Genomic DNA, 56,859 nt, shown 5'->3' on the forward strand with positions numbered 1-56,859 from the left:
TGCTGGTGGAAAATCGGGGCATAACGATGACCCGTGCGGTTCTTCTGGATCGCATCTGGACAGACGGCGCGGACTATGTGGATGAAAATGCGCTTTCTGTCACGGTCAAACGGCTGCGGGACAAGCTGGACGCCGCGCGGTATATCAAAACTGTCTACGGTTTAGGGTATGTATGGGTGGTGAAGCAGGATGAATGACCGGAATTTACTCCTGCTTCTCCTTGCGCTGGCAGGCATTCTCCTGTGTGCGGCGCTCGTGCTGCTGGAGCGCCGAAACACAAGAAACGTGATGAAAAGGCTCAGTCAAATGCTGGATAGCACTATGGACGGAAGCTTTGCGGAACACACCTTTGACGAAAGCCTACTCTCGGCTGTGGAAAGCAGATTCAACCAATATTTAGCCGCATCCTCGGTATCCGCACGCAATTTAGCCGCAGAAAAGGAAAAAGTCAAGGAATTATTGGCGGATATCTCTCACCAGACCAAAACGCCGATTGCAAATATTTTGCTCTATGCGCAGTTGTTGGAGGAGCAGAACCTGCCGGAAGAAAGCGTGGTTTGTGTGGCGGCGCTGCGGGGACAGGCGGAAAAGCTGAGCTTTTTGATTGCCGCTTTGCTGAAGCTGTCGCGGCTGGAAACAGGTGTGATTACCCTCCACCCTGTCCTGAACGCCATTGCCCCGATGGTTGAGGAAGCGGCAAACCAGCTCGCGCCCAAAGCTGCGGAAAAAAAGATTCAGATAACCGCGAACTCTACGGACGTCCGTGCGGTGTTTGACCGGAAATGGACCACGGAAGCACTCTGCAATCTGCTGGATAACGCCGTCAAATACACGCCCTCCGGCGGCAGCATCCGGATTTCGGCTGAGGAATACGAGCTGTTCTGCCGGGTTGATGTCGCAGATACGGGAATTGGCATCTCAGAAGCGGAGCAGGCAAAGGTATTTTCCCGTTTTTATCGCTCACAGACCGTCAGCGAGCAGGACGGTGCGGGAATCGGCTTATATCTGACCCGCCAGATTTTGGTCGGTCAGGAGGGATATATCAAAGTGACTTCGGCCCCCGGCCGCGGCTCGGTTTTTTCCATGTTCTTGCCCCGTCAGGCCTGAATTCTTGCAAAACTGTTAGAATTGCCTGTCCGCCGGAAAGATTCTGGAAAGAAACGTGCGATAGAATCTGCATGGTATCAAACCTTGCAGACTTTATCTTTGGAGGCAGATATTATGACAATTTTGCAGACCCATGATTTAAAAAAACTTTACGGTACCGGTGAAAACGCGGTTCACGCGCTGGACGGTGTCAGCTTGCAGGTGGAAACAGGTGAATTTGTGGCCATCGTCGGCACGTCCGGCAGCGGTAAGAGTACGCTGCTGCATATGCTGGGCGGACTGGACCGCCCCACAAGCGGCACGGTTACAGTGGATGGCAAGGACATTTTCTCCCTGAAAGACGAGGCGCTGACAATATTCCGCCGGCGCAAGATTGGATTTGTGTTCCAAAACTACAATCTGGTCCCGGTGCTCAATGTTTATGAAAACATTGTGCTGCCCATTCAATTGGACGGCAACACGCCGGATCGCCCCTATGTGGATAGCATCATCGAAACGCTGGGACTTCCCTCCAAGCTGCAAAACCTGCCGAATAATCTTTCCGGGGGCCAGCAGCAGCGGGTTGCCATCGCCCGGGCCTTGGCCGCCAAGCCTGCCATCATCCTTGCGGACGAGCCAACCGGGAATCTGGATTCTAAAACCAGTCAGGATGTTTTGGGTCTCTTGAAGGTCACAGGTCAGAAGTTTTCCCAAACCATTGTAATGATTACCCATAACGAAGAGATCGCCCAACTGGCAGACCGCATCGTCCGTATCGAAGACGGCCTGATCGTTTCTCGATAAGGGGGCCGGATCATGAATGTAGCCAACGGGAAATGCATCCGCGCGCTGAGCATGAAAAGCATGAAAGCGGCAAAATCACGAAACCTGATTGCGATTCTTGCCATCGCCTTGACCGCCGTGCTGTTTACAACCCTGTTCACAGTGGCGCTTTCCATCAACGACTCTTTTCAGCAGGCAAATTTCCGACAGGCCGGAGGCTGGAGCCACGCCGGATTCAAGTATCTAACACAGGAGCAGTTTGAAGCGATCAAAGGCGATCCGCTCATTAAACAGTATGGGCTGCGCCGCTTTGTTGGTATGCCGGAGGGCTCGCCCTTTCTCAAGTCCCATGTAGAGGTGGGGTACAGCGACGAAAACCAGGCCCACTGGATGTACTGCGACCCCATAGAGGGCCGCCTGCCCGCCGAAGGCACCAAGGAAGCCGCCACCGACACAAGGGTGTTGGAGCTGCTGAGTGTCGAGCCGGTATTGGGAAACGAGTTCACCATGACCTTTGACGTGGACGGCACGGAGGTAACGGAATCTTTTGTCCTGAGCGGCTGGTGGGAATATGACGAAGCGGTTGTCGCAAACCACGTTCTCCTCCCCCTGAGCCGTGCTCAGGCGATTTATGACCAAGTGGGCGTCGGCAGCGGCATTGGCAATGACGGAATGACCGGCTCGTGGAACATGGATGTCATGCTGGGAAGCTCCCTGCACATCGAACAGGACTTAAAAACAATCCTTGCAAATCATGGCTACCAGACGGAAAGCCGCTCCTCAGGAGACAATTATATTGCAGTTGGCGTAAACTGGGGGTATAGCGGCGCCCAGCTTGCCGACAGCATGGATTTCTTTACCGCCGCCGCAATCGTGGGGCTATTGCTGATTATTATTTTTACGGGCTACCTGATTATCTACAACGTATTTCAAATTTCGGTTTCAAACGATATTCGCTTCTATGGCCTGCTGAAAACCATCGGCACAACGGGGCGGCAGCTGCGGCGCATTATCCGCCGCCAAGCACTGCTGCTTTCCTTCATCGGAATCCCCATCGGATTGCTGATTGGCTACGCCGTCGGGATTATGCTGACCCCTGTAATCCTTTCCCGGCTCAACGGCGTTGTGCAGGATACGGTATCGGCAAGTCCGCTGATTTTTATTGGTTCGGCGCTTTTTGCGTTGGTCACCGTGCTGATTTCCTGCCGCAGACCCGGACGGCTGGCGGCAAGAGTATCCCCCGTGGAGGCGGTTCGCTACACCGAGGGGACGGCAGGTAAAAAGGCAATACGCAAGTCTCAGTCAGGCGCATCGCTGCCAAAAATGGCATGGGCAAATCTGGGGCGCAGTCGAGGCAAGACGGCGGTTACCGTGGCATCATTGTCCCTTGCGGTACTTCTGCTTAATATCACGGTCACTTTTACAAACGGCTTTGACATGGACAAATATTTGTCTAACATGGTTTCCGATTTCATCGTATCCGATGCGGGTTATTTTCAGACAGGAGCACTTTGGGGCGCCGACCGGGCGCTGCCCGCGGATACGATTACCGCTCTGGAAGCCCAGCCCGGAATTGAGAGCGGGGGACGTGTCTACGGCAAGACCAGTCCGGTAGAGGAATTCATCACGGAGGATTATTTCCGCACCCTGTATGGGGTGTGGAACGACGCGGAAACGCTGAATTCTCAGATTGCCTTTGCGGAAAAGAATGACGCAGGGCTGCTGGCCGAACGGACACAGCTTTACGGTATGGAGCGCTATGTCCTTGATAAGCTGCCCGTGCTGGAGGGCGATTTGTCCAAGCTCTACGAGCCGGGAGGACGCTATGTCGCGGCGGTCTATTCCGACGACGACTACGGCAATCCTCAGCCGGACTCTCACTGGGCAAAGCTGGGTGATACCGTTACGCTGCGCTACGTGGAGGAATACGAGTACTACGACCCGGATACGGGGGAGATACTTGACCCGGGCAATATCCCGGATGACCAGCCCTTCCGGTACAGGGCCAAAGCTTATCGGGACATTGACTATGAAGTGGCAGCGCTGGTCACCGTGCCCAATACCCTCAGCTACCGCTATTACGGCGCTGACGAGTTCATCATGAACGACCAGACCTTTTTGAATGACAGCGGCACCAGCGACGTGATGTACTACGCCTGCGATGTGAGCGACGAGAGCACAGCCGGTATGGAGGCTTATTTATCCGAGTTGACAACGAAGCAGCAGACGCAGCTTGATTATGAGAGCAAGGCGACTTATGTCGCGGAATTTGACTCCTTTCGGAACATGTTTTTGATGCTGGGGGGCGTGCTGAGCTTTATCGTGGGGCTTGTAGGCGTGCTCAATTTCCTCAACGCAATTTTAACCGGGATTCTCACGCGCCGCCGGGAGCTTGCCATGCTTCAGGCCATCGGCATGACTGGCAGACAAGTGAAAATGATGCTGGTTTGGGAGGGGCTGTATTACGCGCTGGGCGCAGTGTCCGTATCGCTGGTTCTCAGCCTTGCCTCCGGACCTCTGCTGTCCAGAGTGCTGGAGAGCACGTTTTGGTTCTTCACCTATCGGTTTACCGCCTTACCCATATTGTCATTGGCGCCGGTCTTTGCTCTTCTGGGCATCGCAGTGCCGCTGGCAGTATACCGGGTGGCTGCCAGACACCCCGTTGTTGAGCGCTTGAGAGAAACGGAATAGCCGATAGCTGCTCTTTCTTCCGCAGAAGGCGGCAATCTGCATAAAACAGGAGGGATGCCACGGCATCCCTCCTGTTTTCCGTATGCTGGTCGCAAGTTATTTGCGTGCTAAAAACACGGCCTTCATGCCCTTATAGGTTTCGTAGCAGTCCAGCTTCGCCACCACCTCAAAGGGAGCGTGCATACTCAGCACCGGAACGCCCGCATCCAACGTGGCAATGTTGCGGTTGGCCATATAGGCCGCCACTGTGCCACCGCCGCCTGCGTCCACCTTGCCCAGTTCTGCGATCTGCCAAAGCACGCCTGCCTCGTCGAACAGAGAACGGACATAGGCCACTGTCTCCGCGTCCGCGTCGGACGCGCCGGACTTGCCCCGTGCGCCGGTATACTTGCAAAGTCCCACGCCGTGGTTCAGCCAGGCGGCGTTCCGCTTTTCAAACACATCAGAGAAATTGGGGTCAAACGCAGCCGTCACGTCCGCGCTGAGACAGAAGGACTTCTCCAAGCACACCCGCAGAGGAACACCCTGCGCTTCGCACAAATCCTCCATAAAAGTGTCAAACGCGGCGGACTGCAAGCCGGTTACGCCGTCGGAGCCGATCTCCTCCTTGTCCGCCAGAACGCACACCGCCGTCTTCTCCGGCGTTTCCTCCAAGTCCACCAGCGCCCGGAACGCCGCGTAGGCGCACACCCGGTCGTCGTGGCCGTAGGCGCCGATCATACTGCGATCCAGCCCGATGTCGCAGGACATCGAGGCAGGGACGGCCTCCAGCTCAGCGGAGGTCAAATCCTCCTCCACGATGCCGTATTTTTCGTTGAGCAACTGCATCACCGCCAGCTTTACCCGGTCGCTGCCCTCGCTGTCCGGCAAGGGGCGGCTGCCCAGCAGCAGGTTCAGCGTTTCACCGGGAACCGCCTCGCCCAGCGGCTTTTTGTTCTGCTCCGCCCCCAGATGGGGCAGGAGGTCTGTGATGATCAGCTTGGGGTCCCCCGGATCCGCGCCGATGCGCACAGAAACTGTCTCCCCGCTTTTCAGCGCCACCACGCCCCGAAGCTCCAGAGGCACGGTGGTCCACTGATACTTACGGATACCGCCATAATAATGGGTTTTGAAATAGGCCAGCTCACCGTCCTCATACAGGGGATTGGGCTTCAAGTCCAGCCGGGGCGAGTCAATGTGGGCGGCGGCAATCTGCGCGCCGACGCTTAGCGGCTGCTTACCGATACGGGCCAGATACACGCTCTTGCTCCGGTTGCAGAAATACAGCTTGTCCCCAGTTTTCAATTCCATGCCCCGGGTGAAAGCACGGAATCCTGCCGCCTCCGCCAGACGCACCAACTCCCCTGCACACTCCCGCTCGGTCTTCCCCGCATCTAAGAATGTCCGGTAATCCGCGCAGTAGGACTCCATGGTCTTCTCGTCCTTGGGATCGAACTGGTCGTAGCCGTGCTTTTTCCCGGCGAGAAGCTTTTCGCGCAGGTCCTTCGTCTTTTTATTTTCTGCCATTTGCCTTATCCTCCTTAATCTGCTCAATCAGACGTATGAAAAATTCCTTCGCCGCCTCCCGAAACGCCTTGGGCGTCTCGGCGGTGTTGCTCAGCTCCCGGTCGCATTTCTCCCGGAAATAATCGTCCTGCTGCTGGGCGGAGACACGGAGCCTTGCATACTTTTCGTCGATTCCGTCTCGCTCCATAATCCGCCGTACCCGCATTTCGATGGGCGAGGTCACCGCCACGGTGCAGTCGCACAGCCTGTCAATGCCAGACTCAAAGAGGTTGATGGCATCCAGCGCGCAGAGCTTGCCCTGAAAAGCGGCAATCCGCCGCTCCAGCTCCGGACGCAGGAAACGGAACACGATGTCGTTGAGCTGGTCCAGCCGGTCGTTATCTCCGAAGACCAGCTCGCCCAACGCCTTGCGATTCAGTGCCCCATTGGGGTTAAAGACCTGTGAGCCAAAGGCGCCTGCGATCGCGTCCCGCAAGCCCGGGTCGGTGTTCAGCAGCTCGTAATACACCGCGTCACAGTCCAGCGCCAGCCCGCCTAAATCCTCCACGGCCTTCAGTGCGCTGGTTTTCCCCGCGCCGGTTCCGCCGGTGAGACCAAGGATGATGCGCTCCTCCTCCACGTCCACCACGTTGAAGCCCGCCGCCTTTTTCAGTCGGTTGCCGATGGCCAGCCCTAGTCCCCGGTTGTCGGGGCACTGAGCCAGAATTTCCGTCACGTTGCCTGTATCAAAGGCCCGCAACGCGTCGAACACGCGCTGGGCCTGAATCTCCTTGTCGTCCACGGGGCCAAGTAAATGGGTTTCATAGCCCTGAAACAGGGATTCAAACTCGTCAAAACAGATGACGCCCACACCGGGCTTCAAACGCTGAACAACGGCCTGCGCCGTCCTCCGGGGATTCCCGGTGAACACGGTGACGGCGGCCTTGGGTGCGTAATGGCGGTATTTCATGCCGGGGGCTTTGGGCGCTTCGCCCTCCCCCAGCGGCGCGGAGACGGCCTTGTCCACCTCGATCTCCCCCAGCACCCGTTGGAGGTCTTCCAGCGGAAGTCCGCCGGGGCGCAGCATCCGGGGCGGCGAAACGGTCAAATCCACGATGGTGGACTCCACCCCCACAGTGCAGGGACCGCCGTCCACAATTCCCTCAATTCTGCCGTCCATATCCGCCGCCACGTCTGCGGCAGAGGTACAGCTTGGGCGACCTGATAGATTGGCGGAAGGTGCGGCGATGGGCACCCCCGCATAGCGGATGATAGCCTGCGTCACCGTATGGGCCGGACAGCGAACGCCCACTGTATCCAGTCCTGCCGTCACTGCGGCGGGGATGGCGGGGCTTCGCTTTAAAATCATGGTGAGAGGACCGGGCCAAAAATTTCGCGCCAGCGTATACGCCAGCGGCGGTACATCCACGCAGAACCGGGGCAGCCACTGGGCGGAGGGAACATGGATGATCAAAGGATTGTCCTGCGGCCGTCCCTTCGCCTCAAAAATCCTATGCACCGCCTCTTCGTCCAACGCATTGGCCCCCAGGCCATATACCGTCTCTGTGGGCACGGCCAGCAGCCCTCCGGAGCGAATAATATCGGCGGCTGTCTGAATTTTTTCCTCCACAATCCGCTGCTGGCCCTTGATGTTGGTTAAATCAATAAATTTTGTCTCCATGCGGTTACCTTCTGTTTTACGCGGGCTTCGCCCGTTTTTATTTTTCCTGCTTTCGCAGCTTTTCCGCCGTGTCGGCGGCGATCAGCGCGTCAATCAGCTCGTCCAGCTCGCCGTTCATCACACTGTCCAGCTTGTACAGCGTCAGGCCAATCCGGTGGTCTGTCACCCGGCTCTGTGGAAAGTTATAAGTGCGGATGCGCTCGCTCCGGTCTCCGCTGCCCACCTGACTGCGGCGGCGGGCGGCCTGATCCGCGTCCCGCCGGGCAAGCTCTGCCTCGTACAGCCGGGAACGCAGCACCTTCATTGCCTTTTCCCGGTTCTTGTACTGGCTCCGCTCGTCCTGACATTCCACCACCGTCCCGGTGGGCACGTGTGTGATGCGGATGGCAGACTCCGTTTTGTTGATGTGCTGCCCTCCCGCACCGGAAGCGCGGAAGGTGTCTATCTGCAAATCGCCGGAGTCAATGGCAAATTCCACTTCCTGTGTCTCCGGCAGCACGGCAACGGTGGCAGCGCTGGTGTGGATGCGTCCGGCAGACTCCGTCTCCGGTACCCGCTGCACCCGGTGGACCCCGCTTTCAAACTTGAACCGGGACCATGCGCCGTCGCCCTCTACCAGAAAGCTAATTTCCTTTACGCCACCCAGCTCCGTGCGGTTTTCGTTGACAACATCCACAGAAAACCCCCGTTTTTCGGCGTACATGAGGTACATTCGAAAAAGGGACGCTGCAAACAGCGCGCTTTCCTCCCCGCCGACGCCACCCCGGATTTCCACCACCACGTTGCGCCCGTCGTCCGGGTCCCGGGGCAGCAGCAGGGGCTTTAGCGCCGCCTCCAGTCGTTCCGACTCCGCCCGTGCCTCTGGCAGTTCCTCCTGTGCCATGGCCCGCAGCTCCGGATCGTTCAAAAGCGCCTCCGTCTCCCGCAGGCGGCGGTTTGCCCGCGCCCAGACGGAGAAAGCCTCCGCCACCGGAGCAAGCTCCTTCAGCTCTTGATTCACCACCCGCAGCCGGTCCGCATCACCATAAACCGACGGGTCGCCAAGCTGGGTTTGCAGCGCGTCGTACCGGACCGCAATCTCTTTTAGTTTTTCAAACAAGCAGTTTGCCTCCCCTCTTTTATGCCGGGAAGGCCGCTAACTCTGACACTCCCGCCCCTCCAAAAACGCCCGGGTCCGCCGGAGAAATTCCTCCTGCCAAAAGTGATAGCCCACGGACCCGGCTCGCAAAGATACGGCGGTTTGATGGGGTTGGGAAAGATACTTGTCCATCTGGTCGTAAATCTCCTCGTATTTGGCGTTTCCACCCCGAAGCAGCACATAGGATACGTCGGTCAGGAGATGCCCCTGCTCCTGCAAAAAGCTGCGCACGGCGCTGCTGCACCGCCCGGCCCAAACCGGCGTTCCAAGAATCACCAACTTATAATTCGTCAGGGGCTTTTCCGTTTCAAAGGGCTGGAGCGTCTCCACCGTGCGGCGCATGGCGTCCATTCCGCTGCGTAAAAAGCCCTTCACGCCGGAACGGTTCACTCCATCCTTTAATTCCACCAGCTCCGCGTCCAGCGCAGCGGATAGCTCTTGCATCGCCGTCTTGGTGTTCCCCGTGCGGGAGTAATACATACATAAAATATCGCTCATAAGACCTCCCTGCTTCTCTTGCGGGCAAAACCCGCCTGTCCTCAGCGGTCAAATCCTCACTACGCCCCGTTCAGCCTGTTCCACATGGCCTTTGCAAGCGCGAAATACTCTCTGGTGTAATAGTTTGCCGTCAGCCACCAATAGGGCAGCCGCGCGGGGACCCCGGTCACAGTGATGGGCGTTTCAAAATCCGCCAGATAGCGGACCCGCGCCATATGAAAGTCGTTGGTCACAACAGCCACGCTGTTATTGTAAGTGTCAATCCCCAATTCGCTGAGGATAGTTTCGGAATAGGCTAGATTTTCCGCCGTAGTGGTAGAGCGCTCCTCCAGATACAGTCGTTCTCCGCTGATTCCAACCGCAGTCAGATAGTTGTACATGGCCTGGGCCTCGGTGACGTCCTCTCCTGGTCCCTGTCCTCCGGAGAGGATTACGGGGGTGTCCGATGGAATCTGGCTCAGATAGGTTTTGGCGGCGTTCAGCCGGGAGGCCAACACCAGAGAGGGCGTTGTTCCGTTGACCCCCGCCCCCAGCACAACCACCGCCGCGGGCGGGTCCCCATAGGGTGGAATCCGCCCCACCTTCACCAAAAATGTCTCTACGACCGCGAAGGACAGAATCCCCATTATAACGCAAGCAAGAAAAATCACTTTACAGACTTTTCCGCCCCTGCTTTTTTCGCTCCACCGGATCAGTCCGGCCCACAGGAGTAAAGCTGCGGCAATTCCACCGCACAGCCACGCAGAAAACTTCATGCCGGGGATAAACCAGATTCCCATTCCCGCCAGCAGCGCCAAGCCTGCCGCCGCCAGAGAAATTCGAACCGATTTTTTCATTCCGCCGCCTCCGAAAGTGCCTCCCACTTTTCATACAGCTCATCCAGCGCCACCTGCACCGCGTCTTTTTCCGCAAGCAAAACGTTCAGCTTTTCATAGTCGCAGGCTGCAGCCATCATGTCCGCGTCCAGCTTTTCAAGCAGAGTCTCCGTCTCACCGATATGGCGCTCACAAATGACAAGCTGCTTGCGGGCTGCGGTCTGTTCCCGTCCCGTCCGGGGCGGCTTTTGTGTAACGGCCTTATCCTTTACAGCTTTTGTGTTCTCATGCTTTTTCTGCGTTTCCCGGTCTTTTTCCTCCCGGTAACGGGCAAAGCCCATGGGCCAGTCGGTAATGGTTCCGTCGGCTACCTCCCAGATGCGGGTGGCGAAGCGGTTGATAAAATACCGGTCATGGGAGACAAACAGCAGCGTTCCGTCGAAGCTCTCCACCGCGTCCTCTATCCACTCCCGGGAGTCGATATCCAGATGGTTGGTGGGTTCGTCCAGAATCAAAAAGTTAATTTCCCCGTCCATCAGCATACACAGCCGCAGGCGGCTCTTTTCCCCGCCGGAAAGGACGGAAACGGACTTAAATACGTCCTCTCCCCGGAAATCATAGGACGCCAGCCGGTTCCTCGCGCTGGTTTCCGTCATGCCCCGCTTGGTAGCTTGAAGATTCTCCACCAAGTTCCAGTCAGGGTGGTCGAAATGGATAATCTGGGGTAAGCAGGCCGCCTTGACGGCAGGCCCCAGCTTGATGCGCCCTTCATCGGGGTACTCCTCGTCCATTACCATCTTGATAAGTGTGGACTTTCCCGCCCCATTATCGCCGATGAGGGCGATGCGCTCGCCTCCCTCCACCTTCAGGCTGATGTCCTCGAAAAGCTTCCTCGCCCCGAAGGACTTGGACACATTCCGAATCGTCAGGGCCTCGTCCCCCTGAAAGTCAATGGAGGAAAAACGCGCGTCCATTTTCCGGCGCTTTGTGGGCCTGTCGGTGGTGCGCATCCGCTCGATGCGCTTTTCCATGGAAAACGCCCGTTTATACATGGCGTCATTTCCCATAAAAGCCCACAGCCGCAAGCGATCCGCCGCCTCGGTAAGCTGTGCGATTTTGGCCTGCTCCTTTTCGTACTGCTTCAGTTTTTCCTGATAGCGCCGCTCTTTTTCCACGGCGTAGAAGCTGTAATTCCCGCTGTAAAACTCTGCCTTGCCGCCGTTGATCTCTATAATCCGCGTCACGGCCCGATCCAAGAAATACCGGTCATGGGAAATTGCCACCACAGTACCCTTGAAGTGGGAGATATAATCCTCCAGCCACTCCGTTGCGTGAAGGTCCAGATGGTTGGTGGGCTCGTCCAGCAGCAAAACGTCCGTATCCTCCAGAATTAGACGGCCCAGATTCACCCGGGTCTTTTCTCCGCCGGAAAGACGGTCAAAGGGCTCTGAGCGCATGGACTGCGGAATGGAGAGGCCGTTTGCAACCTTGTTGACGGCCACCTCTGTGTCATACCCGCCGAACAATTCAAACTTTTCCGTCAGCGCCCCATACCGCCGCAGCAGCGCCGGGTCGCTCTCCCCTGCCGCCATGCGTCCCGCAAGGTCTTCCATCTCTTTTGCAAGGGCGGAAAGCCGGTCGAAGGCCGTGCGGAGCACATCCTCCACCGTATACCCCTCGGGATAGACGGGAATTTGAGAAATCAGCCCCAGCCGCCGGCCCTTTGCCAGAGATACACTTCCAGCGTCATAGTCCAATTCTCCGGTGAGAATGCGGAACAGCGTGGTTTTCCCGGCGCCGTTGGGACCCAGAAGCCCCACCCGTTCTCCCTCGTCGATCTGAAAGGTCAGCCCGTCCAGTATTTTCTTTTCCAAATCAAAGGACTTGACCAGCCCTTCTACCTGTATTTCTATCATTTGCGTTCCTTAATCCTGATAATCCTGTGCTTTCAAAAACTCCACAATGGTCTCAAAATGCATGGAAAAGTGAGAAGCCTTCACCAGTGCGCTGGTATCCGGCTCGAACTGGCACAGCAGTTCATCCTTCGCCGCGTCCTTGTCCGGGAAGTGGAGCGCGCAGCCGCCGGATGCCAGCGTACCCTCCGCAATTTTCTCCGCCTTTTCCCCGATGGCGATCACCATATCGATGCCCAGCATAGCCGCCAGCGCGCCGATATTATAGTGGGCGGCTTCTCCGTGATCACCCAGTTCGCCCATATCCCCTAAAATTGCCAGCTTGCGGGAGCCGGTGCTCTTTGCCAGCACCTCCAGCCCCGCCGCAACCGACTGAGGGTTGGCGTTGTAGCAGTCGTTCAGGATGATGCGTCCGCCGGGAAGACGCACCACCTCCATCCGGTTTCCCACACCCTGAAAGGCCGCCACGCCGGAGATAATCTGTGAATGATCCAGACCCAGCAACTCCGCGATGGCCACGGCCATAGAGGCGCAGTACACCAGATGCTGCCCCGGCGCGTTAATCGTCAAATCGTATACGTCTTTTTTTGTGGTGATGCGGCAGCAGATTCCGTCCAGCCCCCGGTCGGATACATCGCTGACCCGCACGCCGCACCCCTCCGACTGTCCGCACCGCAATGTGGTAAAGGGCAGCTTCAGCGTGTTCAGCAGCGCGTCGTCTCCATTGAGAATTGCCACGCCGTCTGGCTTCAAAAAGTCAAAAATCTCACTTTTAGCCTTTAAAATTCCCTCCCGGCTGCCCAAAAATTCGATGTGGGCGTCCCCGACGTTGGAAATCACGGCAATATCCGGGCGCACCAACTCGGAGAGATAGTGAATCTCTCCGAAGTGGTTCATGCCCGTTTCAATCACCGCCGCCTGATGCTCCGGTGTCAGGCCGAACAGCGTCAGGGGCGTTCCGATGTCATTGTTGAAATTCTCCGGCGTTTTCAGCACCTTTAGTCCCGCCGAGAGGACTGTGGCGATCATCTCCTTGGTGGTGGTCTTCCCCACGGAGCCGGTAATCTGGACAAAGGGAATGTCAAACCGATCCCGGTAGGCGGAGGCCAGCGCCTTCAGCGCCAAACGGGTGTCGTCCACCTTGATGTAGAATTTATCGGGCCGGAGATCAGCGGGCAGACGGGCGCACAACGTCCCGGCAGCGCCCGCTTCCAGCGCACTGTCAATAAAATCATGGCCGTCAAACCGCTCGCCCTTCCATGGCACAAACAAGCACCCGGGGGGCAGTTCCCGGCTGTCGGTACACACGGCGGAGATGGAAGGCGCGTCCTCCCGGGGATTCCACCACACGCCGCCGACGGCGGATTCAATCTCCCTGACAGTCATTGGCAGCATGATGACACGTCCTCCTTAAAGAAAGCTGAACAATCTCCTCGCAGAGCTCTTCATAAGTAAGCCCCGCGGCGGCAGCCTCCTTGGGCATGAGACTGGCGGAGGTCAGGCCCGGGAGAGAGTTAATCTCCAAACACCACGGCACGCCGGCCTCATCCAGCACAAAATCGGCCCGGGAATACACCGACAATCCCATCAGACGGTGAAGATTCAGCGCCATTTCGCCAATCTCCTCCTGCTGCTCCCCGGTGATATCGGCCGGACACAGCTCCAGCGCCCCGCCAGACTGGTACTTCGCCTCGTAGTCGAATTTCCCCTTGGCGGAAATCACTTCGACCGACGGCAGCCACCGGTCCCCCAGTACGCCGGTGAAAATATCCCGGCCCACAATCCGCTCTTCCACAATAATCTGCCCGTCAAAGTGCAGAAGATCCCGCAGAGCGGCTTTCAGCTCCTCCCGTGTCTCAGGCATGTAAACCCCGATGGAGGAGCCGCCTCCCGGCGTCTTCACCACACAGGGCATCGGCAGCTCTTCGGACAGGGCATCCACCTCTGTCTCGCCATACTCCACCAGCCGCCACTTGGGCGTGCGAATCCCGGCGGCTTCCATCAGCCGCTTCGTCACAACCTTATCCATCGCCATGGCGGAGGAAAGATGTCCCGATCCGGTGTAGGGGATTCCCAGCAAATCCAGCGTAGCCTGAATGCGGCCGTCCTCCCCGCTCTCGCCGTGCAGCCCCACGAACACAAGGTCGGCCAAAGCACAGACGTTTAAAACATCCTTTCCGATCAGGCTGGGGCCTTGGTCCTTCCGGCTGCGGCGCACCGCTTCCAGATCCGGCGCGGTGGTTTTAATGGCAGCGTTTCCGCAGCGTCCGTCCGGTGCGTCGAACACGGCCTCCAGCGGACCGTCATAGTCCTCAAGCCCCAAAAACAGATCCACCAAAACAGCCCTGTGGCCCCCCTTGCGGAGCGCTCGGCACACAGCCGTCCCCGTAACCAGCGAAACTTCTCGCTCCTGCGAAAGCCCGCCGGCCAATACCACGATCTTCATGGTTCCTCCTTCCGCCGCCGTCGGCGGCCCACACAAATGCCCTTTTCCCACAGCCCGCCACAGGCGGGACCGGACTATCCAATAGCTATTGCAATCCGTACCAGTTTAGCACAAATTTTCCGTGAATACAAGCGCAGGAACCTGCCGCAAATACTTTTCGGCAGGTTCCTGTGCTTTTTTCTTCATGAAGCGCCGGGGCTTTTTTTCAGCGCATCCAGTCCAGAAGTCCGGTCTGCTCTCCGTCCAGCAGCGTCCCCGCCGCGCAGAGCATCTGCGCCGCGTCCGCCCGGGTCATGGGCTGGGCAAGTGTGCCGCTTCCAAAGCTGCCCACGGACATCACGCTGACAGCCTCCAGATTCCCCACGGCCTGTGCCGCCCAAGAAGGCGTTGCGTCCCGGTCAGCGTACCATGTGGCAAGGTCCACGTCGCCCACCGCCAGCATCCGGTCCAAAATGGCAGCCGCTTCGTTGAAGCTCACGGGTTCATTGCTGCGGAACGCCGCCCCTGTCTCGGTGGACACGCCCCGGATAATTCCCTCAGAAAGGCCCGCCGCCGCATAGGACTTGGCCCATGTGGGGATTGCCTCATCGTCGGAGAAGCCGGTCATGGTAACGGTATCCGCCGGGAGATTTGCAAGCTCCATAGTCATGGCCAGAAATTCGGCCCGGGAAAGCGTGCGCTCCGGCTCAAAATAATATTGCCCGCCGATGCGCGCACCGGTAAAGGCCCCCTTCTCCGCCAAATACTGAGCGGCGGCAGCAGCGGAGCTGTCTCCCATATCCTGATATTCCACGCCGGATTTTGTCTTTTCCACCATCACAGTAACGGTGGCCGGAGCGGAAACATTCCCCGCAGGGTCCGTCACCACATAGGTGAAGCTATCCTTCCCGCTTTTGCCCTCTGTCGGCGTATAGGTGAATACGTCCCCCGCCACGGTGACAGTGCCTTTCTTCGGCGCCGTGTCCACGGTAAAGGTCAGTTCGCCGTTCTCATCGTCCGAGGCTAAAAACTGTGCGCGGTAGGGAATGTTGCGGTAGGTTCTGACAGAGATTTCCTTTGCGATGGGCGCGCCCTGAACCGGCGGTGCCGACTCTTCGCTCTTTTTGCCGAACAGCGCCTGGGCGGGCACGGTCAGCGTCACCAGCAGCGCCAGCAGCAACGCCGATACGCGGGCTTTCTTATTTGACATTTTCAAGGGAACACGACCTCCTGTTGTAAATTCTTTGATTCAAATTCTGTGTGGAGGTAGTGTTTGCCGCGTCCGGAAGATTATACAGAAAAAGAGCGGCAAAAGCCGCTCTTTTTCCATGACTTTATAACGGCCTTTACGCAGACATGCGCAAAACAGCTCATTTTGAAAAAATCATGCTTTATCCCATGGCCCGATGCAAAAATGTGGCGATTTGTCCACGAGTGCAAACAGCATCGGGAGCAAACGTATCAGTGGTTTTTCCGGTGGTAACGCCCTGTTCCACCGCCCACGCCACGGCCTTGGCATATGCCGCGTCGGCAGGCACGTCGGGAAACGCGGTGGATTTTTCAGCTTCAGGCTTTCCCGCAAGCGTCCAGAGATATTCAACCGTCATGGCCCGGGTGCAGGGCGCGGACGCGCCAAAGGCGCTCCCGGAGACCAGTCCCTGTTCCGCGGCCCACAGCGCAGTCTTATAGAAATAGTCCCGCTCGGTCACATCCGTAAAGGGATTGGCTGCGGCAGGCTCCGGCTGGCCGTTGGCCCGCCACAGGAACGTCAGGATCTGCGCCTTGGTACAGGTCTCGCCGGGCGCGAAGCTGGTTGTCGTCACGCCGGTGGTGATGTTCTGCGCCACCGCCCACTGCACCGCATCGAAGCAGTAGGAACCCGCCGCCACGTCGGTAAAGGTTCCGGTACTCGGCGCAATCGAAGACGCCGCGCCAACCGCCTTTTCCACCACAAAGAAAACCGATTGGTCTCCTACCTGTCCAAAGTAGCTTTCTAAAAAATAGCCGTGAACAACTGTATCGGGCGAGCCAACATGTGAAATTTTCTTCATGCCACAGAGTATGCTGAAATTCCAGCCCACATAGTCGGTGGCGTTAAGGGTAAAGCTGTAGGTTCCGTTTTGCCAGATATAATCAGGGTTGCCCACCCAGTTGTTGTCCTCCACCGGCTCGCCGTCTCTCTCACCCATGGGAAAAACGCACTGCAACACCCTGTCGGCGTTTAAGATACACTCAGCGCTTTCTAACCTTACACGGCCGGTATCTGCGTCGCCGTCGTTCGAATACAGTTGGAAAATGGCGCCGATGTAGAAATCAAATCCATTTTCTCCGCCAGCGACGGTAATCGTGGCTTTCGCATCTGCGGGTACACCGTAAATCGTATACCCGTCTTCCTCGCCTGTCACTCTGGCTTTGTCAATGGTCAGCGTTGCAAAGCTGTAAAGCGTCATCGTCAAAGGTTTGTACTTCGTCTCCGCAGCAGAAGCCCCCACGCTCAGAAGTCCCAGCAGCAGCGCGATCGCCAGAAATCCTGTAAAAACTCTTTTCGTGGTTTCGCCCTCTTTCATTCACCGCAAGGCTCCGGCTTACCTTGAGAAAGTCTCCAGCGCCTTGGCATCCTGCTGCCGCTTTTCCTCCAGCGCCTCTTTCAGGATCATATCCTTCACCTTCATGAGACGGATGGTGGTGGCGCGGTCATTTTCATCCAGCTTCATATTGATAAACCGAATGGTTTCCTGCGTATTGGGAATCATCACGTACTCCAGCGCGTTGACACGGCGGCGGGTTTTTTCAATTTCCTCCGCCATGAGCTGGGCGGATTTTTCAATCTGCGCCAGCTTCAGCATCTTGCGGAAAACCTTTCCCAGCGCGTCCACCGCCGTATCCAACTCGCCGGAAGTTCCAGCAAAGCCATAGGGGTAAATATCGCTGTCCGACTGGGTTTTGGTCTTGAAGTCATAGACCGGCACATTGACGGACATGACGTTCTGGAAACCCATGGTCAGCTCCACGCTCTGCTTCGGATACAGCAACGCCTGCTCCATCGCCTCAGACGACATGAGCGCCGACGCCACGGTAAACGAATCGTGGACGGTCATCAACTCCGCTTCCACCTCCGCCCGGAGGGCGCGCACCTCCCGGACAGTCTCCAGAAACTGCTTCATCAGTTCATCCCGCTTATCCTTGAGGAGCTTGTGGCCCCGCTGGGCGGTGCGAAGCTTTCCCTTCAGCCGGGTCAGCTCCATGCGGGTGGGGTTCACATTGAGCTTTGGCATGGTCCCCCCTCCTTACTGTTCATCCTTTTTGGGCCAGTATTTTTCAATCAGCTCCGGCTTGATGCGCTTCAACTCGCCCTTGGGCAGGATGCTCAAAAGCTCCCAGCCCAAGTCCAGTGTCTCCTCGATGGAGCGGTTTTCGTCATAGCCCTGATTTACATACCGCCGCTCAAACTCGTCCGCAAATTTTGCATACAGCAAATCCGTGGGCGTCAGGGCGGCCTCGCCCAAAATGCTCATCAGCTCCTTGTTATCCTTGCCGGTGGAATACGCAGCAAAAAGCTGGTTCATAGTGCTGGCGTGATCCTCACGGGTCTTCCCCTCACCGATGCCCTTGTCCTTCAAACGGGACAGAGAGGGCAGCACGTCCACGGGGGGATGGATATTCTTGCGGTACAGCTCCCGGGCCAGAATGATCTGCCCCTCGGTGATATACCCGGTCAGATCCGGGATGGGATGAGTTTTGTCGTCTTCGGGCATGGTCAGAATGGGAATCAGCGTGATGGAGCCCTTCTTCCCAAGCTGGCGGCCTGCCCGCTCGTACATGGTGGCAAGGTCGGTATACAGATAGCCGGGGAAGCCCCGGCGTCCGGGAACTTCCTTCTTTGCGGCGGAAACTTCGCGCAGCGCCTCGGCATAGTTGGTGATGTCCGTCAGGATAACCAGCACATGCATATCCTTTTCAAAAGCCAGATACTCCGCAGCGGTCAGGGCCATACGGGGCGTTGAAATGCGCTCCACGGCGGGGTCGTTGGCAAGGTTTGAAAACAGCACGGTCCGGTCGATGGCGCCGGTGCGCTTAAACTCGCTGACAAAGAACTCCGACTCCTCGAAGGTGATGCCGATGGCGGCAAACACCACCGCGAAGTTGGAGGCCTCATCGCCCCGCACTCTGGCCTGACGGGCAATCTGCGCCGCCAGATTCGCATGGGGCAGACCGGAGCCGGAGAAAATGGGCAGCTTCTGCCCACGAACCAGCGTGTTCAGTCCATCAATGGTAGATACACCTGTCTGAATAAATTCGTTGGGGTAATCCCGGGCGGCTGGGTTCATGGGCAGGCCGTTGATATCACGGTACTCCTCCGCCAGAATGGCGGGGCCGCCGTCGATGGGCTCGCCCATGCCGTTGAACACACGGCCCAGCATATCGGCGGAAACGCCCAGACGCAGCGGGTGGCCCAGAAAACGGACCTTGGACTGCGCCAGATTGATGCCCGCGGCAGAGTCGAAAAGCTGAACCACGGCGGTATCGCCGTTGACCTCCAGCACCTTGCCCTGACGGACGGAGCCGTTTTGCAGCTCCACCTCCACCAGCTCGTCATAGGTGACGCCCTCAACCTGTCGGACCATCATCAGGGGACTGACAATCTGTTCTACGGTGCGGTATTCCTTAATCATCAGTCCTCACCTCCCTGCGCGGCAATCGCCGCGATCTCCTGTGACATGGCATCTTCCATGGCGGCGTACGCCGCCTCGTATTCCTCCGCAGGCACGCTTTTGGCGCGTCCGATAGATTCCCGAGACGGGATAGAAAACAAATCTGCCGCGTCCGCGCCGCCCGCGATTGCCTCCCGGCAGAGCTGATCATATCGCAAAATAATCAGCAAAAGCTTCTTCTGCCGGTCGTAGCTGGAATAGCCGTCGATGTCCGTAAAGGCGTTCTGCTGCAAAAAGTCCTCCCGGATCATACGGGCCGTCTCCAGCGTCAACTGGTCATTGGCAGACAGCGCGTCCTTACCCACCAACTGGACGATTTCGTTCAGGCTGGCCTCGTTTTGCAGAATGCTCATAGCCTGACTCCGGTCCTTCATGAAGCCCTCGCCCAAGTTTTCGTCAAACCATGGCTTCAGGGAATCCAGATACAGCGAGTAGGAGTTCAGCCAGTTGATGGCCGGGAAATGACGCTTGTAGGCCAGAGACGAATCCAGCGCCCAGAAGACCTTCACAATCCGCATGGTGGCCTGGGATACTGGCTCGGACAAGTCGCCGCCCGGAGGCGACACCGCGCCTACGGCTGTAAGGCTGCCCCGGCGCTCGCCGGAACCAATGCATTCCACGCTGCCCGCCCGCTCATAGAACTGGGCCAAACGGGAGCTCAAATATGCGGGATAGCCCTCTTCACCGGGCATCTCTTCCAGACGGCCGGACATTTCGCGCAGCGCCTCGGCCCAGCGGGAGGTGGAGTCGGCGATAACCGCCACGTCGTAGCCCATGTCGCGGAAATACTCCGCGATGGTGATGCCGGTATAAACCGACGCCTCACGGGCCGCCACGGGCATATCGGAGGTGTTGGCGATCAGCACCGTGCGCTTCATCAGGGACTCGCCGGTACGGGGGTCATTCAGCTCGGGAAATTCCCGCAGTACGTCGGTCATTTCGTTGCCCCGCTCACCGCAGCCGATGTAAACCACGATGTCCACGTCGGACCACTTGGCCAACTGGTGCTGAACCACCGTTTTGCCGGAACCGAAAGGACCAGGTACGGCGGCAGTGCCGCCCTTGGCGATGGGAAACAGGGTATCAATGACCCGCTGGCCAGAGCAAAGGGGCCGGGTGGGAGGATACTTGTGCCGATAAGGACGTCCCACGCGGACAGGCCACTTCTGGGCCATGGCCAGCTCCACCGTCTTGCCGTCCTCCGTCTCAATCACCGCCACCGTCTCCAAAACGGTGAAGGAGCCGCTTTCTATCTTCTTCACCGTACCACTGACATTCGGCGGCACCATGATTTTGTGCAGCACAACCGGCGTCTCAGGAACGGTGCCCAGAATATCGCCGCCAATTACTTTATCACCAACATTTGCAACAGGTGTAAAGTCCCACTTCTTGTCATGGTCCAGTGCAGGAACCTCGATGCCGCGGGTGATGTTGGAGCCTACCTTTTCCACGATCTTTTCCAGCGGGCGCTGGATGCCGTCGTAAATGCCTTCAATCATGCCCGGCCCCAGCTCCACGCTCATGGGCGCGCCGGTGGTCACCACCTCCGCGCCCGGGCCTAAGCCGGAGGTCTCTTCATAGACCTGAATGGACGCAGAATCGCCCGTCATGGTCAAAATTTCGCCGATCAGCCGTTGGGGGCCCACACGCACCACGTCGGACATATTGGCGTCCGACAGGCCCGTGGCCACCACCAGCGGTCCGGATACTTTTACAACTTTACCGCTCAAACAGACAACCTTCTTTCAGGATAAATTCGCTCTCTGGACGGGAGGCGCGTTCATGGCAAGAGCGCAGTCTCCTTCCCCGCGTCACAGGATATCGGCGCCGACCGCCCTTTCAATCGAGTTCTGGATGTTGCGCCTGCCGATACCAAGGATTCCGCCCCGTCCGGGAATCAGGATGACGGCGGGGCGCAGCTCGTCCTTATATCGGTCCAGCACATCCGGCAGCTTCGCCGCCAACTGTTCCGTCAGATAGATCACCGCGCAGTCGGTTTTTGCCAGCTCGTGAATCTTTTTGCGGGCCTCCTCCGGCACGGAAATGGGATAGGTATCCAGCCCCAAAGCCCGAAAGCCCATGACGGATTCCCAGTCCCCCACCACCGCGATGCGATAGGTCGTTGCCATTTTTTCACACTCCTTACGTCCGCAGCCGCGCCCGGATAATCTCCGGGTCCAGCCCCGCGGCCCGGCCCATCAGAAGAATCCGAAGATTTGTATACTCCGTCTCCCGCGCGGCCAGATAGCCAATCAGCGGCGCTTCGCCAAACGCCACCATCTGTGCGCCGGAGAGATACCCGGACACCGCGTCGTCGCACAGCTTTTCAAACTTCGTCAGTCCGCCGCCCTTCAACGAGTCGAAGCCGGCCTTTGCAGCAGCTTCCAACTCCGTGCCCGCGTACAAAGCCTCAAGGTTGTCTCCACAGTCGCACGCAACCTCTAACACCTCGCTCTCGTCCACGCTTCCACCGGAAAAGAGCACGCCCTCCAAAAAGGCCTCTGTCTTACCCATGCGGATAGTCCGAACCAGTGCGCGGAGGTTTGCCGCATCAATAGAGATACGGACATAGCCCTGAAGAAATTCACTTCCGGTTTCCTTCGCTGTCTCCAACTCATCCCGATATCTCCAGCGGTCCAGCACCATGTCCCCCAACTGAGGATCGCGGGTGGTGTCCAAAACCGCCTTCCCTTCGGCGATGGCAAGGGCCAGCAGGGGCGGAAGCTGGTTGCCCTCGCCGCCGATAATTGCTTCCTTCAACTCCGTCGCCGGAACCCGACCCAAATCCGTCAGCATATGGTCCGGGTTCATGCCCAGCGCCTGCGCCTTTAAAATGGCCTTGGCGTTGTGGTAATCGTATTTCAGCTTGAAGATATCCAGATATCTCCCGTCCGGGGCGCTGTCCCCCAAGTCCCGTAAAGTCTCTTCCCTTGCAGCAGTAATTGCCGCGTCCATAGCCTCCGGACTTTCAAGGCTCATGTCGGGATACCCGTTTTCCTGCAGGAGCTTCACCACTTCTTCGTCGCTGCGGGCGGAGAGGATTTGCTCCATTCTCTCGCCCGTCAGCAGCCCCGTTTCCATGGCGCGGATGCGGGCAGATATCACCAGATAATCGGTGTCCTTGATTTTATTTGACAAGGCGCTTCCTCCCAGCTCGTTGATTCGTTACCCTTCCGGGAACAGCACTGCGGCGACCTCACCGGCCATCTCGCCCTTTTGCAGGCGCACCAGTGTGTCAAAAGTGCAGTTGACCTCCACGCTGCCATCCACCAGAATGAAGCCGCCCTTCAGCGGTCTTGTTTCTTCGGAGAGGGCCAGCTTTCCGTTCAGCCGCCGATTGGCCTCGTCCACCGCGGCGTGGCCGATTTTCTCCCGGTCTGCGGGAGAAAACACAGCTTCTCCCCCGCCCGCACCGGCGGCCCGGACCAGCAGGTCCGCAGCCACGGCAATGTACCGATCCTCCGGCAAATCCCGAAGGGTCTTCAGCGCCAGTTCAAAGGCGGCCTCTACCTGAGACTGCCGCGCGGCCAGCAGGTCCTTCCGGGCCTCCATCTGGGCAACGCTTACAAGGCGCTCCTCCCGCTCCGCAGCGGCCTTTTCATTCTTCGCAGCGATCTCCGCCGCCTCACGGTCCGCCTGAGCACGATACTTTTCAGCAATTTTCTCCGTCTCGGCCTTCGCCCCCGCCAGCACGTGGTCGATTTCCGACTGCGCCTCCGCGGCGATCCGGTCCGTGATCTTTTCGATTCCGTTCATATCGACTCCCCTTTCTGTGGGGCCATCAGCTAATGTTGATCAGCATGAGCATGGAAGCCAGCAAGGACAAAATGGCATAGAACTCCACGGTGATGCACAGCACCATGCCCTTGGACCAGTCGTCCGGCTTCTTGGCAAGAATATTGATGGAGCCTGCGGCCACGCGGCCCTGTGCGATGGCGGAGAAGAGTCCGCCCAGCGCCATGGGAAGGCAGGCCATAAAATATTGCATGCCCTGTGCCACCGTCAGAACCGGAAGTTCCCCGCCGAGCAGGCCCATGCGGAAAATGGCGAAGAACCACACCACCAGACCGTACAGACCCTGCGTGCCGGGGATAACCTGAAGAATCATAACCTTGCCGAACTTGCTGGGGTCCTGGCAAAGCAGGCCGGTGCCCGCCTCGCCGGCAATGCCGGTGCCTTTTGCGGAGCCGATGCCCGAAAGAACCGCCGCCAGACCCGCGCCCAACAGCGCCAGAGCCAGACCGCCGATGCTGCCCAAAAAGGTCAGGCTCTGCTGGAGTTCTACCATCTGTGCTAAATCACTCATTGTAAGTTTCCTCCCTTATTCTTTTACGATATCAACATATTTGGTTTTAATCTCCAAAGGCCGGAACCGCTTGCCTCCGTCCTCGTAGAACTTGTTGAAATACTCCAGACACTGGAGTCTCAGGTCATGGACGTAGCAGCCCAGCAGGTTCAGCGCAAAGTTCAGGGCGTTGCCCGCCAGAGAGATGATGAGAAACACCACCACGTTGCCGGGGATGGCGCCCAAGGTGTTGAACACCTGCGCGATGACGCTGCCCGCCAGCATGAGGGCCATCAGACGGGAATAGGACAAAATGTCTCCGAAGTAGCCGGTGATGTGGTTATAGAGCGAGCCAAACACGGCCCCCACCTTGCCAAAGCCCTTGGCGTTCCAGCCGGAGCCAACCAGCACCATCACGCCGCCGACAAACAGCACAAGCTTGGTCACACCCAACGCAGCCAGCCCCCCGCCGAGAAACACGATCCACCACGTCACTTCTTCCCACAGGGCATCCATCATCTGCCCCCGCTTGAGCTTTTTGTAAAAGCTGATGACCATGCCCACGTTAATCTGAACAAAGCCCAGACACATCGAGCCAATCAGAATCATCAGCGTATCATCCAGCGGAGTAAACAGGGCGGGCAGGGTAAACACCGTGCCCGGGCTGATAATTCCCACGAGCTGGGTCAAAAAGTCTCCGAAGAAACCGCCGGTCAGTGCCCCCACGATAAACACGCTGACACCGCAAAGGCGCATCAGGCCAAAGAAATGCTCCATGCCTCCCTTTGGTTTGTACTTGTTCAGCACAATCGATGAGGCCAGCAGCATCAAAAGTCCATAGCCCATATCCGCCATCATGATGCCGTAAAATAAAATGAAAAACGGCGCCATCAGCGGGTTGGGGTCCAGACTTCCGTACGCCGGGAGGGAGTACATATCCGTCACCATGTTCAACGGCTTTGTCAGCCAGTTATTCTTCAGCTGTACGGGAACGTCCGGATACTCTTCCTCGCTGGGCTCTGAAGTTTCCCACGCGCAGCCCCGCTTCTCCAGCAAAGAAGCAAGCTTTCCCTCCGCCTCCGCAGGAACCCATCCTTCAAAAAAGGCAATGGTTCCGTCGGTGAGGATGCGCTGGGCGTCCTCGACCTGCGCCACCTCCGTATTCAGACGGTCAGAGTGAAGGCGCAACGCATCCCGCGCGCCGCCGCAGGCGGCCAGCTCATCCGTGATGCGCGCCTGCTCGGCCCGCGCTTCCTGCACGCAGCAGTCAATCGCCTCCAGATTTTTTGCCGGAGTCCCTATGTAATCTGGAAAGGTCACCACGCTGAATCCGGCACGCCGCAGAATTTCCATGGCCGCCGCCTCATCCGCCCGGTGACAGATGAAGAACAAGTACTGCTGCGTTTTGTCTGCCCCCACGGGATACAGCTCCGCAGCCAGTTCCCCGCCGCTAAGCTCCGCCCGCAGCGCGCCTATATCCGCAGCGGCGGGACACACACCCATGCGAAAAACGACGTGGGCCGTGTCCTGCGTCTCCAGCGAAAAATCCAACTCCTTCCACGGCGTCAGAGCGGCGGACTGAGCCGCGGCCCGTCCCTCATCGCATTGGATATTGTACAACTGCGTCAGTAAGCCGTTGATTTTTTCGCAGGTTTCTTTGGCCTGCTCCGCAGAATCGGTGCTGTGAAATTCCGACTCTTTAACAGGCCTTCTCTTAATAAACAATCCATCCTTTACGGCAGCGTACCGCCGGATGGCGCCCAGCGCGGTGGTTACGTCGGCGACGGAGCCCTTGGTATCCATCAGTGAACATACGTTCCGAGCCAGCGGCGCAGACATGGTCGAATCCTCCAACTGGCCGTCCGGCTCGCTGATTTCCACGCAGCCCAGACGCAGCAGCTCCCGCAGCAGCGCATCCCGTTCCTCCGCCATGGCCACCACCCGGAGCTTTTTCATTTTTACGATGGCCATTTTACTGCTTCACGACCTTTCCAACAATGCGCTCTGCGGCGGCGGACATATGGCTCCCCGCCTGCTTGATCAGGGCCTCGCATTCCTTTGCGGCATCCTCCCGAATCGCTGCGCACCGTTTTTCAGCGCGTTCCTCCGCTTCCCGCAGCAGCCGCTTGCCCTCCTGCACGGATGCAGTGCGCATCCGCTCCAGAAGCGCGGGACCATCCTTTTCTGCCTGGGCGATCCGCTCCTTTGCCTCTTGCTCTGCGGCAATTTTGCGTGCCTTGCTCTCGTTTTCCGCCCTGGCAACGGTTTCAATGGCTTCCAGTGACATTCCTTAATCACCTTCTCTCCCAATGACTTCGTATTGCTCTAAAGAATAGGACTCCGCACAATACTTTAATCCATTATATTGCATTCAAATTTGTAAAGCAAGGCTATTTTTTCCAAACCTTACAACCGCCTTAATAATTTTTTTCACTTTATCACCGCAAAAGGCAGCAATATCCGTGCACAAATTTACTATATCCGTCAGTATAAATAGTTTTAGGCGGGAAAAAAAATTTTTAGAGGTATGAAAAAACAGAGCACCCCCTATCGGAGAGTACTCTGTCTGTGCACATCAAACTTTTTTCTCGCCGCCTGTGGCGGACACCAACTCGCTGAGTTCCTTCCCCGCCTGATCCATTGCTCTTGGCAGTTGGGAAAGACTGACCTCAATTTTCCGCAGCTCCGCGCTGACTTGTGCTGCGGTTATGTCAAAAGCCCCAGCCAAATCCTGATACTGTTTTTGAATATCGCCCACCAGCGCGTTCAGCCGCGAGGTGGTTGCGGTCTCCAACTCCCCTGCCCGCCGCCGGGCCTGACATTCAATGTCCCCCACCTGCGCCCGGACCTCCTGATAAGATAGGGCTTGGGGACGCAGTTCTTCCAGCTCGGCCGTGAGGACGCGAATTTTCTCACGCAGTTCCGCCCCTTCCCGCCGGGCGGTTTCCGCCTGCTCCCGCAGGGAGACCTCAATCTGTTTTTTCAGACTCTCGTTCTCCTGGCGCAGGGCGCTGTTTTCCTTGCGAAGCGCTTCCTGCGCGTCTGCGCTTTCCTGCGCGGTCTTCTGCACGTATTGAATAACTTCTTCTTTATCAAAACCGCCGAATGCAACGCTTCTGAAATTTTTCACTTCCATGTTTGCCGCTCCTCCTCCGGGTCCCGCCCGTGCCTTTACCGGGGCTTTCAGGGCAGACCTTCTCCTGCGGGCAACGCCCTCAAAAGGCCTCTGCCGCCGCGCATCCAACCGGCGTCCGTGGGCTTTGCAAGTTTTGATAATTATAGCATAGCGTTTTTCCCATTACAAGCCCCAGGAAAAAAAGTGAAAATTTTATGAAGAAAATGCTTGCATTTTATAGAATGCCATGCTATTATAACTAAGCTGTTTGAAAACAGTGGTACGCGCCGTTAGCTCAGCTGGATAGAGCGTCTGGCTACGGACCAGAAGGCCGGGGGTTCGAATCCCTCACGGCGTACCAGAAAAGAAGTCTTGATTTTTCAAGGCTTCTTTTCTTTTCGTTTAGAGCCGCAATGGATTTATAATTTTCCGTTGATTGGCATTTTTTCGCAAAAGAATGGCTTGTGCCAAAAAATAATTGAAAAATGGGCACGAGTTTGCACACGAAAATTCTCCGCAGGAGCCGATCGGCTCCTGCGGAGGATTTAATTATAAGTCAACACCGCACAAGGGGAAGCGCAAAGCTGCACCGTCAGATTTTTCAACAGGCGAAACAAACGCCACAGCGAATACCAGTTGTATTTGTAAGGGGTTTTTGTGAAGCATGATGCAATAGATGCAGGCAAGTCTGCGCTTCAAACCTCACCTGCTCTTGGCACGGTGTTGCCTTAAATTGCTCCCACACCTGAGATCAGCTTATGCGGAATTAGGAATTAAAATATTCCTCCACAATGGATACAAAGGCTGCGCTCCCCATGTACAGAACATCCTCATCAATGTTGAACTTGGGATTATGATGTGGCCCATCCGTGTGCTTTTGCGGATTGGCGGAGCTCAGGAACATAAAGGCTCCCGGTCTTTCGATTAAGTAATAGGCAAAATCCTCCCCGCCCATGAGGGGAGCCAGAGACGTCATCACATGTTCCTTTCCCAAGGCTTTTACTGCGGCATTCTGCGCCAGCTCCGTCATAGCCGGGTCGTTGACCGCGGGCGGCGCACCCCAGTCCATTTCAAACTCGCAGATGCCGCGATAAGCCTCTGCAACGCTTTTGGATATCTCACCAATCCGCTTTGCCAGATATTTTCTCACGCCATCGTCCAGCGCACGGGTCGTCCCCTCAATCACCACTTCGCCGGGAATTACGTTGTAAGCCGCGCCTCCGGCAATCTTTCCAAGGGTCAGCACAGCCGGATTCATGGCAGGAATCTCCCTTGCCAAAATTTCCTGAAGCGAAAGCGTAATGTTGGCGGCGATCGTAATGGGATCAACGCCTTTTTCCGGTGTAGACCCATGACAGCCCACCCCGCGAATGCGCAGGATAAACCGGTCAAAGGAAGCCATACAGCACCCGGGAACCGCCACCAAGGTTCCTGCGGGGACATCCGCCCCGGCAATGGAGCCGATGTGCAGTCCAAACACATTATCAACGCCGTCCAAAACGCCTTCTTCAATGGCCACTCTGGCGCCCCTGCAAATTTCTTCTCCCGTTTGAAAGACAAAACGGACGGTGCCCTTTATGTTCTCCCTGTTTTCCTGCAAAACCTTCAACGCACCAAGCAGCATGGCCCCATGCGCGTCGTGTCCGCAGGCATGCATACAGCTTTCGTGCTTTGAGGTATAGTCCACCCCCGTGGCCTCGGTAATGGGAAGTCCGTCAATATCCGCCCGCAGCAGGATGGTTTTTCCCGGATGCGCGCCTTTGATTTCTCCGATGATGCCGGAATCCCGCTGATTCTTTTTGTAGGTGACACCCATTTGGTCCAGTTCCCGCACGATAATTGCCTGCGTCTCAGGCAAATTCGTTCCGATCTCAGGAACCTGATGCAGCTCCCTCCGTACAGCGACAATGTAGCTTTGCAGTTCCTTGCACTTTTCAAACATAGAAATTCCTCCAAATTAAGTGACAGAAGCCTTCTTACTGTCTTTTTTATACAGGATTCTGGCAAACAGCAGGCTTCCAAATACAGCGAAAACAATCATTATCCACGCAGGCGGTGCAAACAGCGCTTTCACGCCCAATGTTGCAAGCAGAGCGAATGCGGCGATCTTAGGATACTTAATGGCGAAGTTTCCAAAGGTGCCGCCAAATATCGCCGCAGCGGCGTACTTTGTCAGCGCGGCCACGATAAAATCAGGCAGAACCGCCACAACCGCGGCGCCAACCAGCGCTGCCAGCGTGGTAAAGGCCAGATTCGTGAAAATGGAGCCGCAGATTGCCATGGTGGAGGCAACCTCCGCCTGCAAGGTTCCCGGCTCACTGTCGGTGGCTTCCAGCGCCAGTGCCGCCACCGGGACGCGCATGTTTCCAATGTTGCCCGACAAAAAGCCAAGATAGGTCCCCGTCATTCCAAGCGCGGCGTAATAGGAAACCGGCTCCACAATGTAAAACGGGCCGAAGGACAGAAGCACCATTCCCCATGCCGTCAAAACGACGCTGGGAGAGGGCCAGCAGTTGTAGGTGGAGCAAAGCCATAAAACGGGGATAAACGCCGTGACTGCCGCCAGAAGATTGGTGGGTGCGCCAATACACACGCTCTTCTTTTTCCAAGTGGCTAAGTAGTTGTTGTCCATTGTTATTCCTCCTGTCTGCCCTCAGGCAACCGCCAGATCATAGAGAACCGCGAAAAACATCCCGATAATCATTGCAAGCCCCAGCGTGTATTCCATGAGTTTTGGAAATTTTGGAACGACAAACTTTACCAGAACCACCATGCTGAGCGCACCGGAAATCAAGGCCAACGCATTCCCCCAGCCCTTGTATATTTCATTGACGTTCAGATATCCGAAGATACCCAGAGAGCAGGCGCCGGAGAGAACCGCCAGCCAGCGAGTGTCTCCGCCGCTCATTTTGTTCCGCAGCTTTTCAAGTCCGGGCGTGAACAGGCCGGTCATAACCAGCCAGCCCGCGCCGTTCAAAGCCATGGCAAACCAAGAAACCGCCATGGCCGTCAGCGTATAGCCCGCGCCGCCCAAATCCACGCCGGAGGCTTGCGCACCATAGGTGGCGGCGGTAAGCTCCGTGGGCGCAGCGCCGATGATGGAAAGGCGCAGCCATGCCATCGGCCCGCCGATGGCCGCCATAAGCCCCACCATAACAATGAAAACGCCCATAGCCGGTCCGATTGCGGAAATGAGTCCGATCCGGAACGCCTTATTGGGAATTTCCCCGGGCAACTGGATTTTTGCGGCGGTCTTTTTTGCCATGCGCATATAAAGCAACGCCTGAATAAACGCAATTACCACCGTGATTGCGCACAGCGCCCACACTGTGCCTGAGTTTGCTGTTTTTAAATAGTCTTCCATCGTTTTCCCTCTCCTCCCCATGATTGACCGGCAGCATTTGCTTCATTGATGCTGCCGCGCCAAGGCAGTGTACCTTGTTATCATACTATCACAGAGCTTTGGGAAATAAATTAGACTTGACAGATAATCCGAGACTGATATAGTTAATAAAATAAGCGAACATTTCAAATTGGGACAAATAAAAGCAGCTAAATCTGTACTCATAGAACAAAAATATTTAGAGTATTAAAAAAATTCCGCTGAATAACCCAGATTTTTTAAAAACATCACGCATCACTATGTACCTCTCGTACAATCAAGTATCTTTAAGAGTGCTTTTGTTTTCAGCACAGGCCGCAAGGGACAAATTCAAAGATTCATTTTCGTCTTCTGTACACATAGAAAGCTTGGTCAGAAGCAACCGATACGCAACCGTAAGGAGGAAAAGCACATGACCGTGGGTGAACTGCTTGAAATGCCGGCTTTGAGTGAGTTGGAGCTGGTGTCCGGAAAGGCGGGCCTGCATCGGATTATTTCCACCGTTACCGTGATTGACGCCCCGGACGGCCTTTCATGGAGTCGGGGCGGAGAATTTGTAATTACGTCCGGCTTTGCCGTGAAAGACGGCGCTCACCTGCTCATGTCCATGGTTCAGCAGCTTGTGGCGTGCAAGGTCTCGGGTCTTGGAATCAAGAGGGAGCGATACATTAAAAGTATTCCGCCGGAGGTACTGGAATTTGCGGAACAGCAGTGCTTCCCCATTGTGTTTATTCCCAATCGCTATGCATTCAGCGATATTATCAATCCCGTACTGTCGCTGATTGTGAATCGGCAGTCGGCGCTGCTGATGCAATCCAGTAAAATCCATAAAACCTTTCAGGAACTTGCGGTAAACAGCAACAACGTCCTTGAGATTTTGAAAACGCTGGGCTCTCTTCTGGATTGCTCCGTCGCGTTTGTGGACATCCATTTTCGGAATTGTTACTATTCAAACTCGGAAAGCGCACTAGCAAAGCAAATTATGGGATTGAAATTCGAGGATTTGGCGCAAAAGGTCTTCCCGCAGTATTCTTATTACGTCGTAAAAAACAAAAGTCAGAATTTTGGCTACCTTTTGATGGATTCTCTGGGAACCAGCGAAATGGACAAGGAGGTTGTGCAGACAGCAATCGAATATGCGGCTGTTGTGCTGATTCTCCGGATGCAGACGCGTATTTCCAACCAGCAAATCGAAGAAAAATATCGGGATTCCTTTATGGAGGATTTGCTTTTGAACAACGTGAAAACGGAGGAGGAAATTCACAACCGCGCCCAGCTTTACGGTTGGAATTTTCAAAGCGGCGGAATCGTTGCGGTCATTGATATCAACAATATTAAAAAGTGCTATCTGAAAAGTCTGGATACCCAGACGAATCAGCGTCTGGAAGGGTTTACCCAAAGCATCTACTCCGTTTCTATTCAATGCATGCTGGATGCTTTCCCGGATGCGAAATACTGCAAGCAGAGCGATACCATCGCTTTTATCATCTCCGCCCGTGAATCTGACAAGGATGCGGTATATAGCCGATTGGAGGAGATTTTTAACGGAATCCGCCAAACGCTTGCAAACCGGGTATCCTTTACCATCACCATGGGCGTGGGGGAATATGTGGAGAATATTCGGGACATCCATACCAGCTATGCTCAGGCGCGGACGGCCATTAACCTTGGATACCAGCTTGAAGCATTTGACTGTGCGCTGTTTTACAGTCGGCTGGGGGTATACCGTCTGCTGGCCACCACGGCCCACTCCCCTGAATCGGAGGATTGCTTCAATCGCTATATCAGGCCGCTGATGGACTATGATTCCAAGAATCACACGAATTTACTGGACACGCTGCAAGCCGTTATCAAGCACGGATGGAATTTGAAAGATGCAAGCGGAACGCTGTTTGTCCACTATAATACCGTTAAATACCGGTACTCCAAAATCCGCGAGCTGTTGGATCTGGACTTGCGGGAGCATGAGATTCAGTTGGCCGTGGAGATTGCTTTAAAGATGTATATGATCAATACCCACCGCTGGGAATAACGGGTGGCACGACGCACAGAGCACAGATATGTATTTACACGCAACAACCTCCCCACAGGAACCGGAAGGCTCCTGTGGGGAGGTTGTTTGCTTTTTTATATTGTCTTCCTCGGCTTTTCCTCTGTGTTCCAAGGCCCGGACTTCGCAGCCTGTCGCAGAGGTTTGCGCCCTCTGCACAGCGCTTGGCCCTGCGGGTGGAGACTGCGTTTATCTCTTGATGCTGTAAAAGCTGTCCTTCCCTCTGAAAACGGCGCTGCCGCCCAGCAGCTCCTCAATTCTGAGCAATTGATTGTATTTTGCGATCCTGTCCACTCGGCAGGGCGCGCCGCTCTTAATCTGGCCCGCGTTCAGCGCAACCGCCACATCCGCCAGCGTGGTGTCCTCCGTTTCTCCCGACCGGTGGGAGACGACGGCGGTATAGCCCGCTTTCTGCGCCGTTTGAATCGTTTCCAGCGTTTCGGACAGCGTCCCGATCTGGTTGAGCTTAATCAGGATTGAGTTTGCCACATGCTTCCGGATTCCCTCCTTGAGAATTTTCGGATTGGTGACAAATATATCGTCGCCCACCAACTGAACCCTGTCGCCAAGCCGATTCGTCAGCGCGGCCCAGCCGTCCCAATCGTCCTCAGCCAGCCCGTCCTCAAGGGAGATAATGGGATACTTGCGAATCCACTCGGCGTAAAGGTCGATCATTTCTTCAGAGGTGCGGCTGACCTTTTCGCCGGCAAAAACGTATTTTCCGTCAACTCGGAATTCGGAGGAAGCGGGGTCCAGCGCAATGCACACGTCGTCTCCGGGCCGGTAGCCCGCCTTTTCAATCGCCTCCACAATCAGCTTCAGCGCGTCCTCGTTGGTGGCGAGATCCGGCGCAAAGCCGCCCTCGTCCCCCACGGCGGTATTCATTCCCTTATCCTTCAGAACGCCCTTCAAGGTCTGGTATACCTCCGCGCACGTTCGCAGTGCCCCGGCAAAGCTGTCCGCTCCCACAGGCATAATCATGAACTCCTGCACGTCCACGGTGTTGTCCGCGTGCTTTCCTCCGTTGAGAATGTTCATCATAGGGACCGGCAGCTCGCAGGCTCCCGCTCCGCCGATATACCGGAACAGGGGCAAATTCAACGAAGCGGCGGCAGCCCTTGCCGCCGCAAGAGACACACCTAGGATTGCATTCGCGCCAAGCCGCGACTTATTCTCCGTACCGTCCAGCTCAATGAGCGTACGGTCGAGCCTTCTTTGGTCCAGCGCGTCAAAGCCCACGATTTCGGGCGCAATGATGGTCTTTACATTGCCGACGACCGTCTGAACGCCCTTGCCATGAAACCGCTTTTCGTCGTGATCCCGAAGCTCTACGGCCTCTCTCGTTCCGGTGGAAGCCCCGGAGGGAACCGCCGCCCGGCCCATCGCTCCGCTCTCCAGCGCAACGTCTACCTCAACCGTCGGATTTCCTCTCGAATCCAGAATTTCCCTTGCTGTCACGGCAGTAATTTTAGACATCATTCCATCTCCTTTGTTTTTATATATCGAATACTTTGCAGATGATTTGTCTTGCTATAAAGTATAGCAAATTTTGCACATCTTAACATGTACAATTTATTTCTTTTTTCTGTCAAATATGCACAAAATTATAGTGCAAAAAAGGCAAGTCTGCTTTTTTATCCGAAAAAGCAGACTTGCCTTTTGTAAACTTTGGTTTACAGTCTTCCCATGATACTTATTTTCTCTGAGTAAGCAGTTGAATTCGAGAGGCTAACGCATACCTGTTTTCGACTGATTTCACATCAACCGTAATTTCATCTCCAACTACAAAATCCTCATACGATAAATCTTTGATTTCACCGGTTTCGTTATTTACATAGAGATAATATATATTCTCGTTTTCAAGCCCGATATAACATTTTTCTCCTAAAATCCCGTCCTCATCTAGACTCTTTACTACAAATCCTTTCAGCTCGGTGTTTTTCTCTAAAATCTCCGCGTTCAAGCCGCCATAGGTAATCTCCTCCGCCCCACACGCTGTCATGCCAGAAACAATGATGACGAAAGACATAATTGCTGCGAACCTTTTCATTGATACCCTCCGTAAACCTTATATAAATAATATTAAATATATTTTTATGTGTACCTACACAAAATACGAACCCCCCGAGGTTCTAAACCTCGGGGGGTTCGTTGTGGTACGCCCGGCTGGATTCGAACCAGTGGCCTTTAGAGTCGGAGTCTAACGCTCTATCCAACTGAGCTACGGGCGCATACCTGCCACTTGGAAACAACCAAACAGCAAAAATGAGTATAACAGGTAATTCCCAAAAAGTAAAGCCCCGTTACAGAAAAAATTTTTCTTAAAAAGATTGTTAAAAAAATTGACATTATTCCTGTTTTGGTCTAAACTATTATTTGAGAAATATTTAACGGATTTTGTCTAAGGAGGGGTATCCCTTTGAAAAAAGAAAACATCTCCGACGCCGTAATCCGGCGTCTTCCCCGATACTACCGCCAGCTCAACAGCCTGCACAACAGCGGCGTTGTGCGCATTTCCTCCCACTCTCTGGGTCAGGAAATGAACATTACCGCCTCCCAAATCCGGCAGGACTTCAGTTGCTTCGGCGAATTTGGACAGCAGGGCTACGGCTATAACGTAGAGGAGCTGCGGGCGGAAATCGGCCACATTCTGGGCGTGGACAAGAATCATCATCTTGTCATGATCGGTGCGGGTAATCTTGGCCATGCCCTTTTGCAAAACTTCCCCTTCTCTCAGACCGGCTTTACCGTGGACGCCGCTTTTGACGTGGACCCAACCCTTGTGGGAACGAGCATTAACGGCGTTCCCGTCCGCTCTATGAACGAGCTGGACGCGTTTATCCGGTCTCATTCGGTGGACGTGGTGTCGTTGACCATTCCCCAGCACGTGGCGCAGGAGATGGCCGACCGCCTGATTGCGCTGGGCATTCGCGGCTTCTGGAATTTTACCAACATTGAGCTGTCCAGCACGGACCCCGTGGTGCAGTTTGAAAACATCCACTTCGCAGACAGCCTGCTGACGCTGAGCTACCGCATCGCAAACCGTTGAGCCGCTCTGGCGCGTGAAAGGAGTTCCTATGAAAAAGCGGGCGCTGCTTCCCGCGCTCTTTCTGCTGCTGTCGGCCATGGTTGGCTGGTACGCCGCCGCAGCAGGCGGCGGGTCCGATGATCCGCTTGTCTCCCTCTCCTATTTGAACGGGACCTTTACCGACACGGTGCGCCAGAAGGTTAACGAGCTGGGTTCCGGTACGTCCGCTGGTGAACTCTCCGGCGCAGCCGAATGGACGGAAGTCCGGCTGAAATCCGGGGATGTGCTCTCCGGCTCCACAGGCACGTTCGTACTGCCGCTGGCAGGAGAGATCGGCGTCACCTTTTCCTCCGGCGCGGTGGTAGACGCAACCACCGGCACGGAAATTTCCTCCGGCTCCGCTCTGCTCTCTCGGCACCGCTATCTGGTGGCGGAGAACACGTCCGCCGCTTTTTCGGTGACGGGGAAAACCGCCGTGCTGTCCTATCAGGGACCCAACAGCCTTTCCTATTCCTCCGCCACGGACTACAACGCTATCGCGTCCGCGCTGAAGGCAGTTCGCCTGTTCCGGGGCAGCCTCACCGGCTACGGCGAGGGCTTTGATCTGGAGGTATCCCCCACCCGGCTTCAGGCGCTGATTATGTTCATCCGCCTGCTGGGTGAGGAAGACGCGGCGCTGGCCTATACCGGCTCCACTCCCTTCACCGACATCGAGGCCGGGTCCGAGCCCGCGAAATACGTGGGCTACGCCTATTCCAAGGGCTATTCCAACGGCTATACGAAGACCACCTTCCGTCCCGGGCAGAAGGTAAACTCCTATCAATATGTAGAATTTGTCCTCCGGGCACTGGGCCACAGCTCCACAGGCACCACGGATTTGACCGGGACGCTGGACCGGGCGGTAGACTGCGGCGTTCTGACCGCTGCGGAGCGCACCGTTTTGTCTAAAGGCTCCTTTCTGCGGGCAAACTTAGTCTATGTCTCTTGGTACGCGCTGGACGCGGAGGTCGCCGGTACGGGAGGGACTTTGTGCCAGACTTTGTTAAGCCGGGGTGTTTTCACAACGGAGGAGCACTCCTTCGCCAAAGCAATGATCTCCTCTTCGCGTCTTTCGTAACACACAACCGGGGCCCGCATACTATGGATTGAGACTGATGCATGGTCGGTCTACGATTTCATAGGAGGTCCAATTATGTGTAATAACGGCTTCTTTGGCGGCGGGAACTGCTGCTGGATCATTATCCTCATCCTTCTGTTCTGCTTCTGCGGCAACGGCTGGGGCAGCAACAACAACTGCGGCTGCGGCTGCAACAACAACTGCGGCGGCTGCGGCTGCAACAACAACTGCGGCGGCTGCAATTCTACTCCCTGCTGCTAATTTAGCAAAACCCCTTCATATTTGCCCCAACGCCCCCGCACCTTAGGGTGCGGGGGCGTTGAAGCATTTATACTCGGCAAAGCCGTTATTTTCTGGACTCGCTGACACACCTTTGAATCTCTGTGCCAAAATAAAAGCTGATTACCACGGTAAAGACTGTCATGAATTCCCGCTCGCTGATATCTCCCCGAATCACCAGCACGGCAAAAGTTCCGGTGAGCAGGAACGTCACAATGCTCTTCACATCAATCAGCTTGATAAGCTTTTCTTTCACGGAGTATCCCTCCCCAGCCAGTGTATGCGGACTGGTACCAGTGTGTAACGCAGGGGAATTTTCAGTTTTTCAGGCTGTGGAGCGGAGCGGGAATGCGTCCGCCCCGGGCGATGAAATCGGCGGCGGACTCCGTGTGGACCGGCATCACCGGCGCACTGCCAAGCAATCCGCCCATCTCCACGGTGTCTCCCACCTTTCCGCCCGGGACGGGCAGGATACGCACCGCGGTGGTTTTGCAGTTCACCATGCCGATGGCAGCCTCGTCCGCAATGATGGCGGAGATGGTGTCCGCAGAGGTATCACCGGGGACGGCAATCATGTCCAGCCCCACAGAGCACACGCAGGTCATGGCCTCCAGCTTGTCTATGGTCAGCGTTCCGGCCCGGGCGGCGGCAATCATGCCCTCATCCTCGCTGACGGGGATAAACGCGCCCGAAAGACCGCCCACGGAGGAGGACGCCATCACGCCGCCCTTTTTCACCGCGTCGTTCAGCAGGGCGAGGGCCGCCGTGGTTCCGTGGGTACCGCAGGTTTCAAGCCCCATCTCTTCCAGAATCCGAGCCACGGAATCACCCACGGCAGGAGTGGGTGCAAGGCTTAAATCCACAATGCCAAAGGGTACATCCAGCCGACGGGACGCTTCCTGTGCCACCAACTGGCCCATGCGTGTAATGCGGAACGCAGTCTTTTTCACCGTCTCCGCCAGCTCGTCAAAGGGGCGGCCCCGGACGGCCTTCAGCGCACTGCACACCACGCCCGGGCCGGAGACGCCCACGTTGATCACGCGCTCCGCCTCGCCCACGCCGTGGAAGGCTCCGGCCATAAAGGGGTTGTCCTCCACTGCGTTGCAAAACACCACCAGCTTGGCGCAGCCAAGCCCGTCTCGGTCAGCCGTGCGCACGGCCGTCTCCTTGACAATGCGGCCCATCAGGGCCACCGCGTCCATGTTGATACCCGCCTTGGTGGAGCCAACATTAACGGAAGAGCAGACCAGCTCCGTGGATGCCAGCGCCTCGGGAATCGAGCGGATGAGCTTTTCGTCCGCCTTCGTCATTCCCTTTTGCACCAGAGCGGAATATCCGCCGATAAAGTTCACGCCGCAAGCCCCGGCCGCCCGGTCCATGGCCAGCGCAAAAGGCACGTAGTTCTCCGTGTCGGAGGCTCCGGCCACCAGCGCCATGGGCGTGACAGAAATCCGCTTGTGAACGATGGGAATGCCAAATTCCCGCTCAATGTCCTCCCCGGTTTTCACCAGCTTTTCCGCGGATTTTGCAATTTTTTCATAAATCTTTTGGCAGGCCCGCACGGGGTCGGGATCGCAGCAATTCAGAAGCGAAATGCCCATCGTGACGGTACGGATGTCCAGATGCTGCTGATCAATCATCTCAATGGTGGAGAGAATGTCCTTTTGATTTAACATGGCCTCTCCCTCAAATGCGGTGCATGGCGTCGAAAATTTCCTCCCGCTGGATGCGGATGGAGATATCAAGCTGCTTGCCCAAAGTGTCCAGCCGTGCGCCCAGCTCCCCGATGGGCACGGGGGCCTTGCCCACGTCCACCGCCATGACCATGGTGAAGCTCCCCTGCATGATAGTCTGCGTGATGTCCAAAATATTGACGTTATTCTCTGCCAGAAGCGTGCAAACGCCGGCAATAATGCCGACTTTGTCCTCCCCTACCACCGTTACGATTGCGTTCATTTGTATCTTCCTCTCTCTTGTTTTTGCGCAGACCGCGCCGCGCCGTTCCTCTGTAAAATTCCATGCAAAGCAAGGAAAGGGCCGCCCATCGGCGCCCTTTCCCCCGCGTGCCGTCAGCACGGAATGGTTGCCATGGCCGCCACGTCCGCCGGGTCCAAAAAAGGCCCGAAGGCAGGCGGCAGGAAAGTCAGCATGATGAATAAAATGCCCATCGCCACCGCCAAAACCATCCAGACGGAGCGATCTCCCTTGGAAAGGATACCCCTCTGGGCCAGCGCCAGCGCCATGGCCGACAATACGATCCACGCCAGCAGATACGCCCCCGGTCCCGGCCCGATGGCGCTCAGCGCCCAGAAAATCAGGACGGCGGCTAACGGTGCCAGCGTAAGCCATGGAAGCCGTTCAGAGAATTTTCCGCCGTCCCGCAAAGGGATGACCGCAGCCAACAGCAGCGGCCAGAACAGCAGCTTCCCAAGCTCCCACGGACTTGCAAACCGAGGCGTCAGCACGGCAAAAACCGGGTTGCTTCCCGCCGAGCGAAGCAGCAATAAAAACAGCCCCGCCAGCAGAACCGTCATAAAGCGGATGGAAAAATGCGCAAAACGATTTTTCATAGGACGACTCACCTCCCTGAGACTTTATGCGCCCCAGAGAGAAATCAGAACCGCTTGGTCTCTTTCAGGCCCCGTCGCTGTGAAAATCAGGTTTCGTCGAAGAATTTTGCGTGGATAGCGCGGACGGCCTTATCCACATCTGCCTCGTCCAGCAGGACGGAAACGCGGATTTCGGAAGTGTTGATCATCTGAATGTTGATGCCCGCCTCATACAGCGCCTCAAACATTCTGGCGGCCACGCCGCAGTTGCTCATCAGTCCCATGCCCACGATAGACACCTTGCCGATGTGCTCGTCGGTGTTGATGTGGTCGAATTTCAGCGCCGTCTTGTGCTCCTCCAGCAGCTCCACAGCCTGCTCCACGTCCTTTTTGTGGACGGTGAAGGTGATGTCCTTTGTGTCTTCCCGTCCGATGGACTGCAAAATCACGTCCACGTTGATGTTGCCCTTGCTCAAAAGGTCAAAGACCTGAAACGCCACGCCGGGGTTGTTTTGCAGGCCCACCAGGGCAATGCGGGCAATACTGGAATCCTTAACCACACCCGCGATATTCGTCTTTTCCACTTTCGTAACCTCCTTGATGGTCGTGCCAGGCTTATCCTCCAAGCTGGACACGACCTGCAAATTCACATGAAATTTCTTTGCCAGCTCCACGCTGCGGTTGTGAAGCACCTGTGCTCCCTGACTTGCCAGCTCCAGCATTTCGTCATAAGTAATCTCACTGAGCTTTCTAGCGTTTGGCACAACCCGAGGGTCGGTGGTATAAACACCGTCCACATCCGTAAAGATCTGGCACAGCGACGCATGGAAAGTAGCCGCCAGAGCCACGGCGCTGGTATCCGACCCGCCCCGGCCCAGCGTGGTAATGTTTCCGGCGCGGTCAATGCCCTGAAATCCCGCCACCAGAACGATGCGGCGCTGGTCCAGCTCGGACTGAATCCGCTCCGCGTCTATCCGCTTGATGCGGGCCTCGCCGTACACGGCGGAGGTCTGGACCCCTGCCTGCCATCCTGCCAAAGACACGCAGCGCAGGCCGCGCCGCTCCAGCTCCATGGCGCACAGGGAAATGGAAATCTGCTCTCCGACCGACAGCAGCATGTCCATCTCCCGGTTGGAGGCACGGGGATTGATCTCCTGCGCCCGCTCAATCAGGTCGTCCGTCGTGTCGCCCTGCGCGGACAGCACCACGATCACATCGTTTCCGGCCTGATAGGTCCGCTCGATAATCTCGGCCACATGGCGGATACGCTCGGCGTTTTTCACCGAGCTGCCGCCGAATTTCTGCACAATCAAACTCATTTGCTTTAACCCCTTCTCCTCTGGATAACCGGTCAATCAGTTCCGCTCAGCCCAGCACCCGCAGCCGGGCAAGTACATTCAGGCGTTCGGACTTTTCCAGTGCCTCCCGCAGAGGGATGGAATCCGTCAAAAAACCGGTTTCTCCATCCTCGCTGAGTACCTCCACCTGACCGAAGGCCATCGCCGCGTCCATCAGGCTGCCCTCAATGCGGAAATAGAAGCGGGTAGGCACCTCTGCGGGGTCTACAAACCCGTCGGGGTCGCCGCTCCAGCCAAGCCCCTCCTGCCGGGGACTGCGACGAAGGCTCTCCATCACGTCCGACACACAGGCCGAAGCCGTGGGCAGCTCTCCCGCGCCCCTGCCGTAAAACATCACCTCGCCCACGGCGCTGCCCCGGATGGCCACGGCGTTGTAGACGTCCTCCACGTTGGCCATCGGGTGCTCCTCCGGCACCAGATGGGGCGCAACGTAGGCAGTGCGCCCCCCGCCGGGCATCCGCAGGCATCGGCCCAGTAGCTTGATGCGGTAACCCGCCCGCTGGGCAACCTTCACGTCCCGGAGGGACAGCTTCGTGATCCCCTCCATGGGAACGTCTTCTGGCCGCACCTGCGCGCCGAAAGCCAAATCCGCCAGAATGCAGATTTTTCGCCCCGCGTCAATACCCTGCACGTCGGCGGTGGGGTCTGCCTCGGCATAGCCCTTGGCCTGCGCTTCCCGCAGCGCATCGGAAAAAAAGGCGCCGGTGCGGACCATGCGGGTGAGAATGTAATTGGTGGTACCGTTGAGAATCCCGAAAATCTCATCCACCCGGTTGGCACACAGGCACTCCGTCAGCGGGTGCAGCACCGGGATACCGCCGCCCACGCTGGCTTCAAAGAGGTAGTTCACGTTATTCTTTTGAGCCAACTCCATCAGCTCCCAGCCTTTTTCGGCCACCAACTGCTTGTTGGCGGTCACCACATGCTTTCCCGCCGCCAGCGCCCGCTTGGTATACTCGTACGCCGCCGCTGTCCCGCCGATTGTCTCCACCACCACGCGGATTTCATCGTCCCGCTCAATGGTTGCGAAATCGTCAGTCATAAGCTGGCGGTAGGGGCCGTCCTTAAAATGCCGGACCAGAACGGACTTCACACTCAGTGGCTCCCCCAGCTTTCGCTCGATCTGCCGGGCGTTTTCCGCCACCACCTTGGCTACGCCGGTCCCTACCGTGCCAAGGCCCAAAATTGCAATTTTACTCATGGATCGATCCTTTCGCTGTTTTTATCCGGCCAGCACCTCAAACCGGACCACGCCCTCCACGCCGGAAACCTGCTCCAAAAATGCCTCCAGCGTCATCTCCATGTCCGAGGTTTCCGCAGACACGGTGACGGCGGCACAGCCGTTGGTGGGAATGCTCTGATTGATGGTTAGGATATTGGCGCCCGCCCCCGCGAAACCTGACAGCACACGGCTCAGCACGCCCGGCGCGTCCTTCAGCATTCCGTAAAACGTGATGATGTGCTCCGATTTCAAATCGTTGAAGGGCTGCACGGAATCCTTGTACTTATAGAACGCGCTGCGGCTGATGCCCGCCAACCGGGTGGCGGCGCCCACCGTGTTTACCTCCCCGGTTTGGATCATGCGCTTGGCTTCGGCCACCTTCACAAAAATCTCCGGCAGGGCGTCCGCCGCTACAATATAGAATTTGACCTCTCTGCCCATCTCGTCCGCCTCCCATGGTCATTTGTCTTTACACTTCGACTAGTTTACCATAGAAGCCAACAGGTTGCAATGCACAAACACAAGAATTTCTCCGTCCTCCGGGAAAATTTTTCGGTGAAATGTCCATACCTCGCGGCCTGATTTCACAAAACGGCGAAAATTAAGTTATTCAATGTCCTCGGGTATTTTCGCACCATGAATTTCGCGCCCACCTTTACCCGCGAAACTGTGCGCCTTTGGTTCCGCACAAATGAAAAACCGCCGCACAGTCGTGCGGCGGTTTTTGTACTGATCAGTTTCCCGTGTTCCAGACGTTGTTAATCCAATCGTCTATCCCGGAAGAAGGCTCGGTCGGCTCTGTTGGCAGCGTGGGTTCTGTCGGCGAAGTCGTTCCGCCGCCGGAGCCGCTTCCGCCGGGCTCAGTCTTCGGCGGCGGGGCAAGCCCCGTGTCTCCTCCATCTTCAGGAATCGTCGTCCCCCCTTCGCCGTCGGGGTCGGTGGGCAGGACGCCATCCTGATGAACCGGACAAGGCGGAATCACAACCGTTCCGTCCTCCAACTTTGTCTGCAAGGATCCAATCAGATAGGCGTCATCGTCCGCCTTGATGCTGGGACCGTAGTCCACCCGGGTATAGTCCAGCAGGGCAACCGGCTTCACGCTGGCCGCAGGGCACAGCGGCGTAGCAAGGACCTTGCCCTCGGTACAATAGTCGTAGAATTTATGGAGACTGCACTCCTCCACAGGGGCGGTGCCCGCAGCCACCTCCACCTCCCGTACGCGGCTGCCCCGCAGGTCCGACGCGCAGGCGTCCGTGGCCCGCAGGCCGCTGTCAGCGCACACGGTCACCTTAACAAGGCCGCTGCTGGGCTTGGTGAACGACTTGTTCTCCTGCTCGTCCGCAATTTTCTGCATGACCTTCTGCCACATGGAGGCGGCTGGGTTTCCGGAATAGCTGATGCGCTCGGGCTTGTCATAGCCGCACCAGACCGCCGCGGCATAATAGGGCGTGTAGCCCACGAAGTACCGGTCCTTATTATCACTAGTGGTGCCGGTCTTACCGGCGCTGGTCATACCGGAAAGCTTGTACCGGGAAGCCGTGCCCCCGTTCATCACGCCCTGAAGCAGTTGGTTCATGAAATAGGCGGTCGTTTCCTTCACAGCAACATGGGTTTCCGTCTCGTTGTCCAGAATCACGTTGCCGTTGCTGTCCTCCATCTTCGTGTAAAGACGGGGGGAATTGTACACGCCGCCGTTGGCAAACACCGCGAAAGCCGCAGCCATTTCCTCTGTTGAAACACCATAGGTCAGGCCACCCAGACCCAGCGCCGCCGTGTTGATGTCGTCCGCCACCAGATCCAGATTCTCTTTCTCCGTGGCGAAGTCAAAGGAGTTTTTGACCCCCAGCTTCTCGATTACCTGCACGGCCACGGTGTTGACGGAATTTGCAACGCCGTTTGAAAGAGTTGTCCATCCCTTATAGCCCTGCGGGGAGTTTTTCGGCCACGGGTTGTCGTTCAACAGGCGCACGGGATAGTCGTCAAAGGTAGACGCCATGGTAACCACTCCAGCGTCCAGCGCAGGGGCATAAACCGTGATGGGCTTGATGGCAGAGCCGCACTGCCGCTTGCCCACGGCATAGTTCCAGCCCAGATTATCCAGCTTGGTACCCACCTTGCCAACCATGGCCTTTACATTGCCTGTGGCGGGGTCCACGATGGTGATGCCGGACTGAAGCTCCTGTCCGCTGGAGGAGGTCACGTCCAAATTGGCCCGCTCCTGATACACGGACTCGGCAATTTCCTGAATATGCGGGTCCACGGTGCAGTAAATCGTATAGCCGCCGTTGTAAAGCCGCTTGCGCGCCGCCCCGGTGGTAATACCAAGCTGCTTGGCAAAGTCCTCGGAGACGTCCAAAATCACCTTGTCCACAAAATAGGAGTTGATGCCGGTGGAAGTTCCGCCGCTTTTTTCAACATTGTCGGCGGCAACCAGTTCCTGGGCGGAGACGGAGCCGTCGGTAAACTTCAGCTCCTCGTTCGCCGCCTGATCGTATTCCTCTTGGCTCAGGTATCCTAGTTCCAGCATCTTTTTCAGGATATTCTGCTGGCGGTCCCTGTTCATCTCCCGGGCCGTCTTTTTCACGCCGGTTTCCTTGTTGGTGATGACCACGGTGGACATGGGCCCGTATAGCGAGGGATTGTTGGTAATGGCAATGATGCTGGCGCACTCCGCAGTCGACAGCTCCGACACGTCCTTGCCGAAGTAAAACTGCGCGGCGGTCTGCACACCGTAGCACTTCTGGCCCAGATAGATGTGGTTGAGATACAGCTCCAAAATTTCTTCCTTGGAATACTTTTTCTCAAACTCCAGCGCCCGGAAAATCTCCCGTACCTTGCGGTTCACCGTGTTGTCGTCGTCGTGGGTCATGTTTTTGAGCAACTGCTGCGTAATGGTGGAGCCGCCGAATGTACTGCTGGTGCGGAAAAACAGATTTGTCGTGGCCCTGGCGGTTCGCAGCCAGTCCACGCCGTGGTGGCCGAAGAAACGTTCATCCTCGATGGACACTGCCGCCTCCCACATGGTCTTGGGAATCTGGTCATAATCCACCCAGATACGGTTTTCGTCGCCGTAAATCATCTGCAGTTCTTCCCAGTTCCCCGTCTCGCTGTTCTCATACATGATGACAGAGCTGAGGTTCATGGTATAGTCGTCGGCATTGATGTCCAAAGCGGGCGTCAGCGTCGTTTTCACATAATACATGAAAATACCGGCAATCATCGCGCCGGAGAGAATGCCAACCAACAGCAGGGTCCGAACTACAAACCAGATTGTATCCATCGGATTTTTTGCGGACCTGCGGCGGCGGCGGTGCTCATGGGGCTGGGACGATTCCCGGTGTCTGCCGTGTTCTTCCATTGCAGAACACCTCCTTTTCCTTAGTTCAGGGGAGCAGTCGATTCACCCTTCCTTGGCAAAACGGCTGCACATAATGCGCCATAGTATCTTTCATTTTACCATTCCTGTCAACACCAAAATTGTCGCTTTTTTCTTGATAAAAGTTCCTTAATTCAGGGAAAATTTTTATATGCAGGAAAAATTACCTGCCTTGAAATTTCATTTTCCCACGATTTGCACACCTGATTCACTTGCATTTTTTCGATGGAGCGGGTACAATACATTCAACGAAACTAACCGTAAGGAGGCACCTCTATGAGCGAGGAGTTTAGCCCCACTTTTGTCACCATCACCGATGAGGACGGAAACGATATCGAATTGGAACTCGTGGACGCGCTGGAGCACAACGGCCAGAAATACATGGCTTTCTTTCCCGCCGAGACGGAGGACTCCGACGAAGAAGATCCCGATACCGGTCTTGTGATTCTGAAGGTCCTGACAGAAAACGGCGAGGAGCTGCTTTCCACCTTAGACTCCGATGAAGAGCTGGACGCAGTGTACGGTTTGTTCATGGAGGCCCTGTTTGAGGACGAGGAAGAGGAAGATTCCTGACGATCTTCTTTCCGTACCCATGATGTAACTGTACTCAAGAAACCCTGCGCGGTGCGTGATAGGCCTTTTTTAACCCACATTTCGTTATAAGGGATGCCGGATCAGACCGTGGTTCGCAGGCCTCCCGGCTGCTGTTTGCGGCTGGATGTTGGAAGCGATAAAGCGTGCTGGAGGCGACCCACCTGTCCGTAAAGGTGCAGGTTATAACGGGGTCTACACGGCCGAGCGGGGTGACTTTATTCTTAAAAATTTCCCTGATCGGATTTTTAAACAAGATGCGCCATATTCTGCGCCCCGCTGTCCGCCAAAACGGGCAGCGGGGCGTTTGCTTTGCGGCGCGTTTTCTGTGAACGCCCTCATTTCCGTGAGAAATAAGAACGCCGCCGCTAAAAGAAACCGCAATCTTCGCAGTCTGGCACCCGCCAATGGATTTTAATTTGCCGCTCCGGCGGCGAAACGCCGCACTTCCTTCCAAAGAAATGCCCAGCGCCCGGCCGCGCTGCGGCCGGGCGCCTTTTTCTCCTTTCAGGTGAGCTTTACTAATAAATTTCAATTCATGTAAAGTAAAAGTATTTGTCAGTATATTGATTAGCTGAGACGAAGAATTTCCTTCTTCAGCCGCTGGATAATCCGCTTTTCCAGCCGCGAAATATAAGACTGGGAGATGCCCAAACGGTCTGCCACCTCTTTTTGTGTTCGCTCCTGTCCTCCGTTCAGCCCAAAGCGCAGGGTGATAATCTCTTTCTCCCGGGGAGAAAGAATTTTCAGGGCGGAGGTCAAAAGACTTCGGTCCACGTCGTCCTCAATGGGGCGCATTACCACGTCCGCGTCCGTTCCCAGTACATCCGAGAGAAGCAGTTCATTGCCATCCCAGTCAGTATTCAGCGGTTCGTCAAAGGAGACTTCCCCCTTCCGTCCCGCGTTTTTGCGCAGATACATCAAAATCTCGTTTTCGATGCAACGGCTTGCATAGGTTGCCAGCTTGATATTTTTATTGGGGTTATAAGTTTCCACAGCCTTAATCAGGCCGATTGCTCCAATGGAAATTAAATCCTCGATGTTGATTTTCGTATTTTCAAAGCGGCGGGCAATGTACACCACCAGACGCAGATTGTGCTCAATCAACTCCTGCCGGGCCTCCGTGTCCTCAATGCGCGATAAAAGCTCCGTCTCCCGTTCCCGGGTCAGGGGCGGGGGCAGCGTGTCGCTGCCGCCGATGTAGTGGACGGGCGTCCGGGGCAGCAGCCCCAAGCGGCGGAGCAGCCTTTTGAATGTTTCCAGCCAATGCGGCATGTTCTCGGTCCTCCCTTTCATCTTTATCGGCATGGTTTATATCCCTCCAGTTCACCCCAGAGGGCGTCGCAGCCGTCCCCCACCGAGGTGGGCGACAGCGCCAGAAGCAGCCGTTCCTGCCGTTTTCCGTTGACGCTGGCCCAATCCAGACGGACCGCCAGCAGCAAACCGCTCTCCACGCCCACCGCGCTGTACGGCAGCAGGCGGAACCGCGCGATATCTGCACCGGCGCCCGCCAGCCGCTCCATCGTCTGGGCGGGGGCGCGAAGGGCGTGGGGCGTCAGCAGCGGACCCAGCTCCGGCGGCCAGAGCGGCTTGAGCTTTTCCGCCGAGGCCACCAACACTGGCCTGCCTGTCACGGGGTCCCGCAGAGTGTTGCCGGTGTCGCACAGGGCCGTCAGCGTGGCGCGAGTGCCGCAAAAAGCCACCGTCACCGGAACCAGAAAGCCCCCCGCCCCGCTGCGGCGGGCGCTGGCCCGGAAGACCACAGCCAGCACCAGATAGGCCGCCGCTGCCGAAATCAGCAAGACTCTCGCATCCACATTTGTGTAGAAAACCCCGCTTTCCATAGGCATGGCCCGCCCTGCGGCTAATCCCAGCGCCAGCACGCATCCGGCAAACCCACAGGACACCAGAAACAGCAGCAGCGTCATCCGCAAAAAGCGCGGCTCGCCGCCATAGGCCACCAGTGCCATCAGCACACCCGCCGCGATTTTCACCGGCGGAACGGTCAGCCAGCCCATCCCCGGCAGAAACACTGCCGCTGCATACGCGCCCCCCAGAAGCGCCGCCAGAAGAAACCGCAGTCTTCGCAGCCTGGCGCCCGCCAATTGGGCGGCGGAATATACCAACAGATAGTCCGCCAGCGCGTTCAGCGCGAACACGCTGTCTATGTACACCACCGTCATCTCTCGCCAATCCCTCCCCGCATCATGTGGCTGTGTATCCCCCATTATAGGACAGCCGGTGCAAAAATCAGGTCGCAATCAAAGTAAAATTCAGGCTTGACAACGGAAAAAAATATAAAACTGCCGTCGGAGGTATTTGCACAAAAAAGGGCGCGGAACAATACGTTCCGCGCCTTTTTACCTCATATTCGGGTTGATTTGACTATTTTCTTTTAAAAGCAGGCAATTTGCACCCCGCTCTTCCCCGCTCGCTTTGTCGAGCTGTCAATGAAAGGGGTTCAGCCTTCCTCCGCAATTTTCCGGCCCATGAGGGTTCCCATCACAGAGGCCATCATCAGCCCCCGGGTCCAGCCGGAGGAATCCCCCAGGCAGTGAAGCCCCATCAGGCTGGTGTTGAAGTCGGTGTCCATCTTCACCCGGTTAGAATAGAATTTCAGCTCGGGAGAGTACAGCAGCGTCTCCGTGGAGGCAAAGCCGGGAACCACATGGTCCATGGCCTGAATAAAGCCGATGATGTTCACCATGGAACGGTAAGGCATGGCGGCGGTGATGTCCCCCGCCACGGCATCCGGCAGCGTGGGGCGGATGTTGGACTGGGCCAGTTCCTTGGGCCAGGTCCGCTTGCCGTCCAGAATGTCGCCGAAGCGCTGCACCATAATGTGTCCGTCGCCCAGCATATTCGTCAGCTCACCCACCTTCTGGGCATAGGCGATGGGCTGGTTGAAGGGGACGCTGAAATTGTGGGAGCAGAGAATGGCCAGATTCGTGTTGTCTGTTTTCAGATTTTTATAGCTGTGTCCGTTCACCACCGCCAGATTGTTGTCGTAATTCTCCTGAGAGACAAAGCCGCCGGGATTTTGGCAGAAAGTGCGGACCTTGTTCTTGAAGGGCCGGGGATAGCCCACCAGCTTGGATTCATACAGCACCCGGTTCACCATCTCCATGACCTCGTTGCGAACCTCCACCCGCACACCGATGTCCACCGTGCCGGGAGCATGGGCAATATTGTGCTCGGCACACAGACGCTCCAGCCAGTCCGCACCCCGGCGGCCTGTGGCCACCACGGTATGCTTCGCCAGAATCTCCTGCTCCGTCTTCCCGTTAGAAATGGAAATGCCTTTGCACACATCGTTCTCCAGAATAATGTTGGAGCACTCATAGCCGAAGAGAATCTCCACACCATGCTCCTGCAAATACCGCTCGATGGCAAAGTACAGACTCTGGGCCTTCTCTGTGCCAAGGTGACGGATGGGACAGTCCACCAGCTTCAGTCCTGCCTGAATGGCGTGCTTGCGGATTTCCTTGCGCTCAAGGTCGTTGCCAAGACCCTCGATATGCTCGTCCGCGCCAAAATCCAGATAAATCTTGTCGGTGTAGTTGATTGTCTCCTGCGCCAGATCCTCTCCCACCAGCGTGGGCAGGTCGCCGCCCACCTCATAGGAGAGAGACAGCTTTCCGTCGGAAAAGGCTCCCGCTCCGGAAAACCCGGTGGTAATGTGGCAATAGGGCTTGCAGTTCACGCAGTAGCCCGTTTTGTCCTTGGGACAGTGGCGCTTTTCCACGCTCTGGCCCTTCTCCACCATCACAATTTTCTGTTTACTGCCCTTTTTGAGCATCTCCAGCGCGGTAAAAATACCGGCCGGGCCCGCACCCACAATCACAACGTCTGCGTTCATCGTTTCTCTCCTTATTTTCCTGGCTGGCGTTTACTTTCCTGAAAGCTCCACGGCGTGCCGCACCAAAGACAGCGGCGGCACGGGGCGGGGCAGCTTCATTTGAAATACGGCCTGGGGCGTTTTGATCTCCTGAACCGTCAAACCGTCCGAATCCCTCAGCTCCGGCACGGTCATGGCAAAGGGACGGCAGTCCGGTCCCACCACCTCCACCTGCGCTCCGCAGGTCAGCTTATTGCGCAGGGACAGCGTGGCGTTTCCCGTTTCGTCACAATCGGTGACAAGGGCTTGTACCTGCCATTCCCGAATATACCGGGAGTCGGCCACGTACTGCCCCGGCTGTCCGTAGAAAAAACCGGTGGAATAGCGGCGGTGGCTGACGTGGTCCACCTCGTCCCGCCACACGGGATCGATCGGCTCCCCCGCACCCACTGCGTCCAAGCAGCGGCGGTACGCGCCGGTGACAATCGCCGCGTAATAGGCCGACTTTGCCCGGCCCTCGATTTTCAGGCTGTCAATCCCAGCGGCGCACAAATCGTCCAGATGGTCGATCATGCACATGTCCCGGGAATTCATGATGTAGGTTCCCTGCTCATCCTCAAACACCGGGAAATATTCGCCGGGACGCTTTTCCTCCATCAGGGCGTACTGATACCGGCAGGGCTGGGCGCAGGCGCCCCGGTTGGAATCCCGCCCGGTCATATAGTTGCTCAAAAGGCACCGGCCCGAATAGCTCACGCACATGGCCCCGTGGACAAAGCACTCCACCTCAAGAGATTTCGGCGTTTTGGTCCGGATTTCCCGGATCTCCTCCAAGCTCAGCTCCCGGGCCAGAATCACCCGATTTGCGCCTAGATCGTGCCACGCCCGGGCGCTTTCATAGTTGGCAATGCCCGCCTGCGTAGAGACGTGCCGTTGGCACAGGGGAGCATATTTTCCCGCCAACGCAAACACACCCATATCCGCCGCAATCAGCGCGTCCACCCCGGCGCTCTGGAGCATTTCCAGATGCGCCGGGAGACTGGCAACCTCGTCGTTACGGGGCACGGTGTTCACCGTGCAGTGGACCTTCACGCCCTGGCTGTGGGCGTATTCCACCGCGACGGGAAGCTCTTCATCCGAAAAATTTCCGGCAAAAGAGCGCATCCCAAAACTGGTACCCGCCAGATATACCGCATCCGCCCCGTAGGCCACAGCCATTTTCAGCCGCTCCATATCCCCCGCAGGGCAAAGCAGCTCCGGAAGCTTAATTTCCGACATACTGATCGCTGTTGATAAACTGGTTGTGCTCCTGAAGGGTGGCGGAGAAAAAGTGCGTTCTGTCCTTGCCCAGTGCGTAGAAATAATAGCCGGTAGTTTCGGGGCTCAGCGCCGCCTGTAAAGATTTCAGACCCGGGTTTGCGATGGGCGTGGGCGGCAGGCCCGCGTATTTGTACAGATTGTATGGAGAATCCACCTTTTTGTCGTCATTGGTAATGATGCCCTCATGATCCGGGATGGCATACAGCAGCGACGCATCCACCTGAAGCATTTTATAGGTTCCGTGGCTTCCGGTGTCCGCCAGCCGGTTGTAAATGACAGAGGCAATGGTGGCCTGATCACCGCCAGCCGTTTCCTTCTCAATGAGGGAGGCGATGGTGACAATCTCCTTGAGACTGTAACCGGATGCCTCCACCTGCGCCATCATATCCTCGTCCATCTTCGCGGAGAAGTTGGAAATCAGGCGGCGCAGGGCGCTTTCGGGCTTCTCGTTCACGTAGAAATCATAGGTGTCCGGGAACAGATATCCCTCCAGCCGGGAAAGCTCCTTAGAGGTGTTGTCGATAAAATCATAATTAAACGTGCTGTTCTGGGCGGCCTCGGTGAGAGCCGCTTCCGTGTTGACACGGTTTTTGGCCAGCAGAGCAATAATCTGCCGGACGGTGTACCCCTCAGGAATGGTGACGCGGACGGTGTCCGTGTTCATGCCGCCGGAGGAGTTGTGCATGGCGTTGATCAGCGCCATGTAGTCCATCTCGGTGCTCAACTCATAGTTGCCAATACCAATTTTTTCGTTGGCGTCGGCAAATCCGCCGAAGAGCCGGAAGAACCACTTGTACTGAATGAGCCCCGCGTCTTTCAGCTTGTTGGAAACGGTTTTCAAATTGTCGTCCGCCGTGATTTCAACGGTGGTAGTGACATCCGGCTTGCTGAAGGCGCAAAAATCATTCACCAGCAGCCAGCCAAGGCCCGCCACCAGCACAGAAGTCAGCAACACAAACAACACATATTTCCACCCGCTGAGAAACCGCCTGTGGCGGCGACGGCGGCGAGGACCTTCTCCCCGCTCTCCATGACCGGAAGACGCCGGACGGCCGCCCTCCCGGCGAACCTGCTTCGCATCCCAGCTTGCGGTTTCCTGATTGTTATATTCGGACATAACCTGTCATACCTCCTGTGATTTTGCCGCGTTAAGAAAATTTTAATGGCCAAGTCTCCCTTTTGCAAACCCGTGCATAGACTATCACAAAGACTTTAAGTGAGGTGACAAATCCATGTGCTTTAACTCGGGGAATGGCAACAACTCCTGCTGGTGGCTCATCATCATCGTTCTTCTCTTCTGCTGCTGCGGGAACGGATTCAATGGAAACAGTTGCGGAAACAACTGCGGCTGCAACGACAACTGCTGCTGATCCACCTCCACGGGCAGACGGGACGCGCTGCGTCCCGTTTTCCCAGCGCGTAAAGAGGACAAGCTTTACAGATATTTCTCCATCTTACTCCACACCTCTTCGTGAATTTCCTCCACAGAGCGAATCTGTCCCTCTCTGGCGCAGTTCACCACCGTCCAGTCAAGGTCCCGGGCAATCTTTCGGGCATTCTCCCGGCATTCCTGCAGATATGCGTCGTCCTGCTCATGGATGTCTGCTTTGATCCCGGTGCTGCGCTCCCTTTGACGGAGCATCTGTTCCGAAAGTTCCGTGGGCAAATCCAGATAGAGCACCAGATCGGGCTTTGGAAGCTCCATACGGCAATACTCCAAATCAAACAGCCAGTTTAAAAAGTCCGTCCGCTCGGCGGGCGGAAGCTTCGACGCCTGATGCACCGCGTTGGATGTGGTATACCGGTTGGCAAGGATCAGCCCTCCGGCCTCGTAGGCCGCGCCCCAGTCCTGCTTATAAGAGGCGTACCGATCCACCGCATACAGCGCGGAGGCCGCGTAGGCGCTGACATCGCCGGGATTTTTCCCAAGCGCCCCGTCCAGATACAGTCTGGCAGGCTCGGCAAAAGGATTTCCGTACCGGGGAAAGTCAATCTCCAAAAAGGGCACGCCCATTTTCTTCAGTCTCTCTCCCAGCAGCCGGGCCTGTGTGGCCTTGCCGGAACCGTCGGTCCCCTCAAACACAATCAGCTTTCCGTTCATTTCCGCCGTCTCCTCTCTGCGCGCACATGGATCAGAAACAGAGGCAGCTTCATCATGCGCCCAAGGCGGCGAGGCTCTTTGCACAGTCTGTAAAACCACTCCAGCCCGTGGCGGGACCAAAATTCCGGAGCGCGCTCCACCCGGCCCGCAAATACGTCCAGACTTCCTCCCAGGCCGCACAGCAGACGTGCTCCTGTGGCCTCTCCGTTTTTCGCCATCCACATTTCCTGCTTCGGCGCGCCGAGGCACACAAACACACAGTCCGCACCACTAAGGCGGATGGCGTCCACCACAGGTGCGTCCTCTTTAAAATACCCGTCGTGGGTCCCGGCAATCCTCAGGCCGGGATAGCGGGCCGCAAGGCGGATTCCCGCCTCCTCCGCAACCCCCGGCTTCGCCCCCAGCAGGTAGAGAGACTTCCCCTCCTCCGCCAGTTTCCCCATCAAACGCTCTGCAAATTCAATCCCCGGCGTTTTTTCCTTCAGGGGAGTCCCCAGCATCACCGCGCCCTTAATGACGCCGATGCCGTCCGGCAAAACCAGCGCCGCGCCGTTCACGACGCTTAGAGCCGCCGGGTCCTCCCGGCAAAGCTCTATAATTTCGGGGTTGGGGGTCGCAACATAATGCGCTCCCTCCGTATTCAAAAGGCGCTGCCCTTCCGCCACGGCTTCCGCCATGGTCAAATTGTCAAAGCCCACGCCCAACACATCAATCCGCATGGAAACACCTCGTACATTTTTCACACTCATACAACTCTGCATTATATCATATCCGGGAACCTTTGTCCAACGCAAAAATTCCTGAATTTGTCCGCGCTTCCCACTGGGACAGCGGGCAAAACGCACCTCGCCACAGAAAAAAAGAGCGGACGTGCGTCCGCTCTTTTTACTATTTCAATCAGGCGTCGATGCCCCGGGAGGTCAGGTATTTCTTGACCATCAGCGCCACCTTAAAGGTGATGGCGTCGTCAAATTCCCGAAGGTCCAGCCCCGTAAGCTTTTTGATTTTCTCCAACCGGTACACCAGCGTGTTGCGGTGGACAAACAGCTTTCTGGCGGTTTCGGAGACGTTGAGGTTGTTTTCAAAGAACTTGTGGATGGTGAACAGTGTCTCTTTATCCAGCGCATCGATGGGATTTTTCTTGAATACTTCCTGTAAGAACATCTCGCACAGTGTGGTGGGAAGCTGATAAATCAGACGGCCAATGCCAAGGTTTTCATAATTGATGACGTATTTCTCCGTGTCAAAAACCTTGCCCACCTCAATGGCAATCTGCGCCTCCTTATAGGACTTGGCCAAATCACGCAGATGGGTTGCCACGGTGCCGATGCCCACCACGGCGGCAGGCTCGCCGCTTACCTGAAGCGCCTCTTCAATGGAGGCCGCAATCTTGTTCAGCTCGCGGACGCCGGCCCCTTCGGGAAGCTGGCAGATCAAAACCACGTTTCCTTCGCCCACAGAGAGAACAAAATCGTTCTGCCGGTCGGGATACAGGGTTTGAATCGCGTCCGTGGGGACGGACTCGGTCTTTTTCAGGGAACGAATGACAAACACGCCCCGGGCCACGTCGCTGGAAACCCGCAGCTCCTTGGCACGCATATAAATGTCGCCCAGCATGATGTTGTCGGTGATAATATCCTTGATAAAGGAGCCGCGGTCGTGCTTTTCCTCATAATAGGACTTGGCGGAATTCAGCGCCACGGCGGCAAGGGCGCAGACTGTTTTGCTGATTTCGTTGTCGCCGAAGGCAAACGCGGCATAGTCAAACTGCGCCCCCCAGCCGTTCAGCGCCTTGAACGTCTTTCCGGAGGAAACCACCATGCTCCCCCCTGCGGTATTGATCGCGGGGACAAACTCCGCCCACCGTTGCCCGATCATGGAAAGCTCGCTGCACGCGATGACGATTCCCTCTCCGTCGATCACGCCCACCGTCCGGTCCGCGTTCTCCTTGAGCTGCAGGACTACATTCTGAAAAATTCTTCCCGACATTGCCGGCCCTCCTAGCGCACATTCTGCGTTTTTCTTTGTGCATTCTGTCAATGCCCATATTATATCGACATTTTTGTGAAAATGCAAGACTTTTTTTCTTTTTTCAACAAATTTTTAGACGGCTTTTTGTGTGATATTAAGCTTTCAACCGATTCCGCTTTCACCGTTTTGTAACATCTGCCGCTCCTCCTCTGCCAGAAGCCGAAAACCGCCGGAGTCCAGCGCCGCGTCCAGAGTCAATTTGCCCATGGACAGCCGCTTGAGATACAACACAGGCTTCCCCCGAAACGCCAGCATACGCTTCACCTGATGGAACTTTCCTTCTCGAAGCGTCACAAGGCACTCGCTCGTCTCCCCTGTGGACAGAATTTCAAGGCCCGCCGGAAGGCAGACAAGTCCGTCCTCCAGCGTCATGCCCGACTCGAACGCACGGCTGTCTGCTTCCTCCAGCCTCCCAGCTATTCTTGCGTAATACACTTTGTCAACATGATATTTCGGGGAGAGGAGCCGGTGGGCGGTCTGCCCGTCGTTTGTCAGCAAAAGCAGCCCCTCGGTGTCCTTGTCCAGACGCCCCACCGGAAACAACCCCAGCTTTTGCAGCTCGGTTGGCAGAAGGTCCAAAACGGTTTGGCCCCGCCCGTCCTCTGTTGCGGAGAGAATGCCCGCAGGCTTGTTCAGCATCACCCATGTGTATCGGGACAGTACAACAAGCTCCCCATCCACCGCCAGAACCGCAGTCTCCGGGTCGTATTTCGTCTCCGACGAGGGCGCAGGTGCACCGTCTGCCAGAACCCGTCCCTGCTTCACCAGCAGCTTTACCTCACGCCGGGACCATTTCCCGGTTCCGGAAAGCAGCTTGTCCAGTCTCTGCATTTCCACGGCTTACTCCCCCCTTTCCATTGCGATTGTCCTTAATTTTAGCATATCCCGGCGGCGAATGGAATAAGGAAATGACGGAAGGGTAGGAGAGTTTGTCCAAAGCGTCATGGTTTTGCGCGCGGCAGCTTGCAGTGCGCGGGGAGAAAGGGATGGTTGTTTATGTTCATCTGGACGGCGCATCTGCGAAAGAAACGGGTGCTTGCGGCAGTAGTGCTGCTTGCCGCGCTGGCAATTCTGCTGGTGGTGCTCGGGGGTATTTTCCGCAGTCCGGCGGAGAGCGGCGCCGCGCGGCTGGACACGGAGGAGGCCCGCAACGGCTACTTAAAGGAGCTGGGCTGGGAGGTTTCCCCCGACCCGGTATCCACCCTGCAAATCCGCATTCCAGACCCCCTGACAGAGGATTACGAGGCTTACAATGATCTTCAACGGGAGCAGGGCTTTGATTTGGCGGAGCTGAAGGGCCAACAGGTCACCCGCTATACATACAGCGTTCTAAATTATCCGGGGCATCCTGATGGCGTGCAGGTAAATCTGTATCTCTGCGAGGGGCTTCCGGCGGCAGGGGACATCATTGTCACCGGGGCAAATGGTTTTCAGGCGGGTTTGGACTTTCCTGAATAAGCGCTCTTTAAATTTCCCGCTCCGAGTCAAAAAAATTCCACATGCCGCCGCCCGCCGTAGTCTTACGGCGGGCGGCAGCGTTTTCAAAGAGGGGTCACCCTTAATTTTTGGTATGAATGGCTCGCTTTTCCACGTTCAAAGCCGCCTCGCGCATCGTTTCCGTGACGGTGGGATGGCTGTGAATCGTGGAAATCAGCTCTTCCACCGTGGCCTCCAGCCGCAGCGCCAGCGCACCCTCAGCGATGAGGTCGGTAGCCCGTGGCCCGATGATGTGCATTCCCAAAACCTCGCCGTATTTCTCGTCGGCAATGATCTTCACCAAACCTTCTCCACCGTTGAGAATCAGAGCCTTTCCGTTGGCGCTCATAGGGAATTTGCCAACCTTGTAGGCAATGCCCTTCGCCTTGCACTGCTCTTCCGTGAGGCCCACTCCGGCGGCCTCCGGCTCCATATACACGCAGGTGGGGTTGGTCTTCTCGTCGTACACCGCAGATACGCCGCAGATATTTTCTGCAGCCACCTCGCCCATGGC

General features: G+C 56.5%; 54 protein-coding genes, 2 tRNA genes and 1 other RNA gene (2 of these 57 only partly in view). 12 read left to right on the plus strand and 45 right to left on the minus strand.

What is annotated here, in order from left to right; translation table 11 throughout:
* The 4 genes from RTU96_RS06320 to RTU96_RS06335 all read left to right on the plus strand — a co-directional run.
* On the plus strand, positions 1–197 hold the 3' end of the coding sequence (locus tag RTU96_RS06320; protein WP_294854444.1) for a response regulator transcription factor. 487 nt of this gene lie to the left of the window's left edge; the window shows 197 of its 684 coding nt (coding positions 488–684); its start codon lies beyond the left edge, outside the window; its stop codon occupies positions 195–197.
* Positions 190–1,107 (plus strand): HAMP domain-containing sensor histidine kinase, encoded by a 918-nt coding sequence (locus RTU96_RS06325; protein WP_312635625.1) that lies wholly within the window; start codon positions 190–192, stop codon positions 1,105–1,107. Before RTU96_RS06320 ends, RTU96_RS06325 begins: the two co-directional genes overlap by 8 nt.
* 114 nt (positions 1,108–1,221) lie before the next feature.
* On the plus strand, positions 1,222–1,890 hold the full coding sequence (locus tag RTU96_RS06330; RefSeq protein ID WP_312635627.1) for an ABC transporter ATP-binding protein: 669 nt from the start codon (positions 1,222–1,224) through the stop codon (positions 1,888–1,890).
* Positions 1,891–1,902: 12 nt separating this feature from the next.
* Positions 1,903–4,560 carry an ABC transporter permease gene (locus tag RTU96_RS06335; RefSeq protein ID WP_312635628.1) on the plus strand — a complete coding sequence of 886 codons (2,658 nt, stop codon included), beginning with the start codon at positions 1,903–1,905 and terminating at the stop codon, positions 4,558–4,560.
* Positions 4,561–4,656: 96 nt separating this feature from the next.
* Here the strand turns inward: RTU96_RS06335 and RTU96_RS06340 are convergent, their stop codons facing one another.
* The 20 genes from RTU96_RS06340 to RTU96_RS06435 all read right to left on the minus strand — a co-directional run bounded on the left by RTU96_RS06340 (position 4,657) and on the right by RTU96_RS06435 (position 26,648).
* On the minus strand, positions 4,657–6,066 hold the full coding sequence (locus RTU96_RS06340; RefSeq protein ID WP_312635631.1) for an aminopeptidase: 1,410 nt from the start codon (positions 6,064–6,066) through the stop codon (positions 4,657–4,659).
* Positions 6,053–7,726, minus strand: a complete 1,674-nt coding sequence (locus tag RTU96_RS06345; RefSeq protein WP_312635633.1) for an L-threonylcarbamoyladenylate synthase — start codon at positions 7,724–7,726, stop codon at positions 6,053–6,055. The genes RTU96_RS06340 and RTU96_RS06345 overlap by 14 nt, the downstream gene beginning before the upstream one ends.
* Before the next feature lie 37 nt (positions 7,727–7,763).
* On the minus strand, positions 7,764–8,825 hold the full coding sequence (prfA, locus tag RTU96_RS06350) for a peptide chain release factor 1 (protein ID WP_312635635.1): 1,062 nt from the start codon (positions 8,823–8,825) through the stop codon (positions 7,764–7,766).
* Positions 8,826–8,861: 36 nt separating this feature from the next.
* The gene (locus tag RTU96_RS06355; protein WP_293008969.1) at positions 8,862–9,362 is read right to left on the minus strand and encodes a hypothetical protein; all 501 of its coding nucleotides are present in this window, start codon (positions 9,360–9,362) and stop codon (positions 8,862–8,864) included.
* A 59-nt stretch (positions 9,363–9,421) separates the two neighbouring features.
* Positions 9,422–10,198, minus strand: a complete 777-nt coding sequence (locus tag RTU96_RS06360; RefSeq protein ID WP_312635636.1) for a YdcF family protein — start codon at positions 10,196–10,198, stop codon at positions 9,422–9,424.
* Positions 10,195–12,093: an ABC-F family ATP-binding cassette domain-containing protein gene (locus tag RTU96_RS06365; protein WP_312635638.1), complete on the minus strand. Its 1,899-nt coding sequence runs from the start codon at positions 12,091–12,093 to the stop codon at positions 10,195–10,197. Before RTU96_RS06365 ends, RTU96_RS06360 begins: the two co-directional genes overlap by 4 nt.
* A 9-nt stretch (positions 12,094–12,102) precedes the next feature.
* Positions 12,103–13,485 carry a UDP-N-acetylmuramoyl-tripeptide--D-alanyl-D-alanine ligase gene (gene murF / locus RTU96_RS06370; protein WP_312635639.1) on the minus strand — a complete coding sequence of 461 codons (1,383 nt, stop codon included), beginning with the start codon at positions 13,483–13,485 and terminating at the stop codon, positions 12,103–12,105.
* A complete protein-coding gene (locus tag RTU96_RS06375) occupies positions 13,457–14,536 on the minus strand; it encodes a D-alanine--D-alanine ligase (RefSeq protein WP_312635640.1) in 1,080 nt (359 codons plus the stop codon). Before RTU96_RS06375 ends, murF begins: the two co-directional genes overlap by 29 nt.
* Positions 14,537–14,741: 205 nt before the next feature.
* Entirely contained in the window at positions 14,742–15,725 is a 984-nt protein-coding gene (locus RTU96_RS06380) for an Ig-like domain-containing protein (RefSeq protein WP_312635764.1), read from the minus strand.
* Positions 15,726–15,906: 181 nt separating this feature from the next.
* On the minus strand, positions 15,907–17,082 hold the full coding sequence (locus tag RTU96_RS06385; protein ID WP_312635641.1) for an S-layer homology domain-containing protein: 1,176 nt from the start codon (positions 17,080–17,082) through the stop codon (positions 15,907–15,909).
* Between the two features lie 18 nt (positions 17,083–17,100).
* Positions 17,101–17,790 (minus strand): V-type ATP synthase subunit D, encoded by a 690-nt coding sequence (locus RTU96_RS06390; RefSeq protein ID WP_312635642.1) that lies wholly within the window; start codon positions 17,788–17,790, stop codon positions 17,101–17,103.
* A 12-nt stretch (positions 17,791–17,802) separates the two neighbouring features.
* On the minus strand, positions 17,803–19,188 hold the full coding sequence (locus RTU96_RS06395) for a V-type ATP synthase subunit B (RefSeq protein ID WP_312635643.1): 1,386 nt from the start codon (positions 19,186–19,188) through the stop codon (positions 17,803–17,805).
* Entirely contained in the window at positions 19,188–20,957 is a 1,770-nt protein-coding gene (locus tag RTU96_RS06400) for a V-type ATP synthase subunit A (protein WP_312635644.1), read from the minus strand. Before RTU96_RS06400 ends, RTU96_RS06395 begins: the two co-directional genes overlap by 1 nt.
* Before the next feature lie 81 nt (positions 20,958–21,038).
* Positions 21,039–21,356: a V-type ATP synthase subunit F gene (locus RTU96_RS06405; RefSeq protein WP_293008989.1), complete on the minus strand. Its 318-nt coding sequence runs from the start codon at positions 21,354–21,356 to the stop codon at positions 21,039–21,041.
* Between the two features lie 13 nt (positions 21,357–21,369).
* Complete coding sequence (locus RTU96_RS06410; RefSeq protein ID WP_312635646.1) at positions 21,370–22,365, minus strand: V-type ATPase subunit; 996 nt, start codon at positions 22,363–22,365, stop codon at positions 21,370–21,372.
* 27 nt (positions 22,366–22,392) lie between these two features.
* A complete protein-coding gene (locus tag RTU96_RS06415; protein WP_312635647.1) occupies positions 22,393–22,983 on the minus strand; it encodes a V-type ATP synthase subunit E family protein in 591 nt (196 codons plus the stop codon).
* A 25-nt stretch (positions 22,984–23,008) separates the two neighbouring features.
* Entirely contained in the window at positions 23,009–23,533 is a 525-nt protein-coding gene (locus RTU96_RS06420) for a V-type ATP synthase subunit K (protein ID WP_294854469.1), read from the minus strand.
* 15 nt (positions 23,534–23,548) lie between these two features.
* Complete coding sequence (locus RTU96_RS06425) at positions 23,549–25,483, minus strand: V-type ATP synthase subunit I (protein ID WP_312635650.1); 1,935 nt, start codon at positions 25,481–25,483, stop codon at positions 23,549–23,551.
* A 1-nt stretch (position 25,484) separates the two neighbouring features.
* Complete coding sequence (locus tag RTU96_RS06430) at positions 25,485–25,799, minus strand: hypothetical protein (RefSeq protein WP_294854472.1); 315 nt, start codon at positions 25,797–25,799, stop codon at positions 25,485–25,487.
* Positions 25,800–26,087: 288 nt separating this feature from the next.
* Entirely contained in the window at positions 26,088–26,648 is a 561-nt protein-coding gene (locus RTU96_RS06435) for a hypothetical protein (RefSeq protein WP_312635653.1), read from the minus strand.
* Between the two features lie 263 nt (positions 26,649–26,911).
* On the opposite strand from RTU96_RS06435, the gene RTU96_RS06440 reads away from it, so the two are divergent.
* Positions 26,912–26,988 (plus strand) — tRNA-Arg (locus RTU96_RS06440).
* A gap of 405 nt (positions 26,989–27,393) precedes the next feature.
* Here RTU96_RS06440 and RTU96_RS06445 read toward each other — a convergent pair.
* From RTU96_RS06445 to RTU96_RS06455, 3 genes are read right to left on the minus strand one after another with little or no spacing between them, the layout of a single operon-like run.
* The gene (locus RTU96_RS06445) at positions 27,394–28,569 is read right to left on the minus strand and encodes a M20 family metallopeptidase (RefSeq protein WP_312635654.1); all 1,176 of its coding nucleotides are present in this window, start codon (positions 28,567–28,569) and stop codon (positions 27,394–27,396) included.
* A 15-nt stretch (positions 28,570–28,584) separates the two neighbouring features.
* Positions 28,585–29,259: a hypothetical protein gene (locus tag RTU96_RS06450; protein ID WP_312635655.1), complete on the minus strand. Its 675-nt coding sequence runs from the start codon at positions 29,257–29,259 to the stop codon at positions 28,585–28,587.
* Positions 29,260–29,280: 21 nt separating this feature from the next.
* Positions 29,281–29,991 carry a DUF5058 family protein gene (locus RTU96_RS06455; RefSeq protein ID WP_294854477.1) on the minus strand — a complete coding sequence of 237 codons (711 nt, stop codon included), beginning with the start codon at positions 29,989–29,991 and terminating at the stop codon, positions 29,281–29,283.
* Positions 29,992–30,421: 430 nt separating this feature from the next.
* Here RTU96_RS06455 and RTU96_RS06460 point away from each other — a divergent pair, with 430 nt between their 5' ends.
* The gene (locus RTU96_RS06460; protein ID WP_312635657.1) at positions 30,422–32,041 is read left to right on the plus strand and encodes a PucR family transcriptional regulator ligand-binding domain-containing protein; all 1,620 of its coding nucleotides are present in this window, start codon (positions 30,422–30,424) and stop codon (positions 32,039–32,041) included.
* Positions 32,042–32,248: 207 nt separating this feature from the next.
* Here RTU96_RS06460 and eno read toward each other — a convergent pair whose 3' ends face one another.
* The 3 genes from eno to RTU96_RS06475 all read right to left on the minus strand — a co-directional run bounded on the left by eno (position 32,249) and on the right by RTU96_RS06475 (position 34,290).
* Positions 32,249–33,535, minus strand: a complete 1,287-nt coding sequence (gene eno, locus RTU96_RS06465; protein WP_397356570.1) for a phosphopyruvate hydratase — start codon at positions 33,533–33,535, stop codon at positions 32,249–32,251.
* A 217-nt stretch (positions 33,536–33,752) separates the two neighbouring features.
* The gene (locus tag RTU96_RS06470; protein WP_312635660.1) at positions 33,753–34,109 is read right to left on the minus strand and encodes a hypothetical protein; all 357 of its coding nucleotides are present in this window, start codon (positions 34,107–34,109) and stop codon (positions 33,753–33,755) included.
* Positions 34,110–34,213: 104 nt separating this feature from the next.
* Positions 34,214–34,290 (minus strand) — tRNA-Arg (locus RTU96_RS06475).
* Between the two features lie 188 nt (positions 34,291–34,478).
* On the opposite strand from RTU96_RS06475, the gene RTU96_RS06480 reads away from it, so the two are divergent.
* The 3 genes from RTU96_RS06480 to RTU96_RS06490 all read left to right on the plus strand — a co-directional run bounded on the left by RTU96_RS06480 (position 34,479) and on the right by RTU96_RS06490 (position 36,465).
* Entirely contained in the window at positions 34,479–35,108 is a 630-nt protein-coding gene (locus RTU96_RS06480; RefSeq protein ID WP_312635661.1) for a redox-sensing transcriptional repressor Rex, read from the plus strand.
* Positions 35,109–35,136: 28 nt separating this feature from the next.
* A complete protein-coding gene (locus tag RTU96_RS06485) occupies positions 35,137–36,204 on the plus strand; it encodes an S-layer homology domain-containing protein (RefSeq protein ID WP_312635662.1) in 1,068 nt (355 codons plus the stop codon).
* Between the two features lie 75 nt (positions 36,205–36,279).
* Entirely contained in the window at positions 36,280–36,465 is a 186-nt protein-coding gene (locus RTU96_RS06490) for a hypothetical protein (RefSeq protein WP_312635664.1), read from the plus strand.
* Between the two features lie 85 nt (positions 36,466–36,550).
* Here the strand turns inward: RTU96_RS06490 and RTU96_RS06495 are convergent, their stop codons facing one another.
* The 8 genes from RTU96_RS06495 to RTU96_RS06530 form a co-directional block, all read right to left on the minus strand.
* A complete protein-coding gene (locus RTU96_RS06495; protein WP_312158982.1) occupies positions 36,551–36,739 on the minus strand; it encodes a hypothetical protein in 189 nt (62 codons plus the stop codon).
* 61 nt (positions 36,740–36,800) lie between these two features.
* Entirely contained in the window at positions 36,801–38,159 is a 1,359-nt protein-coding gene (locus RTU96_RS06500; RefSeq protein WP_312635665.1) for a PFL family protein, read from the minus strand.
* A gap of 10 nt (positions 38,160–38,169) precedes the next feature.
* Positions 38,170–38,439: an ACT domain-containing protein gene (locus RTU96_RS06505; protein WP_293009853.1), complete on the minus strand. Its 270-nt coding sequence runs from the start codon at positions 38,437–38,439 to the stop codon at positions 38,170–38,172.
* A 113-nt stretch (positions 38,440–38,552) separates the two neighbouring features.
* Positions 38,553–39,053, minus strand: coding sequence for a hypothetical protein (locus RTU96_RS06510; protein WP_312635666.1), 501 nt, complete (start codon positions 39,051–39,053; stop codon positions 38,553–38,555).
* An 86-nt stretch (positions 39,054–39,139) separates the two neighbouring features.
* Entirely contained in the window at positions 39,140–40,351 is a 1,212-nt protein-coding gene (locus RTU96_RS06515) for an aspartate kinase (protein WP_312635667.1), read from the minus strand.
* 46 nt (positions 40,352–40,397) lie between these two features.
* Complete coding sequence (locus RTU96_RS06520; protein ID WP_312635668.1) at positions 40,398–41,591, minus strand: homoserine dehydrogenase; 1,194 nt, start codon at positions 41,589–41,591, stop codon at positions 40,398–40,400.
* 21 nt (positions 41,592–41,612) lie between these two features.
* Positions 41,613–42,053 (minus strand): ACT domain-containing protein, encoded by a 441-nt coding sequence (locus tag RTU96_RS06525; protein WP_312635669.1) that lies wholly within the window; start codon positions 42,051–42,053, stop codon positions 41,613–41,615.
* 292 nt (positions 42,054–42,345) lie between these two features.
* The gene (locus RTU96_RS06530; protein WP_312635671.1) at positions 42,346–44,970 is read right to left on the minus strand and encodes a transglycosylase domain-containing protein; all 2,625 of its coding nucleotides are present in this window, start codon (positions 44,968–44,970) and stop codon (positions 42,346–42,348) included.
* A 294-nt stretch (positions 44,971–45,264) separates the two neighbouring features.
* Between RTU96_RS06530 and RTU96_RS06535 the strand changes: the two genes are divergently transcribed.
* A complete protein-coding gene (locus tag RTU96_RS06535) occupies positions 45,265–45,561 on the plus strand; it encodes a DUF1292 domain-containing protein (RefSeq protein WP_312635673.1) in 297 nt (98 codons plus the stop codon).
* Between the two features lie 38 nt (positions 45,562–45,599).
* Positions 45,600–45,797: non-coding RNA, 6S RNA (gene ssrS, locus RTU96_RS06540), on the plus strand.
* A gap of 352 nt (positions 45,798–46,149) precedes the next feature.
* Here the strand turns inward: ssrS and sigE are convergent.
* From sigE to RTU96_RS06590, 10 genes are all read right to left on the minus strand, one after another.
* The gene (gene sigE / locus RTU96_RS06545) at positions 46,150–46,854 is read right to left on the minus strand and encodes an RNA polymerase sporulation sigma factor SigE (RefSeq protein ID WP_293009980.1); all 705 of its coding nucleotides are present in this window, start codon (positions 46,852–46,854) and stop codon (positions 46,150–46,152) included.
* A gap of 23 nt (positions 46,855–46,877) precedes the next feature.
* Positions 46,878–47,762 carry a sigma-E processing peptidase SpoIIGA gene (locus tag RTU96_RS06550; protein ID WP_312635674.1) on the minus strand — a complete coding sequence of 295 codons (885 nt, stop codon included), beginning with the start codon at positions 47,760–47,762 and terminating at the stop codon, positions 46,878–46,880.
* 278 nt (positions 47,763–48,040) lie between these two features.
* Complete coding sequence (locus RTU96_RS06555; protein WP_312635675.1) at positions 48,041–49,438, minus strand: FAD-binding protein; 1,398 nt, start codon at positions 49,436–49,438, stop codon at positions 48,041–48,043.
* 30 nt (positions 49,439–49,468) lie between these two features.
* Positions 49,469–50,695, minus strand: coding sequence for a U32 family peptidase (locus RTU96_RS06560; protein ID WP_312635676.1), 1,227 nt, complete (start codon positions 50,693–50,695; stop codon positions 49,469–49,471).
* Positions 50,682–51,854: an endolytic transglycosylase MltG gene (gene mltG, locus RTU96_RS06565; RefSeq protein ID WP_312635677.1), complete on the minus strand. Its 1,173-nt coding sequence runs from the start codon at positions 51,852–51,854 to the stop codon at positions 50,682–50,684. The genes RTU96_RS06560 and mltG overlap by 14 nt, the downstream gene beginning before the upstream one ends.
* A gap of 84 nt (positions 51,855–51,938) precedes the next feature.
* Entirely contained in the window at positions 51,939–52,118 is a 180-nt protein-coding gene (locus RTU96_RS06570; protein ID WP_312635680.1) for a hypothetical protein, read from the minus strand.
* A 54-nt stretch (positions 52,119–52,172) separates the two neighbouring features.
* The gene (locus tag RTU96_RS06575) at positions 52,173–52,838 is read right to left on the minus strand and encodes a thymidylate kinase (protein WP_312635683.1); all 666 of its coding nucleotides are present in this window, start codon (positions 52,836–52,838) and stop codon (positions 52,173–52,175) included.
* Positions 52,835–53,557, minus strand: coding sequence for a WecB/TagA/CpsF family glycosyltransferase (locus tag RTU96_RS06580; protein ID WP_312635765.1), 723 nt, complete (start codon positions 53,555–53,557; stop codon positions 52,835–52,837). Before RTU96_RS06580 ends, RTU96_RS06575 begins: the two co-directional genes overlap by 4 nt.
* A gap of 178 nt (positions 53,558–53,735) precedes the next feature.
* A complete protein-coding gene (locus RTU96_RS06585) occupies positions 53,736–54,827 on the minus strand; it encodes a CdaR family transcriptional regulator (RefSeq protein WP_293008056.1) in 1,092 nt (363 codons plus the stop codon).
* A 144-nt stretch (positions 54,828–54,971) separates the two neighbouring features.
* Positions 54,972–55,700, minus strand: coding sequence for a pseudouridine synthase (locus tag RTU96_RS06590; protein ID WP_312635766.1), 729 nt, complete (start codon positions 55,698–55,700; stop codon positions 54,972–54,974).
* A 165-nt stretch (positions 55,701–55,865) separates the two neighbouring features.
* On the opposite strand from RTU96_RS06590, the gene RTU96_RS06595 reads away from it, so the two are divergent.
* Positions 55,866–56,327, plus strand: a complete 462-nt coding sequence (locus tag RTU96_RS06595) for a DUF4830 domain-containing protein (protein ID WP_312635684.1) — start codon at positions 55,866–55,868, stop codon at positions 56,325–56,327.
* Between the two features lie 100 nt (positions 56,328–56,427).
* Here RTU96_RS06595 and lpdA read toward each other — a convergent pair whose 3' ends face one another.
* Positions 56,428–56,859, minus strand: partial view of a dihydrolipoyl dehydrogenase gene (gene lpdA, locus RTU96_RS06600; protein WP_312635685.1) — the end only. 1,320 nt of this gene lie beyond the right edge of the window; only the last 432 of its 1,752 coding nucleotides appear in the window; its start codon lies beyond the right edge, outside the window; it ends in the stop codon at positions 56,428–56,430.

This window comes from Oscillibacter sp., from assembly GCF_032018205.1.
In the GTDB taxonomy this organism is placed as follows: domain Bacteria; phylum Bacillota; class Clostridia; order Oscillospirales; family Oscillospiraceae; genus Oscillibacter.

Bases quoted from the DNA above. Each gene is read 5' to 3' on its own strand.
- RTU96_RS06325 (WP_312635625.1), top strand. From the start codon at position 190: ATGAATGACCGGAATTTACTCCTGCTTCTCCTTGCGCTGGCAGGCATT.
- RTU96_RS06330 (WP_312635627.1), top strand. From the start codon at position 1,222: ATGACAATTTTGCAGACCCATGATTTAAAAAAACTTTACGGTACCGGT.
- RTU96_RS06335 (WP_312635628.1), top strand. From the start codon at position 1,903: ATGAATGTAGCCAACGGGAAATGCATCCGCGCGCTGAGCATGAAAAGC.
- RTU96_RS06340 (WP_312635631.1), bottom strand. From the start codon at position 6,066: ATGGCAGAAAATAAAAAGACGAAGGACCTGCGCGAAAAGCTTCTCGCC.
- RTU96_RS06345 (WP_312635633.1), bottom strand. From the start codon at position 7,726: ATGGAGACAAAATTTATTGATTTAACCAACATCAAGGGCCAGCAGCGG.
- RTU96_RS06355 (WP_293008969.1), bottom strand. From the start codon at position 9,362: ATGAGCGATATTTTATGTATGTATTACTCCCGCACGGGGAACACCAAG.
- RTU96_RS06360 (WP_312635636.1), bottom strand. From the start codon at position 10,198: ATGAAAAAATCGGTTCGAATTTCTCTGGCGGCGGCAGGCTTGGCGCTG.
- RTU96_RS06365 (WP_312635638.1), bottom strand. From the start codon at position 12,093: ATGATAGAAATACAGGTAGAAGGGCTGGTCAAGTCCTTTGATTTGGAA.
- murF (WP_312635639.1), bottom strand. From the start codon at position 13,485: ATGCTGCCAATGACTGTCAGGGAGATTGAATCCGCCGTCGGCGGCGTG.
- RTU96_RS06375 (WP_312635640.1), bottom strand. From the start codon at position 14,536: ATGAAGATCGTGGTATTGGCCGGCGGGCTTTCGCAGGAGCGAGAAGTT.
- RTU96_RS06380 (WP_312635764.1), bottom strand. From the start codon at position 15,725: ATGTCAAATAAGAAAGCCCGCGTATCGGCGTTGCTGCTGGCGCTGCTG.
- RTU96_RS06385 (WP_312635641.1), bottom strand. From the start codon at position 17,082: ATGAAAGAGGGCGAAACCACGAAAAGAGTTTTTACAGGATTTCTGGCG.
- RTU96_RS06390 (WP_312635642.1), bottom strand. From the start codon at position 17,790: ATGCCAAAGCTCAATGTGAACCCCACCCGCATGGAGCTGACCCGGCTG.
- RTU96_RS06395 (WP_312635643.1), bottom strand. From the start codon at position 19,188: ATGATTAAGGAATACCGCACCGTAGAACAGATTGTCAGTCCCCTGATG.
- RTU96_RS06405 (WP_293008989.1), bottom strand. From the start codon at position 21,356: ATGGCAACGACCTATCGCATCGCGGTGGTGGGGGACTGGGAATCCGTC.
- RTU96_RS06415 (WP_312635647.1), bottom strand. From the start codon at position 22,983: ATGAACGGAATCGAAAAGATCACGGACCGGATCGCCGCGGAGGCGCAG.
- RTU96_RS06420 (WP_294854469.1), bottom strand. From the start codon at position 23,533: ATGAGTGATTTAGCACAGATGGTAGAACTCCAGCAGAGCCTGACCTTT.
- RTU96_RS06425 (WP_312635650.1), bottom strand. From the start codon at position 25,483: ATGGCCATCGTAAAAATGAAAAAGCTCCGGGTGGTGGCCATGGCGGAG.
- RTU96_RS06430 (WP_294854472.1), bottom strand. From the start codon at position 25,799: ATGTCACTGGAAGCCATTGAAACCGTTGCCAGGGCGGAAAACGAGAGC.
- RTU96_RS06435 (WP_312635653.1), bottom strand. From the start codon at position 26,648: ATGGAAGTGAAAAATTTCAGAAGCGTTGCATTCGGCGGTTTTGATAAA.
- RTU96_RS06445 (WP_312635654.1), bottom strand. From the start codon at position 28,569: ATGTTTGAAAAGTGCAAGGAACTGCAAAGCTACATTGTCGCTGTACGG.
- RTU96_RS06450 (WP_312635655.1), bottom strand. From the start codon at position 29,259: ATGGACAACAACTACTTAGCCACTTGGAAAAAGAAGAGCGTGTGTATT.
- RTU96_RS06455 (WP_294854477.1), bottom strand. From the start codon at position 29,991: ATGGAAGACTATTTAAAAACAGCAAACTCAGGCACAGTGTGGGCGCTG.
- RTU96_RS06460 (WP_312635657.1), top strand. From the start codon at position 30,422: ATGACCGTGGGTGAACTGCTTGAAATGCCGGCTTTGAGTGAGTTGGAG.
- eno (WP_397356570.1), bottom strand. From the start codon at position 33,535: ATGTCTAAAATTACTGCCGTGACAGCAAGGGAAATTCTGGATTCGAGA.
- RTU96_RS06470 (WP_312635660.1), bottom strand. From the start codon at position 34,109: ATGAAAAGGTTCGCAGCAATTATGTCTTTCGTCATCATTGTTTCTGGC.
- RTU96_RS06485 (WP_312635662.1), top strand. From the start codon at position 35,137: ATGAAAAAGCGGGCGCTGCTTCCCGCGCTCTTTCTGCTGCTGTCGGCC.
- RTU96_RS06490 (WP_312635664.1), top strand. From the start codon at position 36,280: ATGTGTAATAACGGCTTCTTTGGCGGCGGGAACTGCTGCTGGATCATT.
- RTU96_RS06500 (WP_312635665.1), bottom strand. From the start codon at position 38,159: ATGTTAAATCAAAAGGACATTCTCTCCACCATTGAGATGATTGATCAG.
- RTU96_RS06505 (WP_293009853.1), bottom strand. From the start codon at position 38,439: ATGAACGCAATCGTAACGGTGGTAGGGGAGGACAAAGTCGGCATTATT.
- RTU96_RS06510 (WP_312635666.1), bottom strand. From the start codon at position 39,053: ATGAAAAATCGTTTTGCGCATTTTTCCATCCGCTTTATGACGGTTCTG.
- RTU96_RS06515 (WP_312635667.1), bottom strand. From the start codon at position 40,351: ATGAGTTTGATTGTGCAGAAATTCGGCGGCAGCTCGGTGAAAAACGCC.
- RTU96_RS06520 (WP_312635668.1), bottom strand. From the start codon at position 41,591: ATGAGTAAAATTGCAATTTTGGGCCTTGGCACGGTAGGGACCGGCGTA.
- RTU96_RS06525 (WP_312635669.1), bottom strand. From the start codon at position 42,053: ATGGGCAGAGAGGTCAAATTCTATATTGTAGCGGCGGACGCCCTGCCG.
- RTU96_RS06530 (WP_312635671.1), bottom strand. From the start codon at position 44,970: ATGGAAGAACACGGCAGACACCGGGAATCGTCCCAGCCCCATGAGCAC.
- RTU96_RS06535 (WP_312635673.1), top strand. From the start codon at position 45,265: ATGAGCGAGGAGTTTAGCCCCACTTTTGTCACCATCACCGATGAGGAC.
- sigE (WP_293009980.1), bottom strand. From the start codon at position 46,854: ATGCCGCATTGGCTGGAAACATTCAAAAGGCTGCTCCGCCGCTTGGGG.
- RTU96_RS06550 (WP_312635674.1), bottom strand. From the start codon at position 47,762: ATGACGGTGGTGTACATAGACAGCGTGTTCGCGCTGAACGCGCTGGCG.
- RTU96_RS06555 (WP_312635675.1), bottom strand. From the start codon at position 49,438: ATGAACGCAGACGTTGTGATTGTGGGTGCGGGCCCGGCCGGTATTTTT.
- RTU96_RS06560 (WP_312635676.1), bottom strand. From the start codon at position 50,695: ATGTCGGAAATTAAGCTTCCGGAGCTGCTTTGCCCTGCGGGGGATATG.
- mltG (WP_312635677.1), bottom strand. From the start codon at position 51,854: ATGTCCGAATATAACAATCAGGAAACCGCAAGCTGGGATGCGAAGCAG.
- RTU96_RS06575 (WP_312635683.1), bottom strand. From the start codon at position 52,838: ATGAACGGAAAGCTGATTGTGTTTGAGGGGACCGACGGTTCCGGCAAG.
- RTU96_RS06580 (WP_312635765.1), bottom strand. From the start codon at position 53,557: ATGCGGATTGATGTGTTGGGCGTGGGCTTTGACAATTTGACCATGGCG.
- RTU96_RS06585 (WP_293008056.1), bottom strand. From the start codon at position 54,827: ATGTCGGGAAGAATTTTTCAGAATGTAGTCCTGCAGCTCAAGGAGAAC.
- RTU96_RS06590 (WP_312635766.1), bottom strand. From the start codon at position 55,700: ATGCAGAGACTGGACAAGCTGCTTTCCGGAACCGGGAAATGGTCCCGG.
- RTU96_RS06595 (WP_312635684.1), top strand. From the start codon at position 55,866: ATGTTCATCTGGACGGCGCATCTGCGAAAGAAACGGGTGCTTGCGGCA.